The sequence below is a fragment of the Microcoleus sp. A2-C3 genome (assembly GCF_036706065.1).
In the GTDB taxonomy this organism is placed as follows: Bacteria; Cyanobacteriota; Cyanobacteriia; order Cyanobacteriales; family Microcoleaceae; genus Microcoleus.
Window position 1 is genome coordinate 1 of the sequence record NZ_JAUBVX010000050.1, and the last position, 46853, is coordinate 46853.

A 46853-nucleotide genomic window follows, 5' to 3' on the forward strand; every position below is an offset into this window, starting at 1 on the left:
CTATTATTTCCCCAGATTCTATGCCAGCCTTGTTTTTGGTTAAAATATTGTTAATTTCTTCCCTCTTTTTTTTGACCCGTTCGGTATCAGATTTGGGATTAATTTTCTGAGTTTTTTTCCAGGTAATCTTCGCCAGAGATAAAAGTTCATAGTAGCTCTGTTTTGATTTATAGCTGACACCAAATTCTCTCTCTAAATAAGTAACAAGCTCATCGAAATCCCAATATTCTTTGTTCTTTAGCCATTCGATTATTTCAGTTTTTTGTAGAGATGTTAGATATCCTTTGGACCCTTTATTTGCTAATTTAATCCCTGCGACACCTTTGGTTTTAAATTGTTTTTTCCAATAACCAATAAAAAATTTACTTACACCTAAAAATTTGCTAATTTCATGGTAAAACTTACCTTCGATAGCCATCCTTACAGCTATTGCTCGTTTTATTTCTCTTACAGTTCGATCGCTTTTAATGAAAGATTATAAAGCCACTCTTTCTTTTTCCATATCTTTCTGTGGCAGTTGTAAGTTATTCATTTTTATCGTCACAATTAATTATTGCATATAATTATATCATAATAAGTGTAGAAAATGATTTAGGATTGCTATAGTTGCTAGCTTATCATGGTCAATCATTGCTGGTAGGTCGATCAAGTCCTCGATGCGTTTTCCTACCAAGATTAACTTTGTCCTCACCAGTTCAAGTAAAATATCTAATTTATTCGGGTTTTTGGGAAAATTAATTCCCAACAGCTTCAATATGGAAAATGCCGTTTGGATGGCTTCCAGAGGTTTATTTTGTGCTGTATAGGCTTGGATTTTGACTTCATAGACTTTCACTTTGTCAAGCAACGAAGTAGCTTGTTGCAGCACAAGGGAAGCCAATTTCTCCATTTCCTCAAAGTTGCCTCGCGAACTAGCTACCTCGGCTGCTTCTACATAGAGTGCCAAGGTTAACTCATACTGACGAAGCCAGCTATCTGCACTGAGGCAATCCCTAGCAATTCTTAAGTAATTCCATGCGGGTTCCCAGGCGGCTGATGCCTTCGCTTTTTTGGCAGCAATAAGATTTAATTGAGCGAGTTTATCTCTTTCTAACTGAACGTCTATTGCTGCAATACCGAAGTTGAGTTGATTGACAATATCAAAAATCTTTTGTTGGAGTACCTGTGGTGGCGTATTTTTCAACAAAAGTTGTCCGACTTTCCAGTGAACGGCTTGCTTCTCGTCTGGAGGAATTAGGGAATAGGCCGCTTGCTGAATGCGGTTATGAGCAAATTTATAAGTAATTTTTAATTCATGCTCTTCTCGGTCTGTTTGAATAAACTTGTAGTCATCACCGACGGGTAAGATCAATCCCGCTTCAATGGCATCCCATAATTTATTAGCCGTTTGTTTTTGAGAAGTTTCATTAATGATTGAAAGTGTTGCCAAATCAAATTGGTTGCCAATACAAGCCGCTAACCGTATTTTCTTTTGTGCTGATTGTGATAAGGTTTGAATTTTTCCGGTCATCAATTCAACAACATTATCAGTGATATTTCTAGTTTGAATCTGTTCTAAATCCCAAGACCAAGCTCTAGCCTCTCTATCAAATTTCAGGAATTGCTCTGTATAAAGTGACTTGAGAAATTCTTTGACAAAAAAGGGATTACCCTGTGTTTTTCCCCAAACCAACTCAGCTAATCTTTGGGTATGGACGCACTGACTCTTCAGCGTATCCGCAATGAATTCATTAACCTGGTTTAAATTTAAGGGTAAAAGGGAGATATTATTAACTACTACTCCCTGCTTTTTTATCTCCGATAAAGTCAACATGACAGGATGAGTTGCACTGACTTCGTTATCTCGATAAGCTCCAATCAAAAACAGATATTGAGTATTAGTATTGGTCATTATAAGCTGGAGCAATTGCAGCGTGGCGCTGTCTGTCCATTGAAGGTCGTTTAGAAATAGGACGAGGGGATGCTCTTTTTGACAAAAGACTTGGAGCAACTTTTGGAAAACTAAATTAAACCGAATTTGTGCTTCTGTTGGAGGTAATTCGGGGACGGGATGCTGTTGGCCAATAATCAGTTCAACTTCGGGAATGACATCAATAATAATTTGACCGTTGTCTCCTAATGCACGTCGAATTTTCTCTCGCCACTGTTGTAAGTGAGGTGCAGTTTCGGTGAGCAATTGCCGAATTAATTCTTGGAAGGCAGCAACCAATGCCTGATAGGGAATATCGCGGTGAAGCTGGTCAAATTTGCCTGCAATAAAGTATCCGCGTTTTTGAGTAATAAGCTTATACAGTTCCTGGGCTAAAGCTGATTTCCCGATGCCAGAGTATCCAGAAATTAGCATGAGTTCAGTTTGTCTTTGTACGGGCGGGTTTTGTTCCTGAGTTATCGTTGGGTTACTAAGGTTATGTGCTACACCCGCGCCTACTCGCTCAAAGGCAGTTAATAAGGACTCAATCTGCGGTTCTCTCCCGTACAGTTTTTGAGAAATTTGTAATTGATGAGAAATATCTTGGCATCCCAAGGTAAACCTTTGGATTGCACCGTTTGTATATTGAGCAAGACAATTTTCTAAATCTGCCTTGATTCCCCAAGCACTATTATATGTTTGTTCCGCCGTTTTTGCCATTAATTTCATGACAAGTTCTGAAACGCTCACAGGAATTTCTGGATTGACTTCATGAGGAGGTATCGGTTGTTTGGCAATATGGCAATGGACTAACTCAAGTGCATCAAGTGATTCAAAAGGGAGTTGCTTGGTCAGCAATTCGTAGAAGGTGACACCAAGAGCATAAAAATCTGTGCGATAGTCCAGCGAGCGATTCATCCTGCCTGTTTGTTCGGGAGACATATAAGCCAATGTCCCTTCTAGAACATTGGGACTTTTGAGGCTGGTATTCTCTTGGGGTAGAAGGGTAGATAAGCCAAAGTCAATGATTTTTAATTGTCCGGTTTGAGGATTTAAGACAATATTAGATGGATTGAGATCTTTGTGAATGACATTGTTTTGATGAACTTTGCCTAACGCATCTGCAATTTGGATGGCAATGTGGAGAAAGTCTGGTAAAGTAAAGGGACGACTCTCGCGCAGGATTTTTAAGGACTCTCCTCCAAAATCCTCTAACAACATGACTTGTGTGTTCTGGTATTGCCGCATTTCGTAGGCTTTAATCGTTTCCTCTAAATTGAGACGGCGAGTGATTTCGTATCCCTGTTGATAACGGGAGAGTTCGGCAGGGGTGGGATAATCTTCTTTGAGGAGTTTCACAATTAAAGGTTGCTGATTTTTATTGAGGATGCCTCTGTATATCAGGGAATTAGCACTTTCGTAGATTTGGTTGATAATTGTGATATCTGGCAGTGAAATCATGTTGAGAATTACTGCTGCCTAAAAAAAATCAGCAGTATTCAATTATAGCAAGGGCTTTGGTGGGTTATGGGATACGCTAGAGTAGTGTGGGATTGTTGGGTCTCTGGAACTGCAATAGGTGGCGACAGTTTCATGGCCCACGGATATGTAGCTAGAAACCCGGTTTCTAGGAGTTTTGGGACGAGTCACGATAAATTTAGGAAGAAACCCGGTTTCTGAGGCCACGCGATAGGTAGCTAGAAACCCGGTTTCTACGAGTTTTGGGACGAGTCACGATAAATTTAGGAAGAAACCCGGTTTCTGAGGCCACGGATAGGTAGCTAGAAACCCGGTTTCTACGAGTTTTGAGTCACTATAAATTTATGAAGAAACCGGGTTTCTGAGACTTTCATCATGTCCTCTTTGTCAATGCAGGTGCTTTGCCAAAATCCTCAACCGAGAGCCTCTTTCTCATACCACACGAGAAGATCCCAGAGATAGATATCCGGATCGTCATGATCGATCATCTCTTTAAACATTGAAACAAATTCATTGTCTAAAAAACTGTCCAATCATATAGGCAGCTCTTTGGCATTTTATTCGTGACTGTAACACAATACGGTTCACTTACAGCACTTCCGGCTATTATGAAGCACAGTTTTACTCGTATCCCTTTCCTGTCCTAACTTTTGATACTATCTGCGTACCTCATAGCAGCCGGAAGTGCTGGTAAACCCGCCCCGCCCCAACAGTCGAACTCAACTTCACAATTCACGTCCTCAAAAATAGTTTCAACCTGGTAAATACTATCACAATTAACGCCAAAATCGCCGTATATCCAAAACCCCTCAAAAACCCCATAAACGGATTGCTTGAAGTCATCTCAACAATCACCGGTTCCCATTTAGTTAAAACCAGAATCGGCCAGATAATATTCGCAAATCCCGCATAACCAATCATCGGATTCACCCCGTTATCAATAAACAACTGCAAAAACCATCTTTTTTGAAATACATCGATAATTATCGTCAACCCAATCAACAGAAAAATCGCCATTCCAGTCGTTACAAAAAAGTAACTCATCGTCGCTGAATCTTTCTTAATTCCTCCTTCATAAGGCTCAAACAGCAAACCCAAAATCAACCAATAAAAACCCCATTTGTAAAGCTGGTTCAATAAAATTTCGGTGACGTTTTCGGGTTTTTTCAACAAAAATAAACCGCACAAACACAACACCACCGTCACTAATGAAGTCTGCCACACCCATCTAGCTTGCAGTCCAATTAACAAAACTAAATTGACAGCAAACATCAAAACCATAATGCTGAAATAGCGCCAACTCTTCCAGCTAGCATAACTCGACTCTTCCGGCGAACGATACTCTATCCACCTACCAAACAAATCTCCCGCAATCGTACCGGGAATCACCACAAACAAATACTTTAAATAATCAAATTGAAACAGCCAAGTTGCAGGAGATGACAACCAAACTAACTTAACCCAACCGTCAGCCGGAGAAGACAGTCGCGCCGCTAACAGCAAGCCCAAAAATCCCACTCGCAGCCACACATTTGAACGAGTAAACAGCCAAATTATCGAACCGAAAACTGCCACATTTGCAAGTACCATCAAGATGATATCGCTGCGGTTAACTGAAAATCCTATACCGTTGGGATATTTGATGTGAGATATGAAGACTATTCCGGCACTCCAAGCAGCAAGGGTTAACGCCCTGCGCACCCACGCAGACCACTTTTGGGGCCAGCGAACATACATCAAAAATAATATTAAAAATCCGCACAATCCAAGCCACCACTTTAATCTACTGGCTTCCTCCGGGCTAATTACAGTCGGGCGAATATGCTGGAGAAATATCGCAAATGACGCTAAGAAAAAGCCTCTTTGCAAAATAGAGAAAATTATTTTTTTTGTATCCCATCCCTTGGCGATGCGGCGCGACAAAGCTAGCGGTATCGCGGCGCCCATTGCAAACAAAAAGAAGGGGAAAACTAAGTCAACCCAGGTTAATCCTGCTAGTTTGTTATTGAAAATATGGTCTGGTGGTGGGAGTTGGGCGTGATACATCCACGCTGGTAAGGTTTTGCGGGCTATTGTACCTGATAAAACCATTGCTAAAACTGCGATTCCACGCAGCGCATCCAGCGCGTCGGCGCGTTGGGAAACGGCAGCAATTGCTAACGGTTTTTGGTTTTTGATGCTATTTTTTGATTTCGATGTTGTGTGTTCCAATGCACTCACCAATTCTTCATTGAATAACTGTAAAAGCTGTATAACTTATTTTTTACCAATTAGTTTGTGTAGCCAGCTTCCTGAAGCTAGGCTGCTGAGTCTTTCTGCGGAGTGTTTTTTGTTGACTGTTAGTCTCGAAATCCGGTATTTATTGGGTGGAAAAAACCGCAGTTTTAATTTCAAACTGTCATACAAGTATCCTGATTTGTAGTATTTAGCAACATATTTGTCAACTTGTTTGTTGACGGCGCCAAAGGGGTAGGCTATGTGAGACGCAACTATTTGATTTGGGTCTAAATCTTGGGTGCATTTCCTCAATCTAATTTGGTCTTGAGATAATTCTCGGTCTAATGCTTTCAGAGAAATTTTTGTGAGATTTTCGTGATTCAGTCCGTGGGATTGAATATCATAAAATCCTTTTTGCATTCCGTCTCTTAAGTCTTGACAAGTTACCTTTTTTATGAGTGAATCTTGGTGGCCCAAGAAGCCGGAGTTGATAAATACAACTACTTGAGTTTTTTTGCCGTATTTTTTTTCGAGTCTTTCTAAAATCGGCAGTAAATGCGTATAAATGCTTTTGTTGCCATCGTCAAAGGCAATCATAACTTTTTTGCGTCCGCGATTTTCACTCGGCACCGGCTTTTTGGGATTGGCGATGAAATATTCGTAAAGCTCTTGGGTTGACAAAAACCAATAGTTATGGCTAACTAAGTCTTCTAAAAAAGGTTCCAAATTTTGCTGGCTGTAGTCGCCGGGAAAGTCTCTGCGCTGCGGCGGTACTTCCTGAAGATTCCGAAGGTCAACTATATCGTGAAAGCCGAAAATCGGAATTTCTACTGTGATGATTTCTAGGATTACTTGATACGTGATGAAAGCTAGGAAGAATGCTAATAAAAATCTAATAATCCGTTTTTTTCGGGGCGTCATACCGGGTTTAAAATACTCCGGCCATTTGTTAACTAAATAATTTATCATTGACAATTACAACCTCATGAGGTATATAGTTCAGGCGGTAGTATGAGGGTTTTTCGGACTCAGGTGTTGGGAGTGTCTAGATTGTCGATCGCCCGTACCTTCCATAAAGATGAGCTAGGTCAAGTCTAGCATGATACAATTTATGGCGATCGCACTTTTCCTGCAACCCAGTCGAAAGTTGACACTGCTTATTTTTTTCCCGAATTTTTTCTAGGTGATTTTCTTGACTTGTGATTTCCCCTCCGAGGTGGTAGCATATTTCTGCGAAAGCGCGATCGAACAACAAGGATCAAAATCGCAGTAATTCTGCCTGTTTACAACGAAGCAAATTGCCTAGAGCAAACCTTTGACAGAATTTTAGAATTTTCTCAACAAAATCACGCTTACAATTTTATCATTGTTCATAACGGCTCGACCGACAATACACTGGAAATTATCGAAAACAAACTCAAAGCTTTCCCCGCACATCACATCAAACTAATTTCCTATAGCAACCGTCAAGGCAAAGGATATGCCGTAAAAAAGGCAGCGAATATGCAGAGGCCGACTGCATTTGCTTCATGGATGGCGACTTAGCTTACTCCCTCGAACACCTCGAACGCTTAGTAGAAAGATTAGAAAAATTTGATGTCGTAATTGGTTGCAGAAATCTCGATTTAGAAAACTTCCGAAATCTTACCTTACTCATAAAAATAGCCGACAAAATATTTAACTTAATTTCCAGATTAATCCTGAATCTATCCTATAGAGATATGCAAGCCGGATTCAAAGGGTTTAAAAAATACCAGCCCAAGAAATATTTAAAAGACAAACAGTTACCGGGTTTTTATTTGATACTGAACTACTTTTTTATATAAAAAAAAAGATATACAATTGGTGAAATTACCGCCAGAGTTTCCCAGCAACACCTCTACAAAATTTCTCAAGTCAATATACTTAAAAATTCCCTAAAAATGTTGACCTGCTTGTTTAAAATTAGATACAACGACCGCGCAGGCTACTATAAATCAATCAATCTTGTTGAGCTTTGACCTAGAAGAATTTGACATCCCTGAAGAATACGGTCAACCCCTGCCAGACGAAATAAAATTTGAAATTTCTAGCGGAGGATTGTCAAAGATTATGGCACTTCTCGACAGATTAGATATTTACAGCCACATTTTTTGTCACAGCTAACTTTGCACTCCACAACCGAGATACAATCAGAGAAGTCTCAAAACACCACGAAATAGCCTCCCACGGCTTTTGCAACTCTCAATTTTGCCTAGAAGATTTACAAAAATCCAAGCATACTTTAGAACAAATGATGAAATAGTCGGAAGGAATCGATCGATCGCCCACAACGCGATCGCCCACAACGCGAGTAAAATCCAGTAAAATTGCCAAAAGGTCGATCGACCCCCGTAGCTCCGCTATATTTGGATTCAAGGTTTGCTATACTCCAGAAATACACACAATATTAACCTTTAGAAAATCAATAGGCCGGAGCTATGACATCCTATGCAACCTCTACAGCAAGAGCCGAGATGAGTGAGATCCGGCGCTTGAAAAATATACTGCCCCCAGAACTCCAAAGTTGGGTAACAGTAGAAAAAACAATAGAAGTTAATCCCACCCTGATCCGCAGCGAAGAAATAGGCAAAGACCAGGTAGAAATCCAAATAGACCTGATCCGCTGGGAACAGCTAGCAATGGATCAGCGCAACCTCCTATTTTGGCACGAAGTCGCCCGCATCCAAAACGACACCATCCCCAGAGACGGTTGGGAAATGGCAGCCCTCGCCATAGGTTTAGGCGGCGCCGTCGGCGAACTTTGGGTGCAAGACGGCTTGCTGCTGCTGTTGGCCGTATCTTTGTGCGGCGTCTCCGGCTGGAGGCTTTACCAAAAAAACAACGGAGACAAAAGTTTAAAAGAAGCAGTAGACGCCGACGAAAAAGCCCTCGCCCTAGCCACCCGCTTCGGCTACACTCTCCCAAACGCCTACAAAAGCCTCGGCAGCGCCTTAAAAACCTTAATCGAGCAAACTTCCAAAAAAACTCAACGGGCTAAATACGAAGCTCGTCTCCAGGCCCTGAAACGCAACGCAGCGAAAGCCAAAGCCAAAGTCAAACCCATCACCCGCGAAACCTCGCAGTCAGAAAACGTCTACAATTCTTGATCTTCTTCCCCGACGCTGGCTACAAAGATTTTCCAGTTAACCGTTAACTGTTGACTTTTCTGTTAACAGTTGACTGTTGACTACGGTAGTTAGCCTTGGCAACAGAATTTTCGGGTATTATTGTAAAGTTTACATAAAGCTAGCCTTCTAATAACAATAATAGTGGATTTGCTAGGACAGAATAGGCTAAAGACATCAGCTTGAAATTTGAAACTAGGACTTCATGGTCAGCCAAACCCCAGAGGCAGATTTTCGGGTTACGTACTTGGACGAGATTCCCTCCGTTCACATACCCGTGCGCTTGAGCGTACTTGAAGCCGTAAACTTCAAGACAACCTGCCAGCAACTTTTCTTTGGAAGCACCGTTCCCAGCAAAATAGTCATAGACTTCAGTCAGACGACATTTATTGACAGTAGCGGGATCGGTGCTTTAGTCAGCAATCTGAAATTTGCCAAACAGCGCGGTAGTGACTTGGTGCTTCGGAGCCTCAAGCCACAAGTGATGGCAGTATTTGCTCTCACCAGCCTAGATCAAGTGCTGACGATCGAGCAACCTTCTGCAACCTCAACTCCCACAGAGACCAACTCCTCTGACAATCACCTACCGATGACGCACCCCTCGGTGCAATCGTGGGTAAAACGACTCATCGACATCGTTGGGGCAATCGTTGGTTTGATAATTACAGGAATATTGTTCATACCGATAGTCGCAGCTATCACAATTAACGATCCGGGCCCGATATTTTTTGCGCAAACCCGCTGTGGTTGGATGGGCAGAAGATTTCAGATTTGGAAGTTTCGCTCGATGTGTACCAACGCCGAAGCTATGAAATCCCAAATCAAAAACCAAGCCTCCGGCGCATTTTTCAAAAATGACAATGACCCCCGGATTACCAAAGTCGGGCGCATCTTGAGAAAAACCAGTCTTGATGAACTACCACAATTTTGGAACGTACTCAAAGGCGAAATGAGTCTAGTCGGCACCAGACCCCCGACTCCAGACGAAGTTGACCGCTATGAAGTACCTCAGTGGCAGCGTTTGGATGTCAAACCTGGGATGACGGGTGAATGGCAAGTCAACGGTCGCTCTAAAGTGCGCGATTTTGAAGATGTCATCCGTTTAGATTTAAAATACCAACAAGAGTGGAGTCTGATGTATGACCTGAAACTAATTGTTAAAACCATAACTGTGCTGTTTAACAAAAATAGTGGCGCTATGTAAGAGCGGTCAACAACCCACCGCTGAAATTTTAGGTGCTGTTGCTTTCTGGACAGCCGGAACTCGAACTTGATACGTAAATTAAGCAGGCGATCGTTCGCGATACTTACGTTAGCATTAAGTGTTAAAATTCACACAGAAAATGTGCAGCTAGTTGCCAGCTCTGCGATCGGAGTATTAATTAGCAATTTGCGAGTTCGAGATCGTACTCGAATCACGCCAGCAGGGTTTTCGAGGATGACAAGAACTCAGGTGTGTTGACAAAAGTATCGACTGCTAACACGGTCGAAGCTCAAATCACTCATCGCAAGCTGCCTCGGTAGGGAATTTTTCCTATTCAAACGCCCTACCGAGGCAGGTTACAGTATCGGAAGTCTCTCATTTTCTGTGCGAGTAAATGGTGCGAAAGGAATGCTCACCTTGAGGCAAAACGGGCTTCTTCAATTCAAGCTTGACTTAACTAATATGTTGCCAAGACCTTGCCCTCCTTTTCCTCTCCAACCTGCGCTGAGTACAGCGGTGGTGGGGGGCGACCAGGGAGAAGAAAAATGAAAGACGAGCAACCAATTGCCGAGTTCCACCTTCAGGTTAAAACAGACCTAAAGGCTCTGACACAAGTTTCGGAATGGTTGGAGAATATTGTTCTGCCGCTGATACCACACGACTTGTGGTGGCAGTGCAGCCTGATTGTTAACGAAGGGTTTACAAATGCTGTCCGCCATGCTCACCAGAACTTGCCGTCCGAGACGCCGATCGACCTTGAGGTAAAAGTGTTTGCCGATGACTTAGAAATTAGGATTTGGGACAGGGGTCAACCCTTCAACCTGAAAGCAAAACTGGACTCGATCATCCAAGAGCAGCGCGATCCGTTGGACAGAGAAGGAGAAAGGGGACTGGTGTTTATGTACAAGCTCACAGACAAGCTTTGCTATATCCGTACCGACGATCGCAACTGCCTGGTAATGCGCAAAAACCTTACGTGATAGCGCCAGATCTGCCCGCTCCAGGGCAGCTTCTGTCGCTCCGGCAAGGGGTCTGAGCGCCGCCCCCTGTTATGCTACCGGGAACCCAATTACATCCTCTGCAATTCAACGGGTGTAGGCTGGAGTTAGCGGTGGCAGGACAATTTGCTTCAAACTAAATATTATGCGTATTCTAATTTATTCCTATAACTACTATCCAGAGCCGATCGGCATTGCCCCCCTAATGACAGAACTAGCGCAAGGCCTAGTCAAGCGCGGCCACCAAGTCCGAGTCGTCACAGGAATGCCCAACTATCCCCAGCGCCGGATTTATCCGCAATATCGGGGCAAATTCTACCTCACCGAAGAACAGAACGGCGTCACAATTCAGCGCAGCTACCTGCGCGTCAACGGCCCTCACCCCAGCCTGCTAGACCGGCTCCTGCTAGACGGTAGTTTTGTCGTCTCCAGCGCCGTCCAAGCCTTCAGAGGCTGGCGCCCCGACGTGATTTTCTCGACAATGCCACCTTTACCGATTTGCGTCCCAGTCGCCTTTTACGGCTGGAGTCGCGATATCCCGATCGTCCTTAACGTTCAAGATATCGTCTCAGAAGCAGCGGTGCGCGTCGGCTTGGTGAAAAAAAACGGACTGCTAATTAAGATTGCTGACGCCTTAGAAAAATTCGCCTACAGCACAGCCAGCCAAGTCAGCGTCATCGACAGCGGTTTTATCAAAAAATTGCACTCTCAGGGAGTACCCCCGGAAAAAATAGTTTGCGTTCCGAATTGGGTCGATGTTAATTTCATTCGCCCCTTACCCAAAGAAAATAACTCCTTTCGAGAAACTCACAAACTCAAGGGTAAATTTGTCGTTCTTTATGCTGGAAATATTGCCCTCACTCAAGGCTTGCAAACAGTTGTCCAAGCAGCGGCTCGTTTAAAACACATACCCGAAATCGCTTTTGTAATTGTGGGAGAATCAACAGCACTCGCGCGCTTGCAAAAAGATTGCGAAACTTACAAAGCTACCAATGTAATGTTACTGCCCTTTGAACCGCGAGAAAAATTGCCCGAATTGTTAGCTGCTGCGGATGTTAGTTTAGTTGTACAAAAGCGCCGCGTTACTAACTTCAATATGCCTTCAAAAATTCAATTACTTCTCGCCAGCGGCCGGGCAATTTTGGCGTCGGTTCCTGAAACTGGTACAGCCCACAAAGCAGTCCAGCAAAGCGGTGGCGGGGTTGTAATAGCGCCGGAAGACCCGCAGGCTTTGGCTGATGCTGTGGAGGATTTGTTCTTAAATCGCGATCGGGTGAATGCGTTGGGCGAGCAAGGTAGAAATTATGCTGTGGAGAATTACGGATTTGAGGAAGCTTTGAATCATTATGAGGCTTTATTTGCGGCGGTGGCGGCGAGTCATGCTGAGAAAGTCTTGGCACCGCTGCCAAAGTGATCAGATAATTGGGTTAGTGAACATCTGTTTGGCTTTTGTAGTGCTGTCGCGAGAACCCTTACTTCTACAACCCAGCCGGGAACAGCACTCAAAGAAATAAGGCTGGTTTCAAACAATCTTTGGGATTAAAATAATACTATGAAATTTACCCTTGATGTAGAAAACAATCCTACAGGCTGGCCAGATCACACTCAGCTACCAGAATCGGACGGTACTTTTGTGAAAAATTTTCAAGAACATCCCCAAAGCATTCTGTTAACGGATTCCATTACTCCCATTCTCGAAAGAATTCATCCCGATGGTAACTACTGTATCGGTCAAGATAGCGGCATTTATTGGCGATTAACTGAGCCGTTAGAACGGGGCGCGGAAGCACCGGACTGGTTTTATGTGCCCAATGTGCCGCCAACGCTTGATGGTGAATCGCGCCGTTCTTATGTGATGTGGCAAGAATTGATTTCACCGTTGATTGTGTTAGAGTTTGTATCGGGAAATGGTGCCGAAGAACGGGACAGAACGCCTTTATTGCGAACTGGTCAACAGGAAACTAAGCCTGGTAAATTCTGGATTTATGAAAATGTGATTCATGCGGGATTTTATGCTATTTATGAGGTAAGTAAGGCGAGTGTTGAAGTTTATGCTCTGATGGAAAATAGCTATCGATTGGTTGCTGCAAATGAACGCGGCCATTATCCGATTGAACCGTTGGGTGTTGAATTGGGAATTTGGCAGGGAAGGTATCAAAATATGGAGTTACCTTGGTTGCGCTGGTGGGATAGTGAAGGGAATTTGCTGTTGGCGGGGGCTGAAAGGGCCGATCGCGCTGAACAAGAATTAGAGCAGTTGCGGGCTCAATTGCGATCGGCTGGAATTGAACCGGAGTTGTGAGGGGAATCTTGACGGAAATTTTTAAATTCCGCCCATTTCCGATCGCCAATATTTTATGAGTCAGTGCGGTTAGTAATAATAATGCCACAGACGATCGCCAATGTACTAAAAATATGCACCAACGAAATCGCTTCACCGAGAAACAGCCACGCAGCAATACCGCTAAACACTGGAATCAGGTAATAGATTAAGGCTGTGCGGTTCGGGCCAATGAGGGCGATCGCCTGATTCCATGCCATAAACGCCACCACCGATGACAGAACCCCGACATAAAGTAACGCCAGGGCGATCGAAGGATTGAACACTACAGGGTGATAAATCCAACATTCCAGCGCATAGAAGGGCGATAAAAACAACAGCCCCAAGCTAAAAGTGGATAAAGTGAAAGTTGTCATCCGCAGGTTGGGCGGCTTGCGCTTTACCAGCATCGTGTAGCCAGCAAAGATGATAGATGCCAACAGCATATACAAATCGCCGATCGCAAACGAAATACTCAGCAGCCTCTCTAACGAACCTCCCGCGATTAACAGTACAACACCGCTGACTGCGATCGCAATACCGACTGCGCGCGTTAACGAGATAGTTTCTCCGTAAAATATACGAGACATAAGTACAATAAAAACTGGGGAAGAAGTCGCAATTAACGCCATATTCACGGCTAAAGTTGTGTGGCCTGCAACGTAGATTAGAGTATTAAAAGTAGTCACGCCGGAAAGCGCCGATACAGTCAAGTAAGGGAGATATTTTTTAATCAATTTCCAGTCAGCAACTGCCGCCCGCACAGTAAATGGAGCCAAAGTTGCCACAGCAATCGTCCATCGCCAAAAAGCTAAACCCACTGGCAAAATATCCTGATTTAAAGCTCTAGCAACGATGAAGTTGCCAGCCCAAATAACCGTCGCCACTACTGCCAAAGAATAACCCATTGACATTTTATTGTTCATTTATTTGGGTTGATTTTTTTGAGGTAATTTTGTCAGTTTCATTTGAATTAAGTTAAAGATGGGAATTAGATATAAATAAAAGGCATAAGGAATAAAATCTGAATTGACACTCAAGATGGTTGCAGGCACTAATCCGGCGATATTCCAAGGAATTAATGGAGAAATCACAACAGCGGTGTTTTCCAAATCTACAGCAAGTTGATAATTATCTAATCCCTCTTTTCGGTATTTTTCCTCAACTAACTGATGAGTCAGAAGGATGGCGATTGTTTGGGTGCAGCCAAATGCAGCCGCTAACATTCCTATGATTGTCGTTCCACAAAATAAATCGCCTCTCGTTCGAGCTTTGTTTAGATACAATTCAATAAATTCTAGCGTTTTAGTTCCCGCAAAAAGGCCGGCAAATGCTGTTGATACAATCACAATTATTGAAACTTTGGCCATCGACAAAATCCCTCCTCCCGCCACAATATCTTTTAAACTAGAAGTTGGTTCTAACTTAAATCCGGCGATCGCGAATTGCATAATGTCCAGCGGCGAATAACCTTGGAGGAAAATGGCGATCGCGCTTCCGGCCATTAGACTAACAGCCATAGCAATTTTGACTTCCACTCGCAAAACACAAAGAATTAAAATTGTCAAGGCTGGCAGCAAAGCGATCGAGTTGAGATTGAAAGCTTTGCCAAGTTCAAAAGCCAGGTTATTGCCAGCAACTTCTACGGGATTTGCTAAGGATAAAATTAAATACAAGATGCTGGAAACAATCAGCGGATAAAAAGCTGTTACCGCCATATTTTTGAGGTTCGTATAAATGTCTGTGCGGGTAATGGCGGCAATCAAATTAGCGCTAGAAGACATCGGAGAACACCGATCGCCAAAATAAGCTCCGGCAACAATTGCCCCGGCAATTATATTGGGATTGACACCGCTGCCTTTGGCTGCGATCGTTAAAGCAATGCCGATCGTACTCACAGTGCCAAAGGAAGTTCCCAGCAGCACAGAAACCATGCTAGTTAAGATAAACGCCCAAAATATAAAATACTGAGGGCTAATTAATTTAATTCCCCAATATACGAGAACCGGAACCGTCCCCGCAGCCATCCAGACGGCCATGACTGCCCCGATTAACAGTAAAATACCGATTACTGAAAAAGATTTTTGACTTCCAGCCACAGCCATTTTGATTAAGCTGTTTATATGAAATCCTCTTCTCAACAAAATGGCAATAAAAATTGCCATAGAAGCTAGCAACGGATAAAGTACAAAATAACCTTTTATGGCACTAACTAAAAGTAAAACAAATGAAATAATTAGAAATAATATCAAGTCCATTATTGATGGGCTTTCATGTATTCTCTCAGTAAGGTGTTGATCTGGGTTTGATAACCACGACCTTGAGATTTAAACCACTCCAAAACATCACTGTCAATGCGTAAGGTAACTTGAGCTTTAGTCTTAGGGTTGGGCAAGCCTCGCCCAACTACGGCTTTAGCAAACATTTCAGGCGTAATTTCAGGGCAATCAGAGAAATCAATATCTTCATCAGTCATGGCATCTAGGCGTTGCCAGTCAGTTTGAGATTTGCTCGAAGTAAATTCGTTGTTCATATTTAGTTGCTTTTCTAGCAGAAATAATGCGGGTACATTCCTCTCGTTCTGTATGGACGATAGCGACTACTCGCCCTTGCAACAAACCAAAAGTCACAAACCTTTGCTCTCCATAACTGAATCGTTCATCCTCAACTGTTACGATTTCTCCATCAAAAACTAATGGAACGTCGATAAAGTCAATTCCATGTTTGCTAAGGTTGGTAAGACGTTTCGTCTCATCCCACTCAAATTCCATACCTTGATTGTCACTAGATATTGTAACTACAATTTGTCGTTACAGCCACTTACTTTAACAGATATTTGGATTGTTCAGGTAAAGCCGATCGCCCCCTTCGCCCCCTTCGCCCACTTCACCCCAATCATCCCAGATATCCCAACACCGCTACTACCCGACACCGCACTCTATTAAAACAAAACGCTAAAATAGTAGATCCTACAATTTGGGAGTTAATATTTGACACTTGCACCTACGCGCGAAAACGTCCTAGCTTGGCTCTCACACCGCGTTCCTGCCGCCCGCATCACACACATCCTCGGAGTCGAACAAACAGCAGGTGACTTGGCTCGCCATTACGGCCTCGACGAAGCAAAAGCTCGATCGGCAGGTTTGCTGCACGATTTGGCAAAATACTTCAAACCCCAACTGCTGCTGGAAATGGCCCAGAAGGAAGGTTTAGAGTTAGACTCAGTGTTAGAAGCACACCCGCATTTGCTGCACGCAGACGCGGGCGCGATCGTCGCTAGAGACGAATTTGGGGTGGTCGATCGAGAAATTTTGGACGCGATCGCCAATCACACCCTCGGCAGACAAAACATGAGCCAACTCAGTTGTGCCGTATTTGTCGCAGACTCTATAGAGCCCAGCCGCGGCAACACAGCCGAACTAAAATCACTGCGCGAAGCAAGTATGCAAAATCTTTATGCAGCCGTGTGGCAAACTAGCGATTATTCTCTTAAATATTTGCTAGAAACTCGCTGCTACATTCACCCGCGCACCGTACTTACGCGCAATTGGGCGCTGCAAATGGCTCGCCGATCGCCGGAAACAGGAAATTCGACAGGGAAGTCGATCGAACAAATCACCAGTTAAAAGTAAAATTTACCAGCAATCCTGTACTTACTTCTGGCTTCCACCAACTCCTATTTCCAGTCTCAAACCGCAAAAAACCGATTCCCCTTTACTGTCTCAATTAGGAACTTAAACACTTAATGTCAGATCTAACCCAACTCGAATATTCCAGAACTCAGTCTACAGAAACAGACAACACCCCCTCAGACGAAGCCCGCGGCCTGATCTTGACCGCTGCCCAAGCTGCCGATGACCGCAAAGCAGTTGAGATTGTATTGCTCCAAGTGTCAGAAGTATGCTATCTGGCAGACTACTTTGCGATCGTCACCGGATTTTCCAACGTCCAAGTACGAGCCATCTCCCAAGCCATCGCCGACCAAATAGAAGAAGAATGGGGACGGTTGCCGCTGCGTACACAAGGGCTATCAGACGCCAGTTGGGTCGTCATGGACTACGGCGACGCGATTATCCACATCTTTAAACCTCAAGAGCGCGAATTCTACAATTTAGAAGCGTTCTGGGGACACGCCGATCGCCTTGATTTTTCAGTCGCAGAGGAACGCTAATGTGAAAAACGCTTCTGTTTCTATTTGTCCTGTTCCCCAAGAACAGCGCCCAGTTAATGAATACCAAGAACTTACAGAATCCTGGTTTTTTAGCTGGGTAACTCTCGATTGGCCCGCATATCTGGCAAAACTGGCTTGGGTATGCGGTTGGAGTTGCTTGATATCCGGGCCACTCGCAGCAGCCAGCTTTGCTCCAGGCAAGTATCCAGTTCAGTTTTTGCTGTGCGGTGCTGCTGGTGCCGGTTTTATTCTAGGATTAGCTTTGCTGCGACTTTACTTGGGTTGGTTCTACGTGCGATCGCGCCTGGACAATCCCACAGTCGTCTACGAAGAGTCTGGCTGGTACGATTGTCAAGCTTGGCCGAAAACTCCCGAAGTTTTAGCTCAAGACCAATTGATAGTCAACTACGAACTAGAACCAATTCTTAGGCGTTTGCGGCAGACATTTTATGGTTTGACTGTATTGCTGGTTGCCGGGGGACTAATTTGGAATTGTTTGTAATCGGGAACGGAACAGGGGAGTTTTGAGTTTTGAGTTTTGAGTGAGAAACGATCGCCAAAACATTAACGAAGCAACCCGCAACTCACAAATTACAACTGGCAACTCAAAACTTTCACGATCCCCAGTCTAAAATCTAAAATCTAAAATCTAAAATTGATATGACAAGGGGAAAACGAACCCAAGCTCCCGAACTGGAAGTCACACTGCTGCGCGAAGGTATTGTGGAATCTAGGCACCGCGCCCAAGCCGCTGTCTGCGACAAGCGCGGGCGCGTTCTGTCCGTTGCCGGTAACTCGGAAACGGCGACATTTATCCGTTCTTCTCTCAAGCCTTTTCAAGCTTTGGCTGTGACGGCGAGCGGCACTTTGGAACGCTACGAATTGACCGATCGAGATTTAGCGATTATTTGCAGTTCTCATCAAGGTACGATCGAGCAATCGCGGCAGGTGTTTAACGTCCTGTGGCGCTGCGACATAGACCCATCTAAACTTCAATGCCCCATTCCTGAAGGCAAAAAAAGCCCCCTGCAATACAACTGTTCCGGCAAACACGCCGGAATGCTGGCTGTCTGTCAGCAAATGCACTGGCCGATGGAAACTTATTTGCGCCGTAAACATCCCGTCCAGCAGCTTATTTTGGGCAAGGTGGCTGACTTGCTGTCAATGCCTGCCGAAGAGTTTATCAGCGCTCGCGACGACTGCGGCGCTCCTACCTATCTATTGCAGTTGGGACAAATGGCGTCTTTGTACGCTAAGTTGGCCTCCGGCGACAATGTGGATATGGAGCGGATTGTGCGGGCTATGACTCACCACCCGATGATGGTTGCCGGTGAGGGCAAATTTGACACGGAACTGATGCGCTTGACTCAAGGCGAATTGGTGAGCAAGTCCGGCGCCGAAGGCGTGCAATGCATTGGCCGGGTTGGCGAAGGCATGGGTTTGGCGATTAAGATAACGGATGGTGGCAAGCGCGCTCAATTTGCTGTGGCGATTCATTTGCTCAAGCAGTTGGGCTGGATTACTCCGACGATCGCCGAAACTCTTTCTGACACTTACCTGACTCTCAGCGAATTTAAGCGCTTGGAGGTAGTGGGGGAAGTTTCGATGCTTTAAGTTGTTCTGCATTCAAATTGTATATCTAGATAACCGACCAACAATCCTCTCCCCCTCCCCCTCTCTCCCCCTCTCCCCCTCTCCCTCTCTCCCCCTCTCCCTCTCTTCCTCTTCGATCGATACTCTGAGCCGATTTCAGCAACCCCTCCCACAATCTCAAAAGTTTTTTTGATTTAGGGGTTGCAATTTTCCGAAAGATGTGTTTATATTAGAGAGTAGACAAAGCGACGCGGGATAGAGCAGCCTGGTAGCTCGTCGGGCTCATAACCCGAAGGTCAGTGGTTCAAATCCACTTCCCGCCACCAAATTTAATCAGACAAGCCCCGGCAACCGAAAAGTTGCTGGGGTTTGTTTTATGGCGTCTGGAGCCATAAAACAGACCCTCAACCTCAACACTCAACCCCATACTTTTCTACGCCCGTTTGTGCAAGCTTTATTTCTCAAAAATCGGCAATTCGATATCCCTGTTTGTGAACTTTGCATTTTAAATTGCTAAGCCGGCTGAGTTTGCAGCCAATCAAAGATCAAGTCTAACTGTTCCAGCGTGACTAACCCATACTGCCACAGAACCATCGGCAGTTGGCTGGCATCTTCTTCGCCGTGTCTCAGAGCAACAGCGATCGCAGAATTCGATAGCGCCAATTCCCCTCGCAAATAATCGATCAGTTGAGCCTTTCCCATCACCTTCACCGCCTGTTTTATGCGATTTTGTAAAAATATGTAGCCGATTTGACTGAATTTGAAGTTTAATAGTCCTAATTTTCTGTTGATAATCGGCTATGTGGTGTGATGGAAAGCGCACGCAACTTGTGATAAAACTCATAAAAAAAGGCGATCGCAGTCACAAGAGATCCCAGCCTCAAAAATAGGATCGGGCGATCGATCGCTTCAAATCAATTCATTGAAAATTGCTAGAGTCCTAGCTGAAGCTGAACTCCCCCTCCTGTGCCGCTGTCGTTGGGTTTGAGAGGTAAGGGATTTCCTAGACGCTGGGCGTCGGAAGGAGTAGTGATAAATTCCAATTCCGGGCCAACTTTGAGGCGAAATGTATCAGCCAAGCTGCGCTCCCTCCTAGCAGAATTAGCCCCCGTTTGTGATTCACCAATCAAGTTTTGGTAGTCCGAGTCCACGGTTCTGTCCTCCACAGTTCTCAGAGAATCCCCAGATAAAGTCGTTTCCGAATTTTGGGGCCCTGATTGCATTCTTTGTTGGGCGAGAACCGCCGGGGTGAAACCGATAAAAATTGAGCTCAGTCCGAGAACAGTGCCAAAATTAGCCATAACTGCGTTCATAATCCATGCCTCCGCTAGCTGCATCCTACTATGTTTATTATATGTAGTTTCAACTCCACAAGCTGTGTGGAATTGACAACGCTAATGGAAAAATAGCTCCAAAAGCGCGATCGCCCTCCCAAAGCTCGCGATCGCGCTAAGATGGCGGTGGCAGCCGTTAAAAATTCAATTACCAGCGGCAGATTATAAGCTCTTAACAGCAGATTGCCTACTAAAACCATCTCAACTTCAAAATCTGCGCTAATCAGGTTGTACTCTACTGAAATGTTGTAGATTCGTAATATTTCTGCTCGATCATGCCAATCAGATCTCTGACAGACCGGATTTTCAAAATGTCGGGTAAAGTGCCAATTCGCATCGTCCTGGTGGTGCCTTTTGCCCTCCAGACTTTCGCTGCGGTAGGGCTGACGGGGTGGCTGTCGCTACGCAACGGGCGCCGGGCCGTCAACGATGTTGCCGCGCAACTGCGGGCGGAAGTCACATCGCGTATCGAGCAACACATTCATAGTTATATCGAAACGCCGCACCAAATCAATCAACTCAATCTCAATGCCATCAATCTAGGCATTTTGAACGTGCAGGATTCCGCTAGTTTACGCAGTTACTTCTCCAAGCAAATCAAAATCTTTGATAAAATTAGCTACATTCAATTTGGTTCAGAACAAAAAACTTTTACGGGAGTTGAACGCCTCGACAACGGCCAGTTGCAAGTTCGGATTTCTAATCAATCTACTGGCTATAATTTTTACAGCTACGTGCCGTCCGAGTTCGGGGAAGCAACCAAACTATTAAAAACTATTCCTAATTTCGACCCCCGCCTCCGACCTTGGTACCAGGCTCCGGTGCGGGCTGGCAAACCTACCTGGAGTAAAATTTATAGTTATTTTGATACTCCAAAACTGGCGATTACGGCTGCACAACCAGTTTACGGCAACCGAGGAGAATTGATTGGAGTTGTGGGTTCGGATTTGCTACTTTCCCAAATCAATCAATTCTTGGAAACTCTCAAAATTGGTAAGTCTGGTAAAACTTTTATTATAGAAAGGTCTGGACAATTGGTGGCAAATTCTACTCCAGAACCGCCATTTATTGTGAGCAACGGCGTTGCGAAACGGATTGCTGCATCGAGCAGCCAGAATGTTCTAATTCGATCGACAGCCCGCTATTTGACACAGCGCTTCGGGGATTTGAGCAAGATTGACGGCACTTACCAGCTAGATTTTGCGATCGACGGAGAACGCCAATTTCTACAGGTGACACCATTTTCAGACAGCAGGGGCCTCGACTGGTTGATTGTGGTGGCGGTTCCCGAAGCCGATTTTATGGAAAAAATTAATGCCAACACTCGCTACACAATGTGGCTGTGTTTCGGTGCTTTGGTGGTGGCGACGGTTCTAGGGTTTCTGACTTCGAGGTGGATTGCGATTCCGATTCAGCGTCTGAGCAAGGCTGCGGAGGCTCTGTCGCGGGGAGAATGGGACTCGATGACGCTAGATCCATGCTTGATGGTGTCTGTAGAGCGGGAAGATGAGGTGGGTGTCCTGGCCCGCTCTTTTAATACGATGGCCGGTCAATTGGAAGAGTCGTTTACTACTCTCGAAGATCGCGTGGAAGCTGCGATTGCTGATAAAACTAAATTAATTGGCTCTCTGGAAAAATCTCAGCAAAAACTCGCTCTCCACCTCTATCAAACTCCTTTGGGGGCGATCGAATGGAATCTAAATTTTGAAGTTGCCGACTGGAATTTATCAGCCGAAAGAATTTTTGGATACAACCGCTTGGAAGCAATGGGATGCCACGGAGTCGATCTAATAGTTCCTGACAGTGCGAAGGAGTATGTCAGGCAACTATCTATAACTTTGCTCACTAATCAAGGAGGAGTTAGTAGCATTAACGAGAATATCAGAAAGGACGGGCAAATTATTCTTTGCGAGTGGTACAATACTACTTTGGTTGATGCTGACGGCACGATCATCGGGGTGGCATCGCTGATTCAGGACATAACCGAGTTTCACAGTGCTGTGGAGCAGTTGCGGGCGAGCGAGGAGCGGTTTCGCCAGTTGGCAGAAAATATTCATGAGGTATTTTGGATTAGAGAACCCAATCAACAGCAAATAATTTATGTGAGTCCAGCTTGCCAGAAAATATGGCATTTGAGCTATCAGAGTTTGCTGTCAGAACCGGAGGCTTTTTGGGATGCTATTCACCCGGACGATCGCGATCGCGTCAAGACTGCTTTTGAAAAACACGCGCAGGCCGATTATGATGAGGAGTATCGGGTAGTGCGATCGGACGGTTCAGTTTGCTGGGTGCGCGATCGGGCTTTTCCAGTCCGCAATGAAACTGGAGAAATTTACCGTATTGTCGGTATTGCAGAAGACATTACCCAGCGCAAATTAGCAGAAGAATTCCAGAAAGTTGCTCAAACCGCTCAAGCTGCAAGCCAAGCCAAAAGCGCTTTTTTAGCCAATATGAGCCACGAATTGCGTACTCCCCTCAACGCAATTATCGGCTACAGCGATATGCTCAAAGAAGATGCTGAAGATTTAGGCCACGAAGATATTATCCCAGATTTGCAAAAAATTCAAACTGCCGGCAAACACTTGCTGTCTTTAATTAGCGATATTTTAGATATTTCTAAGATTGAAGCAGGGCGTATGGAACTTTACCTAGAAACTTTCAACCCAGTTACTTTAATTGAGGAGGTAGTTTCGACAGTAGAACCCTTGGTAGAGAAAAATAATAATCAGTTTAAAGTGAATTGTGCTAGCGAGTTGGGAATGATGTATGCTGACATTACCAAAACTCGTCAAATCTTGCTCAACCTGCTGAGCAATGCAGCCAAATTTACGCAAGGCGGCACTATTACGCTGTCCGTTGAAAGAGTTAAACATGACAGCTTAACAACTCAAGAAATAGCAGAACCTTCCGACTTAATAATTTTTCGCGTTGCTGATACGGGCATTGGGATTCCGCCCGAAAAAATGCAGCATTTGTTTCAAGCTTTTATGCAGGGCGACGCTTCGACTACGCGCAAGTACGGCGGCACGGGTTTGGGATTGACTATTAGCCGTCATTTTTGCTTGATGATGAGCGGCGATATGCAGGTTCAAAGCCAGTTAAATTACGGATCGATTTTCACCGTATGCTTGCCTGCCCAAGTTGAATTATTAGATAAGACGGCGGTTTCAACCGCGTCTATACAGACAAAACCCGCCGACGCGGGTTGAAGAATGAGCGGCTAAAATTACGTTGTTTTCTTTACACCCTGGCTAGGAGAGGACTCTTGTTTTTTGTAAACGCGGTTTCAACCGCCATTTGTATCTACAGATGCTCACACGATCGCATATAGTATTTGTAGGGTGCGTCGTCGCCCTCGACAATCCTCAAGAAACAGCGACAATCTGATAGCGACGCACCTGTCAATACAGTTGACTTAAGACTGTTCAGTCTATAAAACTATGTGAAAAAATATACTGCGATTGCCGCGCGCGGACGTTTTCTTCGGACAAAAAAGCGTTAAGTGAACCGTATTAACGCACCTGTTCCATCACGGGCTGAAGAAACAACCCTTCGTTTCACTCCGCCCAACATTTTGGTTTTAGCAAGCTTTTTTGTAAATGGTATAAGGTGCGTCGCCATGAAATTGTCGATTTAATTTAAGGATTTTTTATAGCGACACACCCTACAAATACTGTTGTAATTTATGGGCAAGAAACCAAGGTGATGATACAATGCAGCATAAGTCTTATTTTAGTTAATTTGCCGTTTTTTTCGCCCCAACATTTGAGCTGCTAATATCCCGCCTGCAAAGCCAAAGAAATGTGCTTGCCAGGAAACTCCAGGCTGCGAGGGCAAAACTCCCCAAATTAAACTGCCGTAGAAGAAACCGACAATTAAAGATATCATAATAGACGTAAAGCTGCGTTCAAAATAGCCCCGCAGTAGCAAAAATCCGAAGTAACCAAAGATTAATCCGCTGGCACCAATGTGCACGGAATTGGGCGCGCCTGTCAGCCAAACTCCCAATCCGCTGATGAGTACAGTAACGGCACTCACGATGAAAAAGTCCCTAGTTTCTCGCAGCATGATTAACCAACCAAATGTCACAAACGGGAGGGTATTGGCTGCTAAGTGAGCAAAACTGCCGTGCAGAAAAGGCATGAAGAGGATGCCTTCAAGTCCTTGGATGCTGCGGGGGCGGACTCCGTAGGAATTTAGTGCGCCTCGGAATATGAATACATCGACAATTTCGATCGCCCACAGGAGGGAGACGAAGCCGCCGAGAATGCCGGCGTGGGTTTGCAATTCGCGGGTGATGCTTTTGCTTTGTGGGTTGCTCATGGGTTTTGAGGGCGGTGAAACCGATTATTTATAATTGTAGGAGTTGTTTGCCGATTCACGATCGGGATAGCCACGCCGCGCGCGCGAAGCGACACTTGGCACTAGCTTTCAGGTTTTTTGGAGTCGATATTATTTGAAACTATTATAACTTTGATTTGAAATTCCGCATTTTCACGTATGGAATAATTCACCTTAATGCGTCACAATGATCAAAGAACTGCACTAGGAGAGTTAAGCAAAGGTTGAAGTTAGAACGTATAAGGCAGGTTTTTACCCCATAGGTAAATGCTTGAGCTGGCAGTGAGGACATTTTGGCGATCGCACACTGTCTCTAAAAAAACTCAGGAACTACTTGTCTCGGTTCTAGTCATTAATTGAAGAACTTTCATCCGGTAAAGCAAAACGAGCTGCTGTAGGTACTTATTGTAGACAAAATCCAGTACAAGCTCTACAAAGAGTTCTTGGCAGCTCGTTCTAAAAGAGGAGAAGAGCAAAATGAACGTATTTGAGCAAAAATTACCCCAGAGAATTCTGCCAATTTGGGTATGGCATGGTAAAGAAGAAATTACTGTTACTGTCGCTACAATTTCTCAGCCTTACAGTAAAAAGCCGCGCTTTGATTTATTACATCCGCTGAAAGAGTGGATCGAGAACACGGAAATTAAGAGTCAAAAATTGGCTCGGTTGTTGTGTAAATATATTCCATCGCAGTGTCCGTTTGAGCGGGAAGTCAAATTTGGCGATCGCACTTTATTTTCCATTCCGCCGTTGTGTAAGTTAAATCCGCTTTACGAGCAAGTAGTTGGGATTCGCTTTCGGGCTTTGTGTTATTTGGCTGACGACTGCGGCGTGGATGTAACTCCCTATTGTTAATTCTCCAAAATTTTAATTTCTAACTCTCTTTTTCGCCCTCCCTTCTCCTTGTTGGGGAGGTTTTTTTGTTTTGTGCGGGCGAATTAGCGATCGGAAGTGCGATCGCCCTTTCGGAAGCTAATACAGCAGATTTCAGGTTTGTAGGGGCGGTTCTAAGAGTTCCCGCCCGCGATCGACCTAAAATCTGCTGCGACGATCCAACGGAGGACTAAAGTCCTTACTACGAACCTATTTTGAGGGACTATCGCTGTCTTTCTCTTCTTGCCTAATATCCTGAAAAATGTGCCAAATTAAGCAAACAATACTAATCCAAAATCCTGAAACTGGATCTAACCACGAGATTAAATTGACGACGCCAAACTCGGTCAATTGTCCAGCAACGCAGGTGAATTTGTGAGTTTTTACAATATCTTTGAACTTCATGGCGGTATTCCTAAATGTCATAATCTACAAATAACCGCATACCAGGGGCAGCATCCAGAGCAAAACAGTGCAGATTGAACTGCACTAATCTGCACTATGATTTTTCCCTAGCTATTCACTAAACTATGAATAGTCGCAATCTCTCCACTTACCACCGATGAGCAAAACTCCCAATTCCAGCACCATAGGGCTTACTCTAGAAGGATTAGAGAAAGTTCGCGAAAGAATGGCCCAATTGCCAAAGCCTGAAAAACCAGATAAGAAAGGTTGGACTCAAGAGGATTTGGCAAAAAAGTCAGGGGTGAGTATTGACACGGTTAAGCGGTTTCTTGATAAAAAGCGAATTAGGAGAGACTTTATTACTTGGATCGCCCAAGCTTTAAATTTAGAAATAACCGAAATTGTCGATCGCCACGAATGGAGCCCGCCCTCACCGCCAGCAACCCAAATCGACTGGCGCGAAACCTGCCGCGCCGCAGCCCAAGCCAAGCGACAAGCGGCCAACACTTTTTTTGCTAACGACTTAGCGCGAAAAATCGACCTCAACGAGATTCACGTCCCCTTGGGATTAATCGAACGCCAGCAAAAACCCCAGCGCCGCGATGATTTCTCCCCTCAAACAGGTTCCCAAGCTTATCAGGAAGCCGAAAAATTGATTCCCCTCAGTTACGACGAATTTTGCGAAAAAGTCCTCACAAACAGCGATAGCCCTAAAAGCAAGGGGAAACGCCTTGCAGTCATCGGCGAACCGGGTGCGGGAAAAACTACTCAATTGTTGAAAATTTGCGATCGCATATTGGCGGAAACTGAATATTTGCCCGTATGGATATCCTTAGCAGAGGTGAAAAAACCTTTGTGCAAATATTTAATGGAAGATTGGCTGCGAATAGCGGCGGGAAAATTGGATGCTGCACCTGCGGAATGGGTGAAAGAATTTCAGGAATTACTGAGTGAAGGAAAAATCTGGTTGCTGTTGGACGGCGCGGATGAAATGGGAATAGCCGATTCCCTGGGAACTCTATCGCCACAGTTGAGAGAACGGGTATTTGATAAAGTACGAATAGTAATCAGTTGCCGCCTGAATATTTGGGAGGCTACGGGGAATGCCCTGTCTGATTTTGATACTTATAAAATGCTCGATTTCAGCTATGGAGACGGCGATAATTGCGATCAAGTGAAATTGTTTATCGATCAATGGTTTACCCCCCTTAATCCCCCCTTGCCAAGGGGGAAAACTGGCCCGATTCCTAATCCCTTACCAACGGTAAAAACTACCTCAATTCCTACTCCCCCCCTTACCAAGGGGGGGCTGGGGGGGGTTCTACGCGCCGCCTTAGACGAACCGGGAAAAGAGCGAATCAAAGATTTAGCACGAAATCCCCTGCGGTTATTCCTGCTGTGTTTAACTTGGGAATTCGGACAGCAAAAATTACCGGATACTAAAGCCGAACTTTATGAAGTATTTGTCGCAGCGCTTTATGATTTCAAAAAACAAGCTTTCCCGACAACAGCAGCACAGAGAACAAACTTAAATGCTGCCTTGGGAAAGTTTGCACTGACAGCAATTGAAGCTGGATATAAATCGATATTGCCCGATCGGTTTGTGATCACAAATCTGGCGAAACCGCATCCAGAGTTATTTGAAAAAGCAATTGACTTAGGTTGGCTGAATCGAGTCGGAGTTGATGACAAAAACCCGCTGAAATCTGTTTATGCTTTCTATCATCCTTCTTTTCAGGAATATTTTGCAGCGTGCGAGATTGAGGATTGGCACTTTTTCTTGAATCATGTGCCGCAGAATCCGCAGCAGGGGATTTATCGGATTTTTGAGCGGCAGTGGAAAGAGGTGATGTTGCTGTGGATGGGGCGAAAGGATGTGGATAGGGAGGAGAAGGAAGCGTTTATTAAGGCGTTGGTGGAGTTTGATGATGGATGCAAATATTTTTATGGGTTTCGAGCTTATTTTCTAGCTGGTGTCTTAATTGATGAGTTTAAGGATTGTGCTTTGGCTGATGCGATCGTTGCACAAATTATCGAGTGGGGATGTGGTTATTTAAATATTGAAAAACCGGGGTGGCAGACATTTCTGGATCCAATTGCAAAAGGAGCAAAAGCATTATTACCAGAGAGCGATCGGACAAGAGCGATCGCCACTTTAACTGAGTTAATCCGCACCTCTGAGAATGAAGATATTCGGTGGGAGGCAGTAGTAAACTTAGGGAAAATAGACGAAGGCAACCCAGATGCGTTCGCTGCTTTAACTGAGTTAATCCGCACCTCTAAGAATGAAGATATCCGGTGGGACGCAGTAGTAATTTTAGGAAAAATAGGCAAAGGCAACCCAGATGCGATCGCCACTTTAACTGAGTTAATCCGTACCTCTGAGGATGAAGATACCCGATGTATGGCAGCAGATAGCTTAGAAAAAATAGACGAAGGCAACCCAGATGCGATCGCTGCTTTAACTGAGTTAATCCGCACCTCTGAGGCTCAAGATCTCCGGCATAGTGCAGTATATAGCTTAGGGGAAATATATGCAGGCAACCCAAATGCAATCGCCGCTTTAACTGAGTTAATCCGCACCTCTGAGGATGAAGTTATTCGGTTGGAAGCAGTAGATAGCTTAGGGAAAATAGGCAAAGTCAACCCAAATGCGATCGTCGCTTTAACTGAGTTAATCCGCACCTCTGAGGATCAAGATATCCGGTGGAAGGCAGTAAATAGCTTAGGGGAAATAGGCAAAGGCAACCCAGATGCGATCGTCGCTTTAACTAAGTTAATCCGCATCTCTGAGAATGAAGATATCCGGTGTGCGGCAGCAACAAGCTTAGGAGAAATAGACGAAGGCAACCCAGATGCGATCGCTGCTTTAACTGAGTTAATCCGCACCTCTGAGAATGAAGATATTCGGTGGCAGGCAGCAGATAGCTTAGGGAAAATAGACGAAGGCAACCCAGATTCGATTGCCGCTTTAACTGAGTTAATCCGCACCTCTGAGAATGAAGATATTCGGTGGCACGCAGCATATAGCTTAGGGGAAATAGACGAAGACAACCTAGATTCGATTGCCACTTTAACTGAGTTAACCCGCACCTCTGAGAATGAAGATATCCGGTTGCAAGCAGCAGATAGCTTATGGGAAATAGACAAAAGCAACCCAGATTCTATCGTCGCTTTCACTGAGTTACTCCACACCTCTGGAGATGAAAATATTCGGTATCAAGCAGAAAATATGTTAGGGAAAATAGACACAAATAGGCTAGGGGAAATAGACAAAGGCAACCCATATCCGATCGCCGCTTTAACTCAATTAATCCTCACCTGTGAGGATAAATATAGACAGGACACAGCAGCCTTTTTTTTAACAATTAAAACAGAAATTCAGCAAATGGCAGGGGTTGTCACTGCCTTAAAAGATTGCCTATCCGATGAGACTTGGGAAAATGACTTTGATAGATACAACAATTCCTACAAAGTCATCTGGCACTGTGCCCAAAATCTCCCTTACCCCACTTTTTATGACGCATGGCACCATCCACCCACCACACCCCATCCCGAAGTTCCCGATACAACTGCAGTCGGTTTCACCTCAACCACATCAACCCTCAACTGGCAAACTTTCCCCCAAGACATTGCCAGAGAAATCAATAATCAAGCCGAATTATCCAATCAAATCCAACTCCTGTGCATCGACAGCAAAAACTTCATCAACCCCGACAACCCCGCCGCCAAGATTTACACCCAAATGCTGAAACAAGGCTGTCCCAAATGTGAGGATGCCACGAAAACAATGGCAGATTTACAAACTTATTGGGATTTCCTGCTGATGGATAGCGAGAAATCTTTGATCTTAGTATTCTACAACTCGCGGGGGGAAGATGCGACTGGATTTAGCGAGATATTTCTCAATGATTTAAGCAAATTTGACGGCAATATTGCTATTGTTAGCGAGAATAACGCGCATTCGCTGGCAGCTTTTTCACTCAGTCAATCTGATTTGATTGGAGCGATTGTGCGATGGATTTGCCAAGTTGTATGGGAAAGTTGATCGGAGCATCTCAGTTTTGCTTTCGTAGTGCTGTCCCCGATAGCGAGTCTTGTATAGCTCGCGAGCGTATAAAAAAATGCTTTTTACAAAAATGAAATGCTCCCAAGTTATACCATTTTGACAAATTATTGCTACGGTTATTAATCGTATATAAATTATCTGTCATGAGCATAAATTACCGGATACGGCAGTGCCGTGTCCCTACAGGTAAAAACCTTTATTTTTTTTGTAGCAAGGTTTTTTTAAATTGGTATTATACCATTTCTAAGAAGTATTGCTACATAAATTAGAGGATATAATTTGTAGGGAAACGGCATTGCCGTTTCCGGCGGGGGTTATGCAAATGACAGATAATTTGTATAAAGTAATTGTAGCTTATTCAAGGACTTTGATGATAGTGGCGATCGGGATAAAAAGTGAAAGTTCATCATCCTCTAGCGGTATGAAACCGTATTTCAAATAAAACTGTTTCGCTTGCTGATTTTTAGCATCGACTGTCACCGCAAATATTCCCACTTCTGACGAGAATCGAACTGCTTTGCGAAAAGACTCCATCAGTAGCTCCTCCTACTCCTCTCCCTTGCATGGAACGATCTACAGCAAGTTTGCCAAGACGCATCCCTGGTACTGGATAGCGTGGCAATCCTCTCCGATAATTTTCGGGTAGAGACTCCCGTTTAATTTCAGCCATACTGACAGAATAATAGCCTGCTACATCTGGGCTGCCAACTTCAGGAATTGCCACAAAAGTTTTAGAGATGCCTCTTTTATCGTTTTGTTTGGCATATTTTTTAATGTACTCATTTAACTCTGGTACACCGCAGTCGAAAGCTTCTCGTTTGATTCGGTTATCCTCAATGGAGCAAAAAATTAATTCCATTGTTTACCACTTTCCATACTTTTCTTGATGCTCTTTAATGGCTGCTTTTAGTGCTTCGTTGGGCTCCGGTGGGTTTTCGATCGCAGATGCGAAGATTTCCCAGTCGCGCTCGCTTAACACGATCTGCTCTACTTGAGGAGTTTCTTTGGCTGCTTTCAGTGCTATGTCTAGCAAATATTCGTTGAGGCTCAAGCACTTCGCAGTGGCGGCTTTTTCGAGAATTTCTTTATCTGCTTGGCTGAGGGTGAACTCTATTTTTGTTTGGGTATCGGTTGGTGTTGACATCGTTTTGTTACCAAAGAGCGATCGACTAATTTTATTGTAGCAATTGTCCTCGCGGGCGATCGCCTCTGTGTACCGATCGCTGGAAATGTGGGTTATTATTTAAAAGAGCGATTCCCTACGGGATAGCTTCGCCGATCGCACTCAAAAAAAGTATTTGTTCAACATCCTGGTGGGAGAATAGCTTAATGACAACCACTTTGCCAACAACCGACCAACATTACTTCACAGAAGAGCAATATTTAGCACTGGAAGAAACAGCAGAGGACAAAAGTGAATATCTCGACGGGGAAATTATTCCTATGACAGGCGGCTCTACCAATCACAATCGGCTCGCAGGAAACGTTTACATTGCTTTAAATTTGGCTCTTCCAGAACAAGAGTATGATGTCTTCATCGGTGACGTGCGTCTGTGGGTTCCAAAAGTGCGACTTTATACTTATCCCGACGTAATGGTAATTTTGGGAAAACCGGAGTATCACAACAATCGCACAGACATGATTACTAACCCTCAAGTGATTGTGGAAGTTTTATCAAAGTCTACTAAAAATTACGATCGAGGTGACAAGTTTAAATTATACAAAACTATTCCTAGTTTTCGAGAATACATTCTGATTGACCAAACACAAATTAATGTTGAGCAGTATTCTAAAACCGAGAATAAAAAATGGTTGTATTCCGAGTATGATGAGGAAGATACCGCATTAGTGTTTAATTCCTTCGAGGTTGAAATTCCTCTATCGGCTATTTATAAGAAAGTCAATTTTGAGGAAGTTGAGAAAGACAATAATCAGAATGAGGTGTGAGGGCGATTCCTACGGGATAGCTATGCTTCACGCTCTTGCCTCGTGTTAAACTGAATCTAGCGGTCGTCTTAAGCAAGGAAAAAATAGCCGTGATACCTCTCAAAGAAAAACTCGTTGAAAAACTGAAAAATTTCTCTGAAATTGAACTGCAAGAAATCCTCAACTTTGCTGACTTCCTGTTATGGCAGCGGAAACAACAGGAAATAGCTTCGCCGCTCGATGAAACTGGCAACAGCCAACCAGCAAATATGGATGAAGAGTGCGAGGTTCATTATGTTGGTGGAGTCTTAGTCGTCAAAGCATCATCAATAAAAACTGAATAAGTAATTAATTGGGATACAATCATTTCCGATATGCGCGAAGATGGAAAATATATAATTGAAAAGACATGACTCAAAATAATTTACTGTCTCGCATCTCAATCGACTCGAATATCTGCTTTGGAAAACCCTGTATTCGCGGTCATCGCATCTGGGTTTCTCTGATTCTTGACTTTCTAGCTAGCGGCATGACTTTGGAAGAATTGCTTGAGGAATATCCGGGAATTGAACGAGAAGATGTTTTGGCTTGCATTGCTTATGGGGCTGAGTTGGCAAGAGATTATTATGTCGAAATTCCTCTGGTTGAAAAAAAGGTAGTTTTAAAGTGAAGTTAAAACTTGATGAAAATTTGGGCAGCATCCGCGTTGTTTCGATGTTACGTTTGGCTGGCCATGATGTTGCGACTGTACGGGAACAAAATTTGAGTTCAACACCGGATGAATTATTAATTGATATATGTCGGAGGGAAGATAGATGTTTGGTGACTTTGGATAGGGGGTTTGGCAATCGCCTCCGCTACAATCCTTCTGATTATTCTGGGATTGTGTTACTGCGTCTGCCTTCTCAATCGAAACCGCAAGATTTGCAAGCGGCAGTAGAAATATTAATTCGCGGATTGGAGACCGCAGAAGTTGCGGGTAAATTGTGGATTATCCGAGGGGAACAGCTTTTGGAATATCAAGCAATATCGGAAGATGAATCTGACTAAATGCGGGCAGAAATAATGGAAAAATTTATTCTTGAATAAACTTTTTAGCTGAAATAATCTTCATTATCAATATCACTGAAGTAATTCCAAAATTAAGGGTTGAAAGAGATCTGTCCAAGATTTTATAGATCTGCAAGGGCATCCACAACAGACGCCCTTACCCAACTAACTACGCGCCGACAGCTTCCTTGGCGGCGTACAACACCTCAGCATTAATTAAAGCAATACCGCGTTCGCGAGCAAACTTCTCAGTATTTCGCTTCACCTTACCCCGCACAAAACCAGGGATTTTATTCAACTCAGCTTGTCCGTCTTTCGTCCAATTCATATCAGAATCAGCCGAAATTCCTTTGTGAATCACTTCCTTCGTATCGTGGCCACCGAAGATTTCTAGCAAGTGGTCTTCCATTCCCAAAGTAAAGGAATTGTAGACCAAATCTACACACTGATTCGTGCCTTCATAACCCAAAAATGGCTTGTAGCCGATCGGGAAATTTTGAACGTGAATCGGCGCAGCAATCACACCGCACGGAATATCAAGCCTTTTACCCACATGGCGTTCCATCTGCGTGCCGAAAATCGCCGAAGGTTCCGCTTTCGCGATCGCATCCCCGATCGCCCCGTGATCCTCCGTCACCAGCACTTCATCACAATACCCTTTTACCTCTTCCCGGAACCAGTCAGCATCGTGTTTGCAGTAGGTTCCTGCCCACACAACGTGGATTCCCATCTCGCGAGCCAAAATCTTCGTCATCGCCGCAGCGTGCGTATTATCGCCAAATACGACGGCTTTTTTGCCCGTTAAGTTTTGGCAGTCGATCGACCTTGAGAACCAAGCAGCCTGAGACACAAACCGCGTTTGTTGGTCAATAAACTCTTCATAATTAACATCCGCACCTTGAGCATTCAACACTTCCTGAATCTTGCGAATACAGCGCGCAGTTTCTACCACACCCATCGGCGTAATATCCACCATCGGAGTGCCAAATTCTTTTTGCAAATACTTCCCAGTCATCATCCCCAATTCCCGATAAGGAACCAAGTTAAACCAAGCGCGCGGCAGTCTTTTTAAGTTATGAACCGAAGCACCTTCGGGAATAACTTCGTTAACTTCAATTCCCAAATCTGCCATCAAACGCTTCAACTCGGTGCAGTCGTGCTGGTTGTGAAAACCCAGCGTAGACATACCGATAATATTCACCGATGGTTTTTCACTTTTACTTTCCAAATCGCCTTTTTTGCGAGCTTTGTTAATGTAAAATTGCACGATTTGATCTAAAGTGCGATCGGCAGCTTCGAGTTCGTTAACCCGATAATGGTTGACATCGGCTAGCAACACGTCGCCTTTGGCATCCAATTGAGCTCGCTCCACGAAGTTTTCCAAGTCTTCTTGCAAAATGCTGGAGGTGCAAGTCGGAGTCAACACGATTAAATCTGGGCTTTCTTCTCTGTCTTTGCGGGTGATATTGTCCACCACCCGTTCCTGCGAGCCCCGCGCCAGTACGTGTCTGTCAACGACGCTGGTAGTTACAGGCGTGAAATCCCGTTCCCTCTCTAGCATGGAGCGCATGACGTTAAAATAGTCATCTCCAATCGGTGCGTGCATGATGGCGTGGACGTTTTTGAAGGAAGTCGCAACGCGCAAAGTGCCGATGTGGGCTGGGCCTGCGTACATCCAATAAGCCAATTTCATAGGTATTTTTCCTGGTGTTGGTTGAGATTTGCCCGATCGGGCGATTACTGCTAAATTTTAAGGTTGTTTCCGATTTTCTCACCGGATGAATCCTTTAGAAATAATAACTTTCTGAAGATTTACAGATGGGAAAAATCCTCAAACCCTTTTCCTGGCTGGGATTTTACTCGCCATTCCCACAATTTTACCTTTGTTTTATGGCAATAATTCTTAATCTATTGTCAAGTTTCGTTAAGAACCGGACACATCTTATCAACCTAGGATACGCCAGCCGCACCTGACACCTAAATTGCTACAATAATTTTCGCCCAACTATATTATTGACTTTTTAGGCAACGTCTCATACACTATTAATTAATCCACTATTTCCTCTGTCGCCAAACTTGCTTTATTAGGGGAAATATTGACCTAAAACAAATCCTTGACAAATCCCATGAAACTATCCAAAATTGACTTAAGCAGCATCTTAGCAGTCGGTCACTCTAACGGCCAGTTAGGACTTTTGATCGATCGCGGTGAACAAGTCGAATTTATCGAAATAGCCGCACCAGAAGCGGCAATGCACGGCCTGCAAATGGTAGATTTTATCGCGAATACAGATTCCATCGAACTCGATCCCGGTATTGAATTAACAGAAATTGCTCACCGCGACGAACCGATTGCTATGATCCCGGTTGATTCGGCAATGGCTAGCGCGATCGGATACAACGAAGAGGAGCAAGTTTTGCAAATAGAATTTAGCAGCGGGTCAGTCTATCAATACAGCCACGTAGAACCGGAAATTTGGGAATCTCTGCAAGAAGCTGATTCTACAGGCCGATTTTTTAACTCCGAGATTAAAGGTTATTATTCCAGCCAGCGCGTAGATGACCCAATAGATAAGACAGCGGTTGAAACCGCTTTTGAAATCGAACTCGGATGACGGGCGCTTCGCCACATACGAGTTCGATCTCAAACTACAAAAACGTAGGCGTTAACCTTCCCAAAGGGTAGTCCGCCTCCGCGGGCTGAAGAAAAATCACCTAATTTTAACCCCCCGTTCTTCAACCCGCTTGGAGTGCATGAGTGTTTGTGTAGACGCGGTTTCAACCGCCCGGTCTCTGTCAAGCCCTGTCTTCCCACACATCCCAAAAGATAGCTTTTGAGTGATAATGAAGAATAACATAGGATTTACCAAAATAAACCCGGTTCACACTAAAAAATCTTGGGTTTGTCAACGACTAGCAACGAAAAAATCGGGTTTCTAGCCCGCCGCGCGCAACTCCTGTAATATTGACCAAGCACACCTAATTTGAGAGAACCTGACTATGATGGCAATTCCCGGCGTTGCAGTTCTCGCTCTTATTTATGAAAGCAGCACTTCCCTGGTTTACCGCGGCCGTAACGAGCAAGACAACCAACCTGTTATTATCAAAATTATCAAAGAAGACTATCCGACTCCCGAAGAACTGAATAGATACAAACGCGAATATGATATTACTGCCAACTTAAACCAGCTCGACGGAGTTGTTAAAGTGTACAAGTTGCAGCAGGTTAGCAATATTTTGGCAATGATTTTAGAAGATTTTGGCGGCGAATCTTTAAAAATATTTATGGCTACCCAAAAATTTACCACTTTAGGATTTTTGACTACAGCCATCAAAGTTGCTGAAACTTTGGGAGAAATTCACGCAAAAAATGTAATACATAAAGATATAAACCCCTCTAATATAGTTTTTAATCCCGCGACTGGACAAGTTAAACTCATAGATTTTAGCATCTCAACTGACTCAAATCAAGAAAATTTTGCCAATAAAAATCCTAATTTTTTAGAAGGCACTTTAGCCTATATGTCGCCGGAACAAACCGGCAGAATGAACAGGGTTATTGATTACCGCACAGACTTTTATTCCCTTGGTGTCACCTTCTATGAAATCCTGTCAGGACAGCTCCCTTTTCCCACTACCGATCCGATGGAGTTAGTTCACTGTCACATCGCCAAACAGCCAGTACCTCTCGCTGAAATTGCACCAGAAATTCCTCAAGCTATTTCAGACATTGTGATGAAATTACTAGCAAAAACGGCGGAGGATCGCTATCAAAGTGCTTGGGGACTGAAAGCAGATTTGGAATCCTGTCTGTTTCAGTTGCAAACATCTGGGGTTATTTCTGAGTTTGCTCTTGGCAACCAAGATATTTCCGACAAATTTCAAATCCCTCAAAAACTTTATGGCAGACAGCGAGAAGTTGAAACTCTTTTAGCGGCATTTGAACGGGTAGCAGCAACAAATAATCGAGCCTACCGCATCGAACACTCCCAAATTTCTGTCATCAAGAAAGAGAGCAAATCGAAACAAGAAAATTCTGTGTCCGTGCTGGCGAGAGGACAGCATAAATCCCGCAGCGAGATGATGCTGATTGCTGGTTATTCCGGCATTGGCAAATCTGCAATGGTGAAGATTTTAGACAAACCAATTACCCGCAGGCGCGGCTATTTTATTTGGGGAAAATTTGACCAGTACAAGCGGACTATTCCTTACTCTGCCGTTGTCAGCGCTTTTTCGGAATTGGTGCGGCAACTGTTAACTGAAAGCGAAGCTCAATTGGCAGTTTGGCGCGAAAAACTCCGCACTTCTTTCGGGCAAAATGGGCAAATTATTATTGATGTACTTCCAGAAGTTGAACTAATTGTCGGAGCTCAGTCTCCTGTAGCTGAATTGGGGCCAACGGAATCTCTGAATCGCTTTAATTTAGTCTTTCAAAACTTCATTCGCGTATTTTGTCAGCCCGAACATCCGCTGGTGATTTTTCTCGACGATTTGCAGTGGGCTGATTCTGCCACACTCAAATTGATCGAATTAATGATGACAGATGAAGCGACACAATATCTGTTTTTAATTGGCGCTTATCGGGATAATGAAGTCAGTCCCACTCATCCTTTAATGATGACTGTGGAGACGCTGCGAAATCAGGAAGCTATCATTAATCAGATTGCTTTGTCGCCGCTGGGGGTGGAAAATATAACTCATTTGATTGCCGAGACTTTGCACAGCGATCGCGAATCTGTCAAACCTTTAGCTGAACTGGTAGTCAGCAAAACAGACGGCAATCCTTTTTTTGTCAATCAATTCCTGCAAACATTATATCAAGAGAACCTGCTAGTTTTTCAGCCACCGCAAGCGGGGAGCAAGGGCGGCTGGCATTGGGATATGACTCAAATTGAGCAGTGCGCTATCACTGACAATGTAGTAGATTTGATGGTACAAAAATTGAGAAAACTGCCAAGTTCAACGCAGCAGGTTTTGCGTTTAGTGGCTTGTTTGGGTAACGAATTTGACTTAAACACTCTTTCTTTAATTCATGAAAAAGAAGCGTCGGAAACTTTTTCTCACCTGTTGCCAGCGATTAAGTCGGGACTGATCTTGCCAACTTCGGAATTGGAAAGTAAGTCATTAGATTACGTGCTGTTTCCGCTATTAATTCTCAATTATAAATTTTTGCACGATCGAGTCCAACAAGCAGCTTATGCTTTAATTGACGACTCACAAAAAAAAGACGTTCACCTGAAAATTGGCAGGCAGATTCTCGAAAATACTCCGGCTGAATATCGCGCTGACAGAATCTTTGAATTAGTCGATCACTTGAATGTAGCCCGATCGCTAATTCGAGACGAGCGAGAATTAATTGAACTGGCAACGCTGAATTTAGACGCGGCTCGGAGAGCTAAAGATGCCACTGCTTATGTTGCTGCGTTGCAGTATTTAACCGCAGGTATGGACGGTTTAACCGCCGATATTTGGGATTCCCACTACGATTTAGCCTTTGCTCTGCACATGGAGCGCGCAAATGTTGAGTATTTAAACGGTTATTTTGAGCATTCAGAAGAATTTATCAACATAACCTTGCAAAAAGCGCGATCGGCCTTAGAAAAAGTAGAAATTTACAACCTGCTGATCGTGCAGTACACCCTGCGAGCGAAGTATGAAGAAGCCGTTAAAGCCGGAATCAAAGCTTTGGACTTGCTGGGCATTGATTTGCCGCTAGACGGGCTGCAAAAAGTCATCTCCGAAGAATTTGCAGCAGCCACAAATTTTTTAGCAGGTAGAGAAATATCTTCGCTGATTGACGCTCCCGAAATGACTGTACCCGATAAAAAAGTGGCAGTCAAATTAATCACAAACCTGTTAACATCGGCTTACCTCAAAAATCCCGACTTGTGGAAAGTCAGCGTATTAAAAGGAGTCAATCTTTCTCTCACATACGGTTTGGTTCCCGAAGCATCTCTCTGCTACGCGGGCTACGGTATGTTCTTAAACGCTGTTTCTGGAGATTACAAAACAGCTTATCAATTTGCCCTGCTGTCGCTAAATTTGAGCGAAAAATCGGGAAATATCGGCTTGAAGTGCAGAGCTTGTTCGTCCTTAGTCAGTATTTTTCATTACTGGTTCAATCATATTAAAGAAGCACACGCAATCAGCAATGAAGGGTATCAAGCAGCTTTAGAATCAGGAGATTTAGAATACGCAGGTTATATCCTGTCCAACCGTATAGCCAATTACTTTTTTCAAGGTAAAGAAATCTCGCAAATTCTAGCAGACACGAGCAGGTATTTGCAGTTCAGCCAAAAAACGAAAAATCAGCTTGTTACCGATATATTATTAGGGGTAGAGTTAATCCTACGCAACTTGAGCCAACTGACTCCTGAAAAGTTTGTATTTGAAAGCGAAGATTTGAGCGAAGCTGAATACGTACACAACTGTCAAGCTCATCAAAATTTGTACTCGCTCTGCCTTTATCAGATTCGCAAATGCCAGGTAATGTACTGGTATGGCAACTTTAACGAAGCGTTACAACTAGCTTTGGAAGTAGAAAAGCAGCTATCTTTTATTACTGGAGCAATCCCCGCTACCGAGTGGAATTTTTTCTTTTCTCTAACTTTGGCGGCCGTTTTTCCCAATGTTTCGGAAGACAAACAAAAGCAATACTTGGAGAAGTTAGAAGCTAATCAAAAACAAATGAAAATTTGGTCAGACAACTGTGCAGAAAATTTTCTGCACAAGTACCTTTTAGTCCAAGCAGAAATAGCCCGAATTACCAAGAAAGATTCAGAAGCTGTAGAGCTTTACGATTTCTCGATAAATTTAGCTCAAGATAATGAGTTTGTGCAAAATGAAGCCCTCGCCAATGAACTAGCGGCTAAGTTTTGGTTGAGTAAAGGCAAATATCAATATGCCAAAATCCACTTGCGCGAAGCTCACTCATGCTACTTGCGCTGGGGTGCAGTCCGCAAAGTTGAAGATTTAGAACAGAAGTATCCGCAGTTGCGGGAAATGACGCCGCTCCACGGAAGTTTTAACAACAATCAAACTACAAATACTATTCATACTTCTACTGGCAGTGATGCGAGAGTGCTGGATTTAGCAACTGTAATGAAAGCATCTCTGGCAATTTCCAGCGAAATTGTCCTCGACAAGCTGCTGGCTTCTTTGATGAGGATATCGCTAGAAAACGCGGGGGCACAATCCGGTTTTTTAATCTTAGTTAGAGATGGAAAACTTTTGATTTCAGCTCAAGCCTCAGTAGTTGCTGAAGATGTCGCGGTGCTGCAATTTACACCTGTTGAAGAATGTCAGGATTTACCTGTGACGGTGATTAATTATGTGGAAAGGACTCGCGAAGATTTGGTGTTGAGCAATGCCGCGGCTGAAGGGCGATTTACTGCCGATGCTTACATCGCCAAACACCAGCTCAAATCTCTTTTGTGTACGCCGATAGTCAATCAACGCAAATTAATCGGCATTCTTTATTTAGAAAATAACTTAACTGTTGGGGCTTTTACTGCCCACAGATTAGAAGTTTTAAGGCTGCTTTCTTCCCAAGTTGCTATTTCTTTGGAAAATGCTCTGCTTTACAATTCTGTGGAGCAGAAAGTGCAAGAGCGGACGTATGAGTTAAATGATAAAAACGAGCGTTTAGAAAAAACTTTGCGGGAGCTGAAACTGACTCAAGCTCAATTAATTCAAACGGAAAAGATGTCGAGTTTAGGGCAAATGGTGGCTGGTGTCGCTCACGAAATCAATAATCCTGTAAGTTTTATCTACGGTAATCTCAATCCAGCTAGCGAATACGTTAAAGATTTGCTAAAATTGATTGAGCTCTACCAGCAACACTATCCAGAACCTGCTGATGAAATCCTAGAGGAAATAGAAACAATTGAACTGGAATTTTTGAGTGAAGATTTGCAAAAATTGCTGGATTCAATGAAAGTGGGAGCCGAAAGAATCCGGGATATTGTGTTGAGTTTGCGGAATTTCTCGCGCCTCGACGAAGCGCAAATGAAGTCGGTTGATATCCATGAAGGCATCGACAGTACGGTGATGTTGCTGCAACCGCGCCTGAGAAAAGAGGGCGGCCGTTTGGGGATTGAGCTGATTAAAAATTATGCCAACTTGCCGTTAATTACTTGTTATGCGTCGCAGTTGAATCAGGTATTTATGAATATTCTTACCAATGCGATCGATGCGATGCTGTTGGCAAGAAATTGCCCGGAAACGTCTCAAAATACTCCTAATATTACAATTTCTACGGAGGTGACAGACCGCAATTCTGTAATAATCAGAATGGCTGACAGCGGGCCGGGGATGAGCACTGAGGTGCTGCACAAGATATTCGATCCGTTTTTTACAACTAAGCCGGTGGGTTCGGGCACTGGTTTGGGATTGTCTATTTCTCACTCGATTGTTGTTAGTTCTCATGGCGGAAATTTGACTTGTGTGTCTGTACCGGGAGAGGGGAGTGAGTTTGTTATTGAAATTCCGATCGCCCCCAGGCAAGTTTTGTAAAGAAAGAAAAATGGCGAATATAATGCAAATATAGGGCGAATTATAGGGCGAATAGAATTCGCTTCTACACAAACAAAGTCCGCCTCCGCGGACTAAGAAAACTGCACTTGGCGGTATAAATCCCCGATCGCAATTTCGACATCCACTGATTCCAGTCGCAAAGTATCGCCCAAACCATACTCCGAAAGCACCCACAGCCCTTGTTCGTTGCGTCGAAATACCTCTAGTCCGGGCTGTTCGACTTGCACCAAGACATACTCTTGCAGCGTGGAAAATTGACGGTATTTAGCAAATTTTGCGCCGCGATCTAGGGCTTCAGTTGAAGGTGACAAAACTTCGATAATCAAGGCAGGAAATTGCACCAATTGCGGATCGTTATCGCGATCGTCGCAAGTTACGACAACATCAGGATAAAAATACTTTCTCCCTGGTTCTACCCGTAGTTTAACAGCTAGGATGTAAATTTCGTAGGGCAGATTAAGGCGATCGTCTAATAGCTTGAAGAAGTTGAAGGTAATTCGATTGTGATTGCGGGTTCCACCTGTCATAGCGACGACTTCGCCATCCCAATACTCGTAGCGTTCTTCTTGGGTGGGTTCCCAAGTCAGGTATTCTTCTGCGCTCATCAATTGGCGATCGGGTAAAGCAACCATGATGCGATCGGGTAATGAAGTATGTTTCTAGGATAACAGGAAGATTGGTTTTTTTGGATACTGTTGAAGTATTGAGAATATTAAGCGATCGCCTACAATAATAGTATCCAAATCTAAAATTCAAAATCTAAAATGGTATGACTACACTCATTAAACCTAAGCCCACCTTAGAAGATTTCTTGAAACTTCCAGAAACCAAGCCCGCCTCAGAATTTATCAATGGACAAATCATTCAAAAACCTATGCCTCAAGGTGAACATAGCACCTTACAGGGTGAACTCTGCACTGTCATTAACCAGATAGCTAAAGTACAGAAAGTTGCTTGTGCATTTCCAGAGTTGCGCTGCACTTTTGGCGGTGCAGGAATTGTCCCTGATGTGACTGTATTCCGATGGGACAGAATTCCCTTTTTGCGATCGGGAAGAATTGCTAACCGCTTTGAAATTCATCCAGACTGGTCGATTGAAATTCTGTCCCCGGAACAAAGCCAAACAAAAGTGTTGAGTAAATTACTGCATTGTTCTCGAAATGGTACTGAATTGGGATGGTTGCTCGATCCTGAAGAAGAAAGTATGTTAGCTATATTCCCAGGGCAGAAAGTGGAATTGTACACAGGTGCAACTCAGTTGCCAATGCTCAATGGCATCGAGTTGGAATTGACCGTTGAGACTATTTTTGGGTGGTTGAGTTTGAGTTGAGATTGGGTAAGCGCTCGCACTCAAATATCAAGTTTGTTTCACTATCATAAAATATGATAAAATTGATTAAAAATACCTTCAGGAGAAACAGATGAAAGCTGTTGAAGTATTGGGAACCATAGATGAGAAAGGTCAATTATTGCTCGATCGCCCGATCGAAGACTTCCCCCCTAGCCGCGTGCGAGTGATTGTACTTTTTGCTGAAGTAGCAGAGGAAGTCGAAACCGATCCTGATGATACTCCCATTGCAGAAGTGAAAGCAAGTCTCAGGAGAGCATTAGAGGAAGCAAAAGCAGGACAACGCATCCCCCTTTCAGAAATGTGGGAGGGAATAGATGTCGAATGAAATTGCTTTCATACAGATTGATTTAACCCCTGAATACAAACGGAATTTGCGTGAATTATCAAAAAAATATCGCAATGTCAGGTTAGATACTCAGCCAATTATTGAACAATTCCAAGGGGGCAACTTTACTGGCGATCGCATCCCCGGAATGGGTGAAGATTATGTCATATTAAAGGTGAGAGTCAAAAATAGCAATATCCAAAAAGGGAAAAGCGCTGGTTATCGACTGATCTATCAAGTTGAGTCACCGAATAGCCTACTTCTATTAACCATTTATGCTAAATCAGACCGAGAAGATATTAGTCCTAATGAGATTCGTAACATCTTAGCTGAGTTAGATCGGGATGAATGATTAATGTCGGCAATTACGAGGTCAAAATAAACCAATTTAAAGAGCTTGCCGCTGAGCCTCCAACAATTCCTGAATCCCTATTTCTGCCAAGTCTAAAATTTGATTTAACTGAGGGCGACTAAAACTTCCTTCTTCCGCAGTTCCCTGGATTTCTATGATGCTCAAATCTCCATTCATTACCACATTACAATCAATTTGGGCCGCCACATCTTCAAGATAATTCAAATCTAAAAATGGCTCGCCTTCCAAAAGCCCCACAGAAACGGCGGCCACTTGACGAATAATGGGCGATCGCACCAAATCACCTTTTTGCACCAACTTGTTCAAAGCATCAGCCACAGCCACGAATCCGCCATTAATAGAAGTTGTGCGAGTCCCCGCATCCGCTTGCAAAACATCCGCATCCACAAGTATCGTGCGTTCGCCCAATAGCTGCATATCCAAGCACGATCGCAAACTGCGCCCAATCAACCGCTGAATCTCTTGAGTGCGTCCCGATAATTTCATAAATTCCCGCTCTTGTCGCTGCGGCGTAGATCCGGGTAACATTCGGTATTCCGCCGTCAGCCAACCTTGTCCGGTATTCTCCAGAAATCTCGGCACTCCCGGCTTGATTGTAACGCTGCAAAGTACCTGAGTATCGCCACTTTTTGCTAGCACGGAACCGCTAGCAAATTTGTTGAATTCGCGATCGAAACTAATCGGGCGAAGTTGATTTGATTTTCTGCCGTCAGGACGCTGGAAAGACATAATATTTAGGTAATTGGGAATTGGGAATTGGGAATTGGGAATTGGGAATTGGGAATTGGGAATTAATATTCCTTCTTGCTAATGACTATTGACTATTGATCAGGTTCGCGAGCGGGGACGATCGCACTAATAACTAATGATCGGGTTCGCGAGCGGGGACGATCGCACTAATGACTAATGACTAATGACTAATGACTAATGACTATTTGGCGTTAGCTTCGAGAAGTTTGAGAAGATCCTGCTGGACTTGTTCTGGAGATTGATCGCCGTTGATAGTTAACAATTTGTGGCGGTATTCGTAATAATCTAAAAGAGGAATAGTCCGTTCCTCGAACAAATCGAGCCGGCGCTGTAAAATTTCTGGCTCGTCGTCCGATCGATCGCGTTCGATCGATCGACTCAGCAACACTTCATGAGGCACTTTCAGCCAAATTGCCCAATCTAGCTCCTGCGCCAAACTCTCTAATAAAAAATCCAATTCCTCAGCTTGAAAAGCCGTTCGCGGATATCCCTCCAACACCCAGCCATTAAAGACATCCCACAGCAGCAACCGGCGGCCGATAAATTTAATCAAAATTTCATCGGGAACTAGCTCCCCGGATTCCACAGAAGACACGGCCAACTTGCCCAAGTCTGTTTCACTTGCGATTTCCGCGCGCAGAATGTCCCCTAATGCCAGCAAAGGAATGCTCAAATTGTTGCACAATTGTTGTGCTTGAGTTCCCTTTCCCGCTCCTGGCCCTCCCAGAATCACCAATCTCACAGTGTTTGCTCCTAGTGCCGTGACATTCAAATTCTATGCGATGTTTACCTTTTGTTGACACTCCTGGACGCAGCCAGACTCTCATAAACGGGGGTTTGCACCTGATAACTCTGGCACTCCAGGCTGTATTTTCGTAAAAAACCCGGTTTCTGCGTAAGTGTTTGCTTGAGTTAAAAAATCGAACTAACGACTCCGAATGCTACTGCCGCTAGCTTTTGACAATTTGTATATCTAGCGTTCGATCGGATGTACACTTGGCCCAGTACACTATATATTGTTAAGCAGGCTTCAGCCGCGCCAAGGTCGGAGCAGCAGTCAAGACTTAGTTACTAATTAAATATTGCCCTATGGTTGCTCAGTTACAAACCCCTAAACTCAATTTGACCCACAGCTTGCCCTACACAGTTGAAGGGCTGGTGCAAGTTTTTACAGGCCCGAACCGCTGCTTTTTTACCAGTGTCATGGCTCAAGCGCTCCGAATTGCAGGACAGGGAGCTCCGGTGTTGGCGGTGCAGTTCCTCAAAGGGGGCATCAATCAAGGGCATCAACATCCGGTGCGACTGGGGCAAAATTTAGATTGGGTGCGGTGCGATTTGTCTCGCTGTATTGACAAGGCCGATTTAGATGAGCTGGAAACGCGATCGATCGCACAATTGTGGGAGTACGTTCAAAAAGCGGTGCGTTCCGGCAGTTACGCCTTAATTATTCTCGACGAGTTGAGTTTAGCGGTGAATTTAGGCTTGATTCCCGAAGCAGAAGTGCTGGCATTGATTGACAGCAAGCCGCAGGATTTGGATATTATTTTGACTGGGCCTTCGATGCCGCCAGCAATTTTGGATATTGCCGACCAAATTACTGAAATTCGCCGCAGTTAAGGACAATAGACAAGATTCCCTGAGTCCTTTTAATCAAATTTTCGGACGGGCGGGACGCTCGTCGCACAAGCAAAAAAAATTGTGTGTGGGATGGGCGTCTCGCCCGTCCTAGGTATTTTTGCAAGATATCTAATGATTTTAGTTGCGATCGCCCACACGGGCGATCGCAATTTTTATGTATTTTATGTAAATTTTATGTAAAAAAAAGAGGCGACCGCTGAGTTCACGCGATCGCACGCCGCTTTAGCAGCGACATTACGCTGAAACTACCGGATCGAACACAACAGTCAAGCGGTCAGCCGGAACCATCCGTTTGAGAATTTTTAAGTGACCGTCTGCATCAGACCAACTGCGAAACTGACCCACAATCACCTTTTCTAAATTCGGAAGCGATCGAACTATAGTCCACGGTTTGAGACGTTTTTCTTGCAACATAGTAGAGAAATCTCCTTGGTAAATTGGAGCCAAAGCCCGTCCTAATACTTTTCTACGGGTAAGGACTGGTCTGTAACTTTGTAAACTTGCCCTTCTCTCACAACATATCACAAAAAAAATCCTTTGGGATTATATCTGATTTTCTGTTCTTTTTCTACCTAATTTCTGCATAATATATCCCTAAGCTGTGGCGCATTTAAATTGCATATTCGGGGCAGGCTTACGTCCCCACCCCACAAGAGTTTGATTATTTTTTGAACACCTACAATTTAAATGCAGAATAGCTTAACTCTTTAAATAATTGCCACCTTTGCCATTATTCCCCAATTCTTCCCTCTTCCTTCTTCCCTCTTCCTTCTTCCCTCTTCCTTCTTCCCTCTTCCTTCTTCCCTCTTCCTTCTTCCCTCTTCCTTCTTCCCTCTTCCTTCTTCC

The 46853-nt window shown here is 44.1% G+C and carries 46 protein-coding genes, 1 tRNA gene and 1 pseudogene; 27 read left to right on the top strand and 21 right to left on the bottom strand.

Annotation, left to right across the window (positions count from 1 at the left end):
* The 5 genes from QUB66_RS22990 to QUB66_RS23010 form a co-directional block, all read right to left on the bottom strand.
* Window positions 1-418, bottom strand: a 418-nt coding sequence (locus tag QUB66_RS22990) for a helix-turn-helix domain-containing protein (protein WP_332971278.1), incomplete at its 3' end; no start/stop codon positions are given.
* A gap of 150 nt (window positions 419-568) precedes the next feature.
* Entirely contained in the window at window positions 569-3370 is a 2802-nt protein-coding gene (locus QUB66_RS22995; protein ID WP_332969309.1) for an ATP-binding protein, read from the bottom strand.
* Window positions 3371-4120: 750 nt separating this feature from the next.
* Entirely contained in the window at window positions 4121-5608 is a 1488-nt protein-coding gene (locus QUB66_RS23000) for a DUF5009 domain-containing protein (RefSeq protein WP_332969310.1), read from the bottom strand.
* A 36-nt stretch (window positions 5609-5644) separates the two neighbouring features.
* The gene (locus QUB66_RS23005) at window positions 5645-6526 is read right to left on the bottom strand and encodes a polysaccharide deacetylase family protein (RefSeq protein WP_332971279.1); all 882 of its coding nucleotides are present in this window, start codon (window positions 6524-6526) and stop codon (window positions 5645-5647) included.
* Between the two features lie 124 nt (window positions 6527-6650).
* Window positions 6651-6860 (bottom strand): hypothetical protein, encoded by a 210-nt coding sequence (locus QUB66_RS23010; RefSeq protein WP_332969312.1) that lies wholly within the window; start codon window positions 6858-6860, stop codon window positions 6651-6653.
* A gap of 68 nt (window positions 6861-6928) precedes the next feature.
* Between QUB66_RS23010 and QUB66_RS23015 the strand changes: the two are divergent.
* Together QUB66_RS23015 and QUB66_RS23020 are read left to right on the top strand one after the other, a co-directional pair.
* Window positions 6929-7431: pseudogene (locus tag QUB66_RS23015) on the top strand (glycosyltransferase family 2 protein).
* A 163-nt stretch (window positions 7432-7594) separates the two neighbouring features.
* Entirely contained in the window at window positions 7595-7750 is a 156-nt protein-coding gene (locus QUB66_RS23020; protein ID WP_265239657.1) for a hypothetical protein, read from the top strand.
* 78 nt (window positions 7751-7828) lie between these two features.
* Here QUB66_RS23020 and QUB66_RS23025 read toward each other — a convergent pair whose 3' ends face one another.
* Window positions 7829-8002 carry a hypothetical protein gene (locus QUB66_RS23025; protein ID WP_265239656.1) on the bottom strand — a complete coding sequence of 58 codons (174 nt, stop codon included), beginning with the start codon at window positions 8000-8002 and terminating at the stop codon, window positions 7829-7831.
* A gap of 62 nt (window positions 8003-8064) precedes the next feature.
* Here QUB66_RS23025 and QUB66_RS23030 point away from each other — a divergent pair, with 62 nt between their 5' ends.
* The 5 genes from QUB66_RS23030 (at window position 8065) to QUB66_RS23050 (ending at window position 13255) form a co-directional block, all read left to right on the top strand.
* On the top strand, window positions 8065-8733 hold the full coding sequence (locus QUB66_RS23030) for a DUF3318 domain-containing protein (protein WP_265239655.1): 669 nt from the start codon (window positions 8065-8067) through the stop codon (window positions 8731-8733).
* Window positions 8734-8956: 223 nt separating this feature from the next.
* Window positions 8957-9955: a sugar transferase gene (locus QUB66_RS23035; protein ID WP_265239654.1), complete on the top strand. Its 999-nt coding sequence runs from the start codon at window positions 8957-8959 to the stop codon at window positions 9953-9955.
* Between the two features lie 545 nt (window positions 9956-10500).
* Entirely contained in the window at window positions 10501-10935 is a 435-nt protein-coding gene (locus tag QUB66_RS23040; protein WP_265239653.1) for an ATP-binding protein, read from the top strand.
* Window positions 10936-11098: 163 nt separating this feature from the next.
* Complete coding sequence (locus QUB66_RS23045; RefSeq protein ID WP_265239652.1) at window positions 11099-12367, top strand: WcaI family glycosyltransferase; 1269 nt, start codon at window positions 11099-11101, stop codon at window positions 12365-12367.
* Between the two features lie 138 nt (window positions 12368-12505).
* The gene (locus tag QUB66_RS23050) at window positions 12506-13255 is read left to right on the top strand and encodes a Uma2 family endonuclease (RefSeq protein ID WP_332969315.1); all 750 of its coding nucleotides are present in this window, start codon (window positions 12506-12508) and stop codon (window positions 13253-13255) included.
* Window positions 13256-13308: 53 nt separating this feature from the next.
* On the opposite strand, the gene QUB66_RS23055 is transcribed toward QUB66_RS23050, so the two are convergent.
* The 4 genes from QUB66_RS23055 to QUB66_RS23070 form a co-directional block, all read right to left on the bottom strand.
* Window positions 13309-14199 (bottom strand): DMT family transporter, encoded by an 891-nt coding sequence (locus QUB66_RS23055; protein WP_332969316.1) that lies wholly within the window; start codon window positions 14197-14199, stop codon window positions 13309-13311.
* Window positions 14200-15438 carry a Na+/H+ antiporter NhaC family protein gene (locus QUB66_RS23060; RefSeq protein ID WP_332969318.1) on the bottom strand — a complete coding sequence of 413 codons (1239 nt, stop codon included), beginning with the start codon at window positions 15436-15438 and terminating at the stop codon, window positions 14200-14202.
* 92 nt (window positions 15439-15530) lie between these two features.
* A complete protein-coding gene (locus QUB66_RS23065) occupies window positions 15531-15806 on the bottom strand; it encodes a BrnA antitoxin family protein (protein ID WP_194009377.1) in 276 nt (91 codons plus the stop codon).
* Complete coding sequence (locus tag QUB66_RS23070; RefSeq protein WP_265239648.1) at window positions 15769-16044, bottom strand: BrnT family toxin; 276 nt, start codon at window positions 16042-16044, stop codon at window positions 15769-15771. The genes QUB66_RS23065 and QUB66_RS23070 overlap by 38 nt, the downstream gene beginning before the upstream one ends.
* 3 nt (window positions 16045-16047) lie before the next feature.
* Between QUB66_RS23070 and QUB66_RS23075 the strand changes: the two genes are divergently transcribed.
* The 6 genes from QUB66_RS23075 to QUB66_RS23100 all read left to right on the top strand — a co-directional run bounded on the left by QUB66_RS23075 (window position 16048) and on the right by QUB66_RS23100 (window position 19363).
* Window positions 16048-16218 (top strand): hypothetical protein, encoded by a 171-nt coding sequence (locus QUB66_RS23075; protein ID WP_265239647.1) that lies wholly within the window; start codon window positions 16048-16050, stop codon window positions 16216-16218.
* 45 nt (window positions 16219-16263) lie between these two features.
* Entirely contained in the window at window positions 16264-16899 is a 636-nt protein-coding gene (gene yqeK / locus QUB66_RS23080) for a bis(5'-nucleosyl)-tetraphosphatase (symmetrical) YqeK (RefSeq protein WP_332969320.1), read from the top strand.
* A gap of 119 nt (window positions 16900-17018) precedes the next feature.
* Window positions 17019-17444, top strand: coding sequence for a ribosome silencing factor (rsfS, locus tag QUB66_RS23085; RefSeq protein ID WP_332969321.1), 426 nt, complete (start codon window positions 17019-17021; stop codon window positions 17442-17444).
* A 1-nt stretch (window position 17445) separates the two neighbouring features.
* Complete coding sequence (locus QUB66_RS23090; protein ID WP_265239644.1) at window positions 17446-17946, top strand: CGLD27 family protein; 501 nt, start codon at window positions 17446-17448, stop codon at window positions 17944-17946.
* 158 nt (window positions 17947-18104) lie between these two features.
* Entirely contained in the window at window positions 18105-19058 is a 954-nt protein-coding gene (locus QUB66_RS23095) for an asparaginase (protein WP_265239643.1), read from the top strand.
* Window positions 19059-19286: 228 nt separating this feature from the next.
* A tRNA-Met gene (locus QUB66_RS23100) sits at window positions 19287-19363 on the top strand.
* A gap of 187 nt (window positions 19364-19550) precedes the next feature.
* On the opposite strand, the gene QUB66_RS23105 is transcribed toward QUB66_RS23100, so the two are convergent.
* The 3 genes from QUB66_RS23105 to QUB66_RS23115 form a co-directional block, all read right to left on the bottom strand.
* The gene (locus QUB66_RS23105) at window positions 19551-19739 is read right to left on the bottom strand and encodes a DUF2949 domain-containing protein (protein WP_332969322.1); all 189 of its coding nucleotides are present in this window, start codon (window positions 19737-19739) and stop codon (window positions 19551-19553) included.
* Window positions 19740-19969: 230 nt separating this feature from the next.
* Window positions 19970-20350 carry a hypothetical protein gene (locus tag QUB66_RS23110; RefSeq protein WP_332969323.1) on the bottom strand — a complete coding sequence of 127 codons (381 nt, stop codon included), beginning with the start codon at window positions 20348-20350 and terminating at the stop codon, window positions 19970-19972.
* A 14-nt stretch (window positions 20351-20364) separates the two neighbouring features.
* Window positions 20365-20571: a hypothetical protein gene (locus QUB66_RS23115; RefSeq protein WP_332969324.1), complete on the bottom strand. Its 207-nt coding sequence runs from the start codon at window positions 20569-20571 to the stop codon at window positions 20365-20367.
* Between the two features lie 75 nt (window positions 20572-20646).
* On the opposite strand from QUB66_RS23115, the gene QUB66_RS23120 reads away from it, so the two are divergent.
* Window positions 20647-23580 carry a PAS domain S-box protein gene (locus QUB66_RS23120; protein ID WP_332969326.1) on the top strand — a complete coding sequence of 978 codons (2934 nt, stop codon included), beginning with the start codon at window positions 20647-20649 and terminating at the stop codon, window positions 23578-23580.
* Window positions 23581-24103: 523 nt separating this feature from the next.
* On the opposite strand, the gene QUB66_RS23125 is transcribed toward QUB66_RS23120, so the two are convergent.
* Entirely contained in the window at window positions 24104-24694 is a 591-nt protein-coding gene (locus QUB66_RS23125) for a rhomboid family intramembrane serine protease (protein ID WP_332969328.1), read from the bottom strand.
* A 495-nt stretch (window positions 24695-25189) separates the two neighbouring features.
* Here QUB66_RS23125 and QUB66_RS23130 point away from each other — a divergent pair, with 495 nt between their 5' ends.
* From QUB66_RS23130 to QUB66_RS23140, 3 genes are all read left to right on the top strand, one after another.
* Complete coding sequence (locus QUB66_RS23130) at window positions 25190-25567, top strand: Mo-dependent nitrogenase C-terminal domain-containing protein (protein ID WP_265235205.1); 378 nt, start codon at window positions 25190-25192, stop codon at window positions 25565-25567.
* A 65-nt stretch (window positions 25568-25632) separates the two neighbouring features.
* Window positions 25633-25779: a hypothetical protein gene (locus QUB66_RS23135; RefSeq protein WP_265235206.1), complete on the top strand. Its 147-nt coding sequence runs from the start codon at window positions 25633-25635 to the stop codon at window positions 25777-25779.
* A 368-nt stretch (window positions 25780-26147) separates the two neighbouring features.
* Window positions 26148-30038 (top strand): HEAT repeat domain-containing protein, encoded by a 3891-nt coding sequence (locus tag QUB66_RS23140; protein ID WP_332969330.1) that lies wholly within the window; start codon window positions 26148-26150, stop codon window positions 30036-30038.
* A gap of 484 nt (window positions 30039-30522) precedes the next feature.
* On the opposite strand, the gene QUB66_RS23145 is transcribed toward QUB66_RS23140, so the two are convergent.
* Entirely contained in the window at window positions 30523-30918 is a 396-nt protein-coding gene (locus QUB66_RS23145; protein WP_265235208.1) for a hypothetical protein, read from the bottom strand.
* A 3-nt stretch (window positions 30919-30921) separates the two neighbouring features.
* The gene (locus QUB66_RS23150) at window positions 30922-31203 is read right to left on the bottom strand and encodes a type II toxin-antitoxin system TacA family antitoxin (RefSeq protein ID WP_332969332.1); all 282 of its coding nucleotides are present in this window, start codon (window positions 31201-31203) and stop codon (window positions 30922-30924) included.
* A 185-nt stretch (window positions 31204-31388) separates the two neighbouring features.
* Here QUB66_RS23150 and QUB66_RS23155 point away from each other — a divergent pair, with 185 nt between their 5' ends.
* From QUB66_RS23155 to QUB66_RS23170, 4 genes are all read left to right on the top strand, one after another.
* Window positions 31389-32006 carry a Uma2 family endonuclease gene (locus tag QUB66_RS23155; RefSeq protein WP_265235210.1) on the top strand — a complete coding sequence of 206 codons (618 nt, stop codon included), beginning with the start codon at window positions 31389-31391 and terminating at the stop codon, window positions 32004-32006.
* Window positions 32007-32095: 89 nt separating this feature from the next.
* Window positions 32096-32329 carry a hypothetical protein gene (locus tag QUB66_RS23160; protein WP_265235211.1) on the top strand — a complete coding sequence of 78 codons (234 nt, stop codon included), beginning with the start codon at window positions 32096-32098 and terminating at the stop codon, window positions 32327-32329.
* A gap of 65 nt (window positions 32330-32394) precedes the next feature.
* Window positions 32395-32655 (top strand): DUF433 domain-containing protein, encoded by a 261-nt coding sequence (locus QUB66_RS23165; RefSeq protein WP_332969334.1) that lies wholly within the window; start codon window positions 32395-32397, stop codon window positions 32653-32655.
* Window positions 32652-33035 carry a DUF5615 family PIN-like protein gene (locus tag QUB66_RS23170; protein WP_332969336.1) on the top strand — a complete coding sequence of 128 codons (384 nt, stop codon included), beginning with the start codon at window positions 32652-32654 and terminating at the stop codon, window positions 33033-33035. Before QUB66_RS23165 ends, QUB66_RS23170 begins: the two co-directional genes overlap by 4 nt.
* A gap of 169 nt (window positions 33036-33204) precedes the next feature.
* Here the strand turns inward: QUB66_RS23170 and bchB are convergent, their stop codons facing one another.
* A complete protein-coding gene (bchB, locus tag QUB66_RS23175; protein WP_332969337.1) occupies window positions 33205-34728 on the bottom strand; it encodes a ferredoxin:protochlorophyllide reductase (ATP-dependent) subunit B in 1524 nt (507 codons plus the stop codon).
* Window positions 34729-35161: 433 nt separating this feature from the next.
* On the opposite strand from bchB, the gene QUB66_RS23180 reads away from it, so the two are divergent.
* Window positions 35162-35650 (top strand): KTSC domain-containing protein, encoded by a 489-nt coding sequence (locus tag QUB66_RS23180; RefSeq protein WP_332969338.1) that lies wholly within the window; start codon window positions 35162-35164, stop codon window positions 35648-35650.
* 385 nt (window positions 35651-36035) lie between these two features.
* Entirely contained in the window at window positions 36036-41549 is a 5514-nt protein-coding gene (locus tag QUB66_RS23185; protein ID WP_332969340.1) for a trifunctional serine/threonine-protein kinase/ATP-binding protein/sensor histidine kinase, read from the top strand.
* A 92-nt stretch (window positions 41550-41641) separates the two neighbouring features.
* Here QUB66_RS23185 and QUB66_RS23190 read toward each other — a convergent pair whose 3' ends face one another.
* Window positions 41642-42202, bottom strand: a complete 561-nt coding sequence (locus tag QUB66_RS23190; RefSeq protein WP_332969341.1) for a Uma2 family endonuclease — start codon at window positions 42200-42202, stop codon at window positions 41642-41644.
* 137 nt (window positions 42203-42339) lie between these two features.
* Between QUB66_RS23190 and QUB66_RS23195 the strand changes: the two genes are divergently transcribed.
* From QUB66_RS23195 to QUB66_RS23205, 3 genes are all read left to right on the top strand, one after another.
* Window positions 42340-42900, top strand: coding sequence for a Uma2 family endonuclease (locus tag QUB66_RS23195; RefSeq protein ID WP_332969343.1), 561 nt, complete (start codon window positions 42340-42342; stop codon window positions 42898-42900).
* A gap of 91 nt (window positions 42901-42991) precedes the next feature.
* Complete coding sequence (locus QUB66_RS23200; protein WP_332969344.1) at window positions 42992-43246, top strand: type II toxin-antitoxin system RelN family antitoxin; 255 nt, start codon at window positions 42992-42994, stop codon at window positions 43244-43246.
* Window positions 43236-43598, top strand: coding sequence for a type II toxin-antitoxin system RelE/ParE family toxin (locus QUB66_RS23205; protein WP_265235219.1), 363 nt, complete (start codon window positions 43236-43238; stop codon window positions 43596-43598). The genes QUB66_RS23200 and QUB66_RS23205 overlap by 11 nt, the downstream gene beginning before the upstream one ends.
* A gap of 36 nt (window positions 43599-43634) precedes the next feature.
* Here the strand turns inward: QUB66_RS23205 and rph are convergent, their stop codons facing one another.
* Window positions 43635-44348, bottom strand: coding sequence for a ribonuclease PH (gene rph / locus QUB66_RS23210; protein WP_332969345.1), 714 nt, complete (start codon window positions 44346-44348; stop codon window positions 43635-43637).
* Between the two features lie 202 nt (window positions 44349-44550).
* On the bottom strand, window positions 44551-45111 hold the full coding sequence (locus tag QUB66_RS23215) for an adenylate kinase family protein (RefSeq protein WP_265235261.1): 561 nt from the start codon (window positions 45109-45111) through the stop codon (window positions 44551-44553).
* Between the two features lie 347 nt (window positions 45112-45458).
* Between QUB66_RS23215 and QUB66_RS23220 the strand changes: the two genes are divergently transcribed.
* Window positions 45459-45986: a P-loop NTPase family protein gene (locus QUB66_RS23220; protein WP_332969347.1), complete on the top strand. Its 528-nt coding sequence runs from the start codon at window positions 45459-45461 to the stop codon at window positions 45984-45986.
* A gap of 255 nt (window positions 45987-46241) precedes the next feature.
* On the opposite strand, the gene QUB66_RS23225 is transcribed toward QUB66_RS23220, so the two are convergent.
* Entirely contained in the window at window positions 46242-46421 is a 180-nt protein-coding gene (locus QUB66_RS23225; protein ID WP_332969348.1) for a hypothetical protein, read from the bottom strand.
* Window positions 46422-46853 lie beyond the last annotated feature (432 nt).

Excerpts from the sequence above, each read along its gene's own strand:
- QUB66_RS23205 (WP_265235219.1), top strand. The coding sequence starts at position 43,236 with ATGTCGAATGAAATTGCTTTCATACAGATTGATTTAACCCCTGAATAC.
- rph (WP_332969345.1), bottom strand. The coding sequence starts at position 44,348 with ATGTCTTTCCAGCGTCCTGACGGCAGAAAATCAAATCAACTTCGCCCG.
- QUB66_RS23185 (WP_332969340.1), top strand. The coding sequence starts at position 36,036 with ATGATGGCAATTCCCGGCGTTGCAGTTCTCGCTCTTATTTATGAAAGC.
- QUB66_RS23190 (WP_332969341.1), bottom strand. The coding sequence starts at position 42,202 with ATGGTTGCTTTACCCGATCGCCAATTGATGAGCGCAGAAGAATACCTG.
- QUB66_RS23110 (WP_332969323.1), bottom strand. The coding sequence starts at position 20,350 with ATGAACGCAGTTATGGCTAATTTTGGCACTGTTCTCGGACTGAGCTCA.
- QUB66_RS23105 (WP_332969322.1), bottom strand. The coding sequence starts at position 19,739 with ATGGGAAAGGCTCAACTGATCGATTATTTGCGAGGGGAATTGGCGCTA.
- QUB66_RS23225 (WP_332969348.1), bottom strand. The coding sequence starts at position 46,421 with ATGTTGCAAGAAAAACGTCTCAAACCGTGGACTATAGTTCGATCGCTT.
- QUB66_RS22995 (WP_332969309.1), bottom strand. The coding sequence starts at position 3,370 with ATGATTTCACTGCCAGATATCACAATTATCAACCAAATCTACGAAAGT.
- QUB66_RS23005 (WP_332971279.1), bottom strand. The coding sequence starts at position 6,526 with ATGACGCCCCGAAAAAAACGGATTATTAGATTTTTATTAGCATTCTTC.
- QUB66_RS23195 (WP_332969343.1), top strand. The coding sequence starts at position 42,340 with ATGACTACACTCATTAAACCTAAGCCCACCTTAGAAGATTTCTTGAAA.
- QUB66_RS23035 (WP_265239654.1), top strand. The coding sequence starts at position 8,957 with ATGGTCAGCCAAACCCCAGAGGCAGATTTTCGGGTTACGTACTTGGAC.
- QUB66_RS23050 (WP_332969315.1), top strand. The coding sequence starts at position 12,506 with ATGAAATTTACCCTTGATGTAGAAAACAATCCTACAGGCTGGCCAGAT.
- QUB66_RS23065 (WP_194009377.1), bottom strand. The coding sequence starts at position 15,806 with ATGAACAACGAATTTACTTCGAGCAAATCTCAAACTGACTGGCAACGC.
- QUB66_RS23055 (WP_332969316.1), bottom strand. The coding sequence starts at position 14,199 with ATGAACAATAAAATGTCAATGGGTTATTCTTTGGCAGTAGTGGCGACG.
- QUB66_RS23060 (WP_332969318.1), bottom strand. The coding sequence starts at position 15,438 with ATGGCAATTTTTATTGCCATTTTGTTGAGAAGAGGATTTCATATAAAC.
- rsfS (WP_332969321.1), top strand. The coding sequence starts at position 17,019 with ATGTCAGATCTAACCCAACTCGAATATTCCAGAACTCAGTCTACAGAA.
- QUB66_RS23045 (WP_265239652.1), top strand. The coding sequence starts at position 11,099 with ATGCGTATTCTAATTTATTCCTATAACTACTATCCAGAGCCGATCGGC.
- QUB66_RS23180 (WP_332969338.1), top strand. The coding sequence starts at position 35,162 with ATGAAACTATCCAAAATTGACTTAAGCAGCATCTTAGCAGTCGGTCAC.
- QUB66_RS23115 (WP_332969324.1), bottom strand. The coding sequence starts at position 20,571 with ATGGTTTTAGTAGGCAATCTGCTGTTAAGAGCTTATAATCTGCCGCTG.
- QUB66_RS23095 (WP_265239643.1), top strand. The coding sequence starts at position 18,105 with ATGACAAGGGGAAAACGAACCCAAGCTCCCGAACTGGAAGTCACACTG.
- QUB66_RS23200 (WP_332969344.1), top strand. The coding sequence starts at position 42,992 with ATGAAAGCTGTTGAAGTATTGGGAACCATAGATGAGAAAGGTCAATTA.
- QUB66_RS23155 (WP_265235210.1), top strand. The coding sequence starts at position 31,389 with ATGACAACCACTTTGCCAACAACCGACCAACATTACTTCACAGAAGAG.
- QUB66_RS23150 (WP_332969332.1), bottom strand. The coding sequence starts at position 31,203 with ATGTCAACACCAACCGATACCCAAACAAAAATAGAGTTCACCCTCAGC.
- QUB66_RS23140 (WP_332969330.1), top strand. The coding sequence starts at position 26,148 with ATGAGCAAAACTCCCAATTCCAGCACCATAGGGCTTACTCTAGAAGGA.
- QUB66_RS23070 (WP_265239648.1), bottom strand. The coding sequence starts at position 16,044 with ATGGAATTTGAGTGGGATGAGACGAAACGTCTTACCAACCTTAGCAAA.
- QUB66_RS23130 (WP_265235205.1), top strand. The coding sequence starts at position 25,190 with ATGAACGTATTTGAGCAAAAATTACCCCAGAGAATTCTGCCAATTTGG.
- QUB66_RS23220 (WP_332969347.1), top strand. The coding sequence starts at position 45,459 with ATGGTTGCTCAGTTACAAACCCCTAAACTCAATTTGACCCACAGCTTG.
- QUB66_RS23030 (WP_265239655.1), top strand. The coding sequence starts at position 8,065 with ATGACATCCTATGCAACCTCTACAGCAAGAGCCGAGATGAGTGAGATC.
- bchB (WP_332969337.1), bottom strand. The coding sequence starts at position 34,728 with ATGAAATTGGCTTATTGGATGTACGCAGGCCCAGCCCACATCGGCACT.
- QUB66_RS23040 (WP_265239653.1), top strand. The coding sequence starts at position 10,501 with ATGAAAGACGAGCAACCAATTGCCGAGTTCCACCTTCAGGTTAAAACA.
- QUB66_RS23165 (WP_332969334.1), top strand. The coding sequence starts at position 32,395 with ATGACTCAAAATAATTTACTGTCTCGCATCTCAATCGACTCGAATATC.
- QUB66_RS23125 (WP_332969328.1), bottom strand. The coding sequence starts at position 24,694 with ATGAGCAACCCACAAAGCAAAAGCATCACCCGCGAATTGCAAACCCAC.
- QUB66_RS23120 (WP_332969326.1), top strand. The coding sequence starts at position 20,647 with ATGCCAATCAGATCTCTGACAGACCGGATTTTCAAAATGTCGGGTAAA.
- QUB66_RS23145 (WP_265235208.1), bottom strand. The coding sequence starts at position 30,918 with ATGGAATTAATTTTTTGCTCCATTGAGGATAACCGAATCAAACGAGAA.